Below are 44,316 nucleotides of genomic sequence, written 5' to 3' on the forward strand. Positions count from 1 at the left end.
GCCCGTTCGTGCGTCGCGCTGCGACCGGAGTCAGGCGTGCTGGCCCTCGTGCTCGCCTTCGCCGATCTCCTCGACGAGCTTCGCGTTGAAGGCCGGGAGGTCGTCGGGCGTCCGGCTCGACACGAGTCCCTGGTCGACGACGACCTCCTCGTCCACCCAGGATGCACCCGCGTTGCGCAGATCCGTCTTGAGGCTCGGGTAGCTCGTGAGTTCGCGACCGCGGACGACGTCCGCCTCGATGAGGATCCAGGCGCCGTGGCAGATCACCCCGACCGGCTTGCCCTGCTCGAAGAACGCCTTCGCGAAGGCGACCGAGGACTCGTCCACGCGGAGGTCGTCCGCGTTGACGACGCCGCCCGGCAGCACGAGTGCGTGGTAGTCGTCGGAGGACGCCTCGGCGACCGCGACGTCGACGGGCTGGGCGTGTCCGTTCTTGCCGGTCACGTCCTGGGTGGCGGGCGACACCAGTCGGGCGGTCGCTCCGGCTCCGGTGACCGCCTCCCAGGGGCTCGTCAGTTCACTGTCCTCGTAGCCGTCCGTGAGCAGGAAGGCCACCTGCTTGCCGTTGAGTGCTGCGCTCATCGTCGCTCCAATCCGTCAGCGTCGAGGCACCGTCCGGCGCCTCGCCAGCGACGATACGCTCGGCTCCACCTCGCGGACCCGGGCTTCCGCCGAGCGCGAACGGGGTTGCTCAGGTGTCGCAGGCGATGCCGTCGCCGTCCCGATCGAGGTCGTAGACGTCGCTCCCGACGACGTACACCGGGCCGGGCGTGTACGCCGGCCCGTTGCCGCTTCCGCCGGCGCAGTCGACGTCGCTCGCGACCGGAACGCACTGCCCCTCGTAGTTCGGGTCGCACCCTCCGCCGGCCGGCTCGGCGACGGGAGCGGGAGGCGGCGGAGCGGGTTGTCGCGTCCCGACGGACGTGACCTGCGCGACCGCTTGGACCGACACGAGCTGCGCGACGAGCTCTCGAGCGATCTCGGCCCCGGCTCGCGTGGTGACGCGGTAGGTGTTCGTCTGCTGTCCGGGGACGCCCGTCGTCGTCACGACGACTTGGCCGACGTCGATGTTCGGGTCTTGGACCTCGGTCACGGCGAACGGGATCTCCACGACCTCCGTCACCTCGGTGACGACGTCGGTCGGGGTGGGGGACGGCGTGGCACTCGGCTTGGCGACGGACGTCCCCTCCGGAGCCGACAGCAGTGCCGCGGGCCGGCTCCCGACCGGGTGGATGGCCGCATTGGCGCTCCCGCCCACGACGAACACGCACAGGGCCGCTCCGATCACCGCGGCCGCGATCCCGCGGTTGCGGATCCCGAGGGAGGAGACGCGACCACGGACGAGCGCGACCACGCCGATCACCACGGCCACCAGGGCGACGAGTGCGAGCATCGCCCAGAACGCGCCACCGACGGCGCTGACGAGCAACAGTGCTCCGACGAGGCTGAGCAGGACGATGTGGAGCGGGCCGAGGCGGCGCGTCCGGGTGGCCCCGGCCGCAGCCGGTACAGCGGCAGGGGCGGCGGCCGGGGGAGCGGGAACGGCCGCCGGCATGCGTTGCCCACCCCAGCCGACTCCGGTCCACCATCGTTGCTGGCCGGTCTGCTCGGGATCGGGATACCAGCCCGCGGGAGACGTCATGCCCTGATGCTGGGCCCTGGAGCACGACGGCACAAGGTCCCCGAGTGGGGCTGGAGGGGATTCCTCCCGTGCCGTGTCGCGGCGCGTGTCAGAGGCCGACGAAGCGGATGGTCTGCTGCAGGCGCGTGCGGATGTCGAACAACTGGTTGCCACCCATGCGGTCGACGCCCGGGAGGCCGGTGCGGAGGAGGTCGGCCAGGCGGGCGCGCTCGACGAGGACCGTGACCGGATGCTTGCGACCGATGAACTCCACCGACTCCGGGGTGGCGCCGTCCGGCACGACGATGACGGAAGCCGTGAACTTCACCCGCGCCGCCTTCGCGACGGTCCGCGCCGAGCGCACGATCGACCGGACGGGCTCCTCGCGAGGATCGAGCGTCTCGCCGACGACCTCTCCACGGTGCACCCGGACCGGCCCACCCCAGTCCTCCGACTTGACCGCGAAGAGGCCGGTCGGGCCGAGGACGACGTGGTCGAGCTTCGCCTCGCCCGGCGCCAGGACGTCGTGCCAGACCGTGTATCCGATGCCGAGCGTCGCCACGGTGCGCGCCGTCTGCTCCTCGGCGAGCGCGTTGGCCAACTGGTGCCGGATCTCGCGCGGTGCCGAGCGGACGAGCTTCGGGTCGTAGGGGTCGTCGAGCGGGACACCACGGCCGACCCACTCCCGGATGAGCCCGAGGTAGGCCTCGCGCGAGTCTCCGCCGGGGTGCCCGTAGGCGCGAGCGCGAGGGCGTGAGTCGGCGCGCTGCGTACCCGACCGACCAGTGGTCGACGCCGACCAGGTCGGAGCGTCGTCGTCGCCCGTGTCGGAGGACGGCACGTTGCGCCCGCGGTCGTAGGCGGCCCGGTCCTGCTCGGTTCCGACGCGCTCCCAGGCGAGCTGGACGGCGTTGAACTGTCGCGCGCTTCCGCCGAGGTCGGGGTGGGTCTCGCGCATGAGCCGTCGGTAGGCCCTCCGGAGCTCGTCCTGCGTCGCCGTCGTGCTCACGCCGAGCACCTCGTACGGGCTGGCTGAGAGTGGGCTCTCCGGCATGGAGGGTGGTCGCTTTCGTCGGCGGCGTCGGTCGGTCCGACACGGCAGACTATCGCCATCACCTGGAAGACCGCCCGAACCGGCACCCTGTCGGGGCTGTGGACAACTCCAGCGAGCCGACGTACAGTTTGTTGTACTTGGAGGATGTCGATGCGTACCCTCAGTTATTCGGAATCCCGCGCGAACTACGCGGCCACCCTCGATTCGGTCCTCGACGACCGCGAGGAGGTGATCATCACCAGAGCGGGGCGCGACCCGGTCGTGATCGTCGCGCTCGACGACTACGAGTCCTTGAAGGAATCGGCGTATCTGCTCCGCACGCCGTCGAACGCACGTCGGCTCCTCCAGGCCATCGACGACCTCGAGGCCGGCGCGGGCACCGAGCACGACCTGGTCGAGTAGTCGGCGTGCGGCTCATCTGGTCCGACGCCGCCTGGGAGGACTACTGCCACTGGCAGCAACAGGATCGGCGCATCGTCAAACGGATCAATCTCCTCCTGAAGGACATCATCCGGAACGGCAACGAGGGCATCGGCAAACCTGAGGCGCTCAAGCACGGCTTCCAGGGATTCTGGTCACGACGGATCACCGACGAACATCGACTGGTCTACCGCCTCACGGACGACGGCGTCCTCATCGCCCAGGCACGCTTCCATTACGAGTAAGGCCGACGTGCCGGAACACCTCAGGAGCTCGGCAGGAGGATGCCGTCGTCCAGCAGTGCGCGGACCCGGGGGAGGAGTTCGGCGCGGAGTTCCGCCGCATCGACCTCGACGAGCTGGGCGATCGCGTCGATGATGGCTCCCAGGGTCAACTCGCCGTCGCAGGCGCCGACGAGCCCCGCCAGGCCCGTGTCGATGCCCACCGAGCGGGCCAAGCCGCCACCTTGCCGCAGGGTCATCGCCGTCGGGTCTTCGTCCCCGGGCCAGTAGTGGCGCTCCTCGGTGACGTCGCCCGCGAGGATGACGCGTTCGCCGAGCAGCTGCTCGTCGTCGAGCGCGACCTGCCAGTCGTGTGCGAGGAGACACACGGCGAGGTGCGCACCGAGCCCGGCGGCGTTCGAACCCGCCTGCCCGTGCAGCCGCTCGAAACGGCGCAGCGGAGTGGACGGGTCCGATCGACGGAGCAGGACATACCCGAAGCCGACGCCGGTCACAGCCCGAGCCGCGAAGTCGTCGAGCCAGGCTCCCGCGAGGCGCTCGAACTCCGGCGTTCCGAGGCGGGTGCCACCGTCCCGGATCCAGGTCTCCGCGTATTCGGCCGGATCCTGCACCTCGCGCTCGATGACCCAGGCGTCGACCGGTTCCGGACTGCGATCCACCCACTCGGCGACGCGCTCGAGCCCGTCGGCGCCGTCGCGGTACTCCCAGTTCCCGAGGAACTGCGCCACGCCGCCGGGCGTCAGGTGCCGGGCGGCCTCGAGAAACACTGACTCGACGAGCGCATCGCCGACGAGACCGCCGTCGCGGTACTCGTAGCTCGGCACGCCCTCGGCACGCGGGGTGATGACGAACGGGGGGTTGGAGACGATGCGGTCGAACCGTTCACCGGCGACGGGTTCGAACATGCTGCCGTGGCGGAATTCGATCGAGTCGATGCCGTTCAGGTGCGCGTTGAGTGCGGCGAGCTCGAGGGCCCGTTCGGAGATGTCCGTCGCGACCACGTGATCGGCGATCCGCGACAGGTGGAGCGCCTGGATGCCGCACCCGGTACCGAGGTCCAGTGCCGTTCCGATCCGCTCGGGGAGGATGATGCCGCTCAGGGTCATCGATGCGCCGCCGACCCCGAGGACGTGCTCCTCGCCGAGCTCATGACCCAGAGCGAGCTCGCCCAGGTCGGAGGCGATCCACCAGGCACCGCTCCCGTTGGCGTCGACCCAGGCGTACGGACGCAGGTCGATGGCCGGGGCGACCGATCCGTCGTCGCTCAAACCGACGAGACCGAGCGCCACCGCGCCGTCGAGACCGAGCGACGGCAGAGCACGCGTCGCGTCATCGGCCCCCACGGCGACACCGAGCACGAAGAGTGTCGCCAGTGTCGCGAGCGGTTCCGCTCCCGCCGTCCGGCGGCGTTCGTCGAGCGAGCGGATCGCCACGACCCGGTTGGAGCGGTGCAGGGCGGCCTCGGCCGTCTCACCCCAGAGACCACGCACCCGTTCCACCGTGTACCCGGCCGCATCGAGGTCGGAACGGAGGAGGTCGATCAGTCGCTGGTCCACGCCCACCAGTGTGCCAGCTGCGGGGTGGGCCGAGCCGCCCACCCTGCAGCCGCCGTCAGCGATCCGTGGTGAGGATCGCGTCGAGGTCCTCATCGGTCTGCTCGTCGTGCTCCTCGACCTCGCGCTGCGCGGCCTTCGCCGTGCGCTTCCGCTCGCGCTTCGCCAGACGGCGCTCGGTCCGGCGCTCCAGCAGCAGGTACAGCACGGGCACGAGGATGAGCGTCAGGAGCGTCGACGACACCAGGCCGCCGATCACGACGATCGCGAGCGACTGCGAGATGAACACCCCACCGCCGGTGAGGCCGAGCGACATCGGCACGAGCGCGAAGATCGTCGCGCAGGCGGTCATGATGATCGGCCGCAGACGGAGTCGGGCTCCGTGCAGGACCGCGTCGTCGATGCCGTCGCCCCGAGCCCGGTACGAGTTGACCAGGTCGATGAGGACGATCGCGTTCGTGACGACGATGCCGATGAGCATGAGGAGGCCGATCATCGACGGGATGCCGAGCGGGGTCCCCGTGATGAGCAGGGCCGCGATCGCGCCGGTCGCCGCGAAGGGCACGGAGACCAGCAGGATGAGCGGCTGCAGGAGGCTCCGGAACGTCGCCACCATGACGATGAAGACGAGCACGATCGCGATGAGCATCGCGAGGCCGAGCTGCGCGAACGACTCCTCCTGGTCCTGGGCGACACCACCGACCGAGGCGGTGACCCCGCTCGGCAGGTCCAGGCCGTCGAGGCCCTCCCGGACGGCGAGCGTCGTCGCGCTGAGGTCGTCACCCGTCGGCGTCGCCGACACGGTCACGGTCCGGACGCCGTCGATGCGCGTGATCGCCGCTGCGGCGCGTTCCTCGCCCACCTGCGCGACGGCGCTGACCGGGATCGGGACGGCGCTGACGTTGGCGAGGTCCTTCTGCGCCTGGGTGAGGCGGTCCGCCTCCGCCTGCTGCTCGGCCGCCTCGCTCTCGGCGTCCCGCATCGCGGTCAGCTGCTCGTCGATGGTCGTGATCGAACCCTGGAGCTGGGAGATGGCGTCGCTCAGCCCGACGAGTTGGGCGGCGCGGGCCTCATAGGCCTGCCGTGCCGCCTCCTCCTCCGGTGTCGTGGGCGTGACCGGTGGCACCTCGACGGGAGCCGCTTGCAACGCGCTCAGCTGAGCCCGCAGGGCGTCGAGCTGCGACGCCGCGGTCGAGCGGGCCTCCTGGAGTTCCGAGCGCTGGGTCGCGGCCTGGGATGCCGCCTCGTCCTTCGCACGCTGGGTGGCCTCGTCCTGCTCGGCCGTGAGGGCGTCGGTCGCGGCCTTCTGAGCCGCGGCCTGCTGCAGCGCGCTGACCGGAAGGGGGAGCGCGGCGATCTCGGCCGGTGTCGTGCCGACCCGCTGCGACCGCACGATGATGTCGCGAGACGAGCCCTCGAGGATGACCGAACCCATCGGCGTGCCGCGGAGCGCACTGGCGATGGCCTGGCCGACCTGCTCCTGCGTGAAGCCGTACCGGGCGGCGGCGGCGCGGTCGACGTTCACCTTGAGCAGACCTTGCTCGTCGGCGAGGTCGCTCGTCGCATCGCGGAGGCCGTCCGTACCGCCGAGCATGTCCTGCACCGCGGCCGCAGCTGTGGCGAGCGCCACGGGGTCCTCACCCTGCAGTGTGACCTCCATGCCGCCTCCGCCACCGGTGAAGCCGCCTCCGGCGTCACCGACGGTGACCTCGCCCACGTCGTCGAGCTTCGCCACGGCGTCCCGGATGGTGTCGGCGACGCCCTCACGTGAGCTCTCCTCACCGACGGTCACGCTGATCTGTGCCGTGTTGCTCGAGCCGTTCCCACCGACGGTTGTCAGGTATCCGGAGACGCCGGCGGTCTTCGCGAGGACCGCTTCGACGGCCGCGGCCGCGTCGCTGGTCACGTCGAGGCTCGTCCCCTCGGGGAGCTCCTGCGTGACCGTGACGGTGTTCTCGCCCCCGATGTCGCCGAGGTAGTCGGTCTTCAGGAACCCGGCCGAGACGATCGTCCCGGCGAACACGACCGCGGCCACGAGCAGGGTCACGACCGGACGCTTCAAGGCGGTGCGCAGGACCGGCAGGTAGGCGCGCTGGAGCTTGGAGTACGCCTCGGACTCGTCCTCGACGACGGACGCCTCGTCGGTGACCTTGCCCACAACCGGGGCGGAGGAGCCTCGCATGAACCAGTAGGCGAGCACCGGCACGATCGTGAGCGACACCACGAGCGACGCGATGAGCGCGACCGACACGGTGACGGCGAACGGTCGGAACAGCTCGCCGACCGTCCCGCCGACGAAGGCGACCGGGAGGAACACGGCCACGGTCGTGATCGTCGACGCGGTCACGGCCCCGGCGACCTCGCGGACCGCCTCGACGACACTCGTGGTCGTCATCGCCCGCCCGGTGTGCCGACGTTTGATGTTCTCGATCACCACGATCGAGTCGTCGACCACCCGCCCGACCGCGACGGTCAGCGCTGCGAGCGTGAAGATGTTGAGCGAGTAGTCGCCGATCCACAGACCGATCATCGCGATGAGGAGGGAGAGCGGGATCGACACGGCCGTGATGATCGTGGACCGGATCGACAGCAGGAAGACCAGGATCACGATGATCGCGAACAACAGCCCGAGCCCGCCCTCGACGGAGAGGTCGTGGATGGACTGCTCGACCATCGGCGACTGGTCGAAGACGACGGTGAACGCCGCACCCGAGCCGAGCTCCTGCTCCAGCCCGGGGAGGGCGTCACGGATGGTGTGGGCGAGTTGGACGGCGTTGGCCGACGGGTCCTTGAGGATGGTGAGCGACAGCGACGGGAGACCGTCCGCCCGGGCGATGGAGGTCTCGGCTGCGGGCACGAGCTCCACGTCCGCGACGGCGGAGAGCGCGAAGGGCCCGTCCTCGTGCTGGATTGGCAGGGCCTGCACCTCGGCCAGCGAGCCGACGGGCGAGCCGACCTCGATCGAGAGCTCCTTGCCGGCGTCGACACTCGTCCCGGCAGCCGTGATGACACCACTCGCTTGGACGGCCGCCATGACCTCCTCCGCGGTCACCTTCTTGGCCGCGAGGTCGGCCGGACGCATCGTGATGACGAGCTGCGTGGCGTTCTCACCGGCGAGATCGACCTGACGCACGCCGGCGATCCCACGGAGCGCGGGGAGCACCGTGCTCTCGACCTTGCCCGCGAACTCACCGGACTCGTCCTCGGACGCGACCGCGAGCTGCAGCACGGGGATGTCCTCGCTTCCACCGGCATAGACCTCGGTGGTCGTGTCGTTCGGAAGCGTGCTCTTCAAGCCGGCGAGGGCGCTGCGGATGTCACCGACGATTTTCTCGTCGTCCTGGCCGAAGTCCCAGCTCACCTGCACGGACGTGGAACCGCTGACCGACGTCGAGGTGACGCCGGTGACGCCCTTGACCCCCTGCACCGCCTGCTCGACGGGCTTCGTGACCTCGCGCTCCACCGACGACGGTGAGGCGCCGGGGTAGGTCGCGGCCACGACGGCACCCGGCTGCTGCACGGACGGCAGCAGTTCCTGCTTCAAGGAACCGACCGCGAAGAGTCCGAAGGCCACGATCGCCGCGGTGATGAGGCCGACGATCAGTCGATTGGCGAGGCTGAGCCTCGTGAGGAATGACATGGAAGGACGGGCCTCTCGGTCGCGGAGTGGGCGCGATCCGCCCCACTCCACGCTATGGAGCGCCGCCACCGACCACATCCGCATGAGGATGGACCTGATGCGACCCCGGCATCCGCCGATCGGACGACATCGGTGGTCCTGCGGTACCAGCCTCGGCCGCGAGGGAGCTGCGCCTTGACGGCATGGTCCACCGATACCGGGCGTACCCTTGATACCCGAGTGCGCGCCGCGGGGTGCGCCGGAGCGAGGAGGGTACGTGGATCTGCAGGCCGTCGACCTCCCCAGGTTGCGCCGCGACGCACAGCTCGAGCGCGAGGTGATCATCGAGCACCGCGCCCGCGACGGTGAGGACCCCTGGGACTTCCTGCCCTCGATGCCGACGGTCGACGAGCTCGTCGTCGCCGTCCTCCGGGACGACGCGCTGCACGCCCGGGGTCTGGCCGCCCAGCACGCGATGGCGCGGCTCGCCGGGTACTCGTCGCTCGACGACGCCCAGGACCACCGCGACAACGCGGACCACTTGGAGTACGAGGTACTCCGTGAGATCGCCCGCGTGCACCCCGAGTTGACCCGAGCGGTATGGCGGATGTCCGGCAAGGTAGCCCGGCCGCCGTGGGAGGGCGACGACGCCGAGTAGATCGACGCCGCCGCCCAGGTCACAGCGCCGCGGCGAGCCCCATGGTGACGACGGAGACCGTCATGCTCACCACCTCGACGACCACGACCCGCTCACGCCGTCGAGCCGTCTCGACCGCCAGCCGCGTGGACAGGGCGACGAACCCCGCCATGCCGCCCGCCAGGAGCACGGCGGGGAGGGCACTGGTTCCGAACTGATGGCCTGCCGGGTGTATACCCGATCCGGCATATATACTCCCGGCGGCATGACCCGCCATGGTGCACACGAGCGCCGCCATGATGACGAGACCGCCTGAGGTGTGCACGGTCATCGCCGCACGGTGGCGCGTGACGGCGAGCGACACAGCGTCGTCGACCGGAGACGGCAGCCCGGCGATGGACCGCAGCCGGACCGCCGAGGCGACGGCGAGGACGATCAGGACGACGGCCCAGAGCAACGGATGCAGCATCCCGACACCGGTCGCCAGGTCGAGCATCGCCGCGAGCATGACGATCGCGGCCACGAGGTCGAGGGGTCCGCGTCGGCCGCCGACGGTGCAACAGGCGCCGACGGCGGCCGGGACGAGCGCCCCGAGGTGGAGGACCTCGCTCATCGCCGCGACCTAGTGCCCGTGGCCACAGTGCTCCTCGGCGCCCTGGTCGTGACCTCCGTGTCCCGCGTGCGCGGCGCCGGTGTCGTGCGAACAGTGCCCGACCGCTTCGTTCGGCGGGACGTTCAGGGTCGGGTTCTTGCCGAAGAAACCGTAGGGCTTGAGCGTGAACCGGGCGTAGTCCACCGGCATCACCGGCCAGTCCTCTGGACGGGGGAAGTGCGTCGGTCCGAAGGTGTGCCAGAGCACGATGTCCTCGCCGTCGATCGACTCGTCGCCCTCGATGAACCGCGTGATGCCGTCGCCACCCGGGTTCTGGTGGACGAAGTCGCCCGCCGCGTATCGTTCAGCCGGGTCGTACTTCGTGACGAAGAGGTGCTTCGTCGCGAACTCCGCCCGCTTGGCGATCGACGACGACGCGTCGGCCATGAGCGTCGGCGACTCCTGCGGGTACAGCACGTACCCCGTCGGGCGTCCCATCCGGTTCGTCTTCTCCGTGTTGACGATGTGCCAGGCTCGAGCGGCCGAGCCGTCCGCCACGCGTCCGGATCCCGCTTCCGTGCTGAGCCGCGTGACCCGCTTCGTGAACGCGTTGCCGTGCTCGTTCCCCGGCCCGATCGGCACCCGGACCGCGTCCACCTCCTCGACCGCGTTCGACAGACCGTCGACCATCATGTCCAGACGGGCCGAGAAGAGGTGCTGGTGGTAGGGCCCACCGAGCCCGGGCGCGACCTCCGAGGCGTACGGGTAGTCGGCGCCCTCCGCGTCGAGCCCGGGGTACGCGGAGGTGAAGAGGATGCCCGTCAGCTTCGACTCGCACTCGATGGTGCCGTCGAGGTACAGGTACCAGTAGAACCCGTAGTCGTAGTTGCCGACGGTCGTGAAGAAGGAGAGGACCAGCCGACGCGACCGCCGGACCTCGTTCGAGCCGGTGTACAGGTCGGAGTGCTTCCAGAGGGTGCCGAAGTCCTCCTCGTGCATGCAGATCCCGTTCTCGATCGTGAACGGGTTGCCGAGCTCATCGGCGAGGACTGCGTCGAAGTACTTGATCTCGCCCACGCAGTCGCACCCGAGCGCCAAGGAGTTCGTGAACCGGCCGAACAGGTACTCGCCGGTGTCGAAGTAGTTCTGCCAGAAGCGCACGGGGGAGGGGTCGCCGTAGGGGACCAGCATCTCGTTGATCGACGCCCGGTAGATGATCGGTCGTTCCTCGCCGGCGTCGTCGAACGACAGCTGACGGAGGACGAGGCCCTCGCGGACGTCGAACCCGACCTGGAACCGCCAATTGCCCCACTCGACGAACTCGCCGTCGACCTGGAAGCTCGGACCCTCCGGCTGGGTGATGACGATCGGCTTGAGCGAGGAGAGCGGAGCACCCTGGACCGCCGGGTCGTCGAAGTTCCCCGGCTCCGCCGGAATGGCCAGCGCAGTCGCGTCGATCAGCCGGGTGATCCGCCGCGCCGCGGTGTCGACATAGGCGCTCAGTCCGTCGACGGGGTGGGCCCACGGGTGGTCGGCCGGGTAGTCCTGACGGAAGGCGAGGACCCGGACGATCCGGCGCCCGACCTCCTCGGGATAGTCGTAGAAGCCGGCCGACAGCGGGACGACCTTCACCTCGTCGACCGTGCAGCCACGGGCGGCGAGGGCGGCGACCCACCCCTCGTCCTCCGCCACGATCTCCGCGATGGCGTCGAACTCCTCGATGAGGATCGGCAGTTGGCCGCGGGAGCCGTCCAGCACGACCGTGCTGAGCAGGGACCCGCTGTCGATGGACACCACGTTGTCCGTCGATCGACCCGTGGCCATGTCGAGCAACATCACGCGGGCGAGGCGTTCCGGCAGTGGACCGTCGCCGGCCTGCCAGGCGAGCACCGCCCGCTTGTGGGGCTCCTCGAGGCCGACGTAGGCGAACCGGGTCGTCTCGGTGAAGTCGTCGAAGCCGGTGACGATGTCGCGGATGCGGTCGAACTCGGGTGCGGACAGGCTGGCGAGCGGGTGCTGGACGGGGGCGTCGTCGTCGGCGCTGCGCAGGTTTGTGGGGTCGGTGATGGTCATCGTGAGGCTCCTGGTTCGGTGATGCGGCTGGTCTCGGAAGGTGAGGGGAAGGGTCGGATGGTCAACCGCCGATGGCGTCCATGACGTCGGCGTAGGCGGCCGGGCGACGACGACGCAGGTACGCGGCCTGCACGAGGCCGACGACGGGGCAGACCGCGATGAGGGCGAGGAGGACGGCGCTCACGGTTCCGAACACGGGGTTGCCGCCCGCATCCACGTCTCCCACCAGCATCGGGAAGTAGACGACGATCACGACGGCCGAACCGACGAGTCCGATGAACCCGAGGCCGGGTGCGACGACCGTGTTCCACACCCGCCGATCCTGCTTCGTGCGAGCGAAGTACACGATCACCGCGAGGCTCGTGACCGCCATGAGGATCGCGATCGCGAGGGTAGCGACGCCGGCGAACCACGTGAACACCTGCAGGACGGGGTCGAGACCGAGCACGGCGAAGACGACGATCAGGATCGCCGCGGTGGCGCTCTGGACGAGCGACGAGGTGTGCGGCGAGAGGTGCTTGGGGTGGACGCCGCCGAGCCGGCCCGGCAGGACGCCGGCGTTCGACATCGTGTGCTGGTACCGGGTGATGACGTTGTGGAAGGAGAGGACGCAGGCGAACATGCTCGTGATGAGGAGGACGTTGATGACGAGCTCTCCGACCGGGCCGAGGTAGAGCAGGGTGGTGCGGAGGATCATCGCGCCGGGATCCTCACCGGCCACGGCGAGGACGTCGTCCGGGCCCCAGGCCATGACGAGCGCCCAGGAGGCGAGGGTGTAGAACAGGCCGATCCCGATCACCGCGATGTAGGTCGCCCGTGGGATCGTGCGGGACGGGTCCTTCGCCTCGTCGCGGAAGATCGCGGTCGCCTCGAACCCGATGAACGCCGCGATCGCGAACATCAGTCCGACACCGGGCGACCCGGAGAACACCTGCTCGGGCACGAACGGCTCGGCCGACAGCCCGTCGGCACCGCCGGTCACGATGACCGCCCCGGCGAGGACGAGGACGATCCCGACCTCCGCAACGAGCAGGACGCCGAGGACCTTCGAGCTGAGGTCGATGTGGCGGTAGCCGAGCAGACCGACGACGGCGATCGACGCGAGCGAGTAGAGGTACCAGGGGATCTCCGGAGCGCCGAGACCGGCGAAGGTCACGCTCAACAGGTAGCCGATGTAGCCGTACACCGACACCTGTATGGTCGTGTAGGTCAGGAGGGCGAGGAACGCCGACGCGAGACCGGCCGGTTTGCCGAGTCCGTATCCGACGAAGGTGAAGAAGGCACCCGGCTTGGGCACATGCCGGGTCATGGCCGAGAGTCCGACGGCGAACAGCAGGAGGATCACCGCGGACACGACGTACATGCTCGGGAACCCGACCCCGTTGCCGAGCAGGATGCCGAGCGGTGCGGCTCCACCGACGACCGTCAACGGCGACGCCGCGGCGACGACCATGAAGACGATGGCGGTGACGCCGAGCGATCCCTTCAGGGACCGGGTGGGCTGTCCGGCATCGGTGGCCGGACCTTTCGTGACGGTCATGGACACTCCTCGAGCAATGCGGCGGTATCGGGACGAGGCCAGCATCCCGGTCTCCTGTTGCCGCCTCGTCTCGTCGCCGTAACACCTGCTCGGCACCGAATGAGACCGGTCGACACCGCTGTCTCATTTGACGGTCATGAAGCCGAAACACGCCCGCCACGCCGGTGCAACGGGACGCGCCTAGCCTGAACGACGAGGAGGAGGTGAGGGACGTGACGGCTCTGGAACGCGCGATCAGCAATCCTCCGAGCGTCCGCGGTCTCGAGTCCCGGTCACCGGTCGACGGCCTCCAGCGGCGCAGTGTCGGGTTCATCGACGTGTTCGCCCAGTCCGTCTCGGCGGTGGCGCCGTCCGCTGCTGCGACGACGATCCCGTTGATCGTCACCGTGACCGCGGGCGGGGCGACCATGTGGTCGCTCGCCATCGCGATGCTGCTGTCATTGCTCGTCGCCACCACCGTGAACGTGTTCGCGAAGCGCATCGCCGCAACCGGCTCGCTGTACACCTTCGTGTCGAAGGGGCTCGGAACGGGTGCGGCCTTCGTCACGGGCGTCGCGCTGCTCATCGGGTACGGCTTCATCGCCATGTTCGCCCTGGCCGGTGCCGGGTACTACCTGTCGATCCTGCTGCACCGGTTCTGGCCCGGTATGCCGAGTTCGACGGGTGTCGTTTCCGCACTCCTCGTGTGCATGGCCGTCGTCTGCCTCGTCGTGCTCGTCCGCGGGATCCACCTGTCCACCCGGGTGACCCTGATCGTGGAGAGCGCCTCGGTCGCGACCATCCTCATCCTCGTGGGCGTGCTCCTCTCGCAGCTCGGACCGACGCCCGACTGGGCCGTGCTCGGGCTGGACGCCTCCCCGGAGCACCTCGCGGTCGGATCGGTCCTCGCCGTGACCGCCTTCGTCGGATTCGAGAGCTCCTCGACACTCGGCGTCGAAGCCCGTCGGCCGTTCGCGAGCATCCCCCGGTCCCTGGTCTGGACCGTCGTCGGCGCGGGTCTCCTCTTCCTCGTCACCTCGTACAGTCAGCTGGCGGGCTTCGCGGCGTTGGGGGAGGACATCACCGCGACACGGACGCCCATCAACGACCTGGCGCTGGCCTTCGGCGTCGAATGGATGGGGCTGCTGCTCGACCTGTCCGTCGCGGCGTCGTTCCTCGCCTGTGCGATCGCCTCCATCACGGCGTTCTCGCGGGTCGTGTTCTCGATGGGTCGAGAGGGGGTCCTCCCGTCGCGCCTCGGGACCACGCACGGCCGGTTCCGTACGCCCCATGTGGCGATCATCACGGCTCTGGCGATCGTCACGCCCGTCTCGGTGCTCGCGCTCGTGCTGACCGGAGGAGCCTGGGCGGCGATGCAGGTCCTCATCGTCGTGGCCGCGGCCGGGTACATCACCGCCTACGTCCTCGTCTGCATCGCAGCCCCGGTCTTCCTCTGGCGGATCGGGGAACTGACGCTCTGGCCGCTCCTCCGAGCGGTGGTGGCCGGGGTGCTGCTGTCCGTCGCGCTCGTCGTCTATCTGGTCGTCGAGAGCGCCGGCGAGCGGGCTGTCGGCGTCTGGGTGTTCCTCATCACGATGGCGCTCGGCATCGCGATCTGGGCGATCCGGCATCGACGCCGACCGTGGCTGAGTTCGACCGTGGGGGTCTACGACGAGACGGTGAGCGCCGACGTGCTCGGCGGACCGTCCGCGGAGCCCCGGTGAGCGGCTCGGGCGAGCTCCGCGCCCGACAACCGAAGGCCGTGCACAGCGCGCTCACCGTGCTCGAGGAGGTCGCGCGATGCGGTGCCGGTGTGACGGCGCAGGAGGTCTCGGCCGGACTCGACATGCCGAGGGCGACCACGTACCGACTCCTCAACCTCCTCGTCCAGGACGAATACCTCGTCCGCATGCCCGATCTCCGTGGATTCGCGCTCGGACGGAAGGTCGTCGAGCTCGCCCATCTCGTCGCTCCAGCACCACCCCCGCTCGCTGCGCGCGAGGTGATCGGACGATTGCGGTCGAGCGTGCGAGGCGGCGTCCACCTCGTACGGTACGAGGGCGATCGGATCAGGATCGCGGATGCGGATCCCGACTTCCCGTTGAGTGACGAGCAGCGGATCGTCAGGCGTCTCGACACCTCCGCGATCGGGCGTCTGCTCCTGCACGAGCTCGCTCACGGCGGATACGACTGGTCAGGACTCGTCCAGCGGCCGTTCCGGGACGCCGAGCCCTTGATCCACGACGTCGAACGACTCGGGTACGCACGGCAAGTGGGTGAGGTCACGCCCGGTCATGGTTGCCTCGTGGTCCCGATCCGGGACGACCGCGGCGGTCTCGTCGCGGGGCTGTCGCTCTCGGCACCGAGTGAGCGGATCGAGCGCCCCGCCGCACTCCTCGACCTCCTGATCGACGGCTCGCGTCAGCTGCAGCCGCTCCTCGTCTGACCGCCGGACGTCCGTGTGACATCAGCCTCGAGAAGGCGCATAATCAGAATATGCAGCCAGCTGATCGTTTCCGCGCATGACGGAGTCCACGCCTTCCGCGAAGCCTGAGCGCTCGCCGTCGGACCGTCGCAAATGGTTCGGCCTCGTCGTCATCAGCATCGCCGTCGCCCTCATCATCGTCGACTCGACGATCGTCAACGTGGCGATCCCGTCGATCGTCGACGACCTCGGGATCTCCTCGACCCAGGTGCAGTGGGTCCAGGAGTCCTACACGCTCGTCTTCGCCGCACTGCTGATCGTGTTCGGCACGCTCGCCGACCGGTTCGGCCGTCGTCGCATGCTGCTCGTCGGTGTCGTGGTCTTCGGCGGAGCCTCCGTCTTCGCCGCCATCGCGCCGACGGGCGACCTCCTGATCCTGTCCCGGGTCATCCAGGGCGTCGGCGGCGCGATGATCCTGCCGACGACCCTCTCGATCATCAACGCGACCTTCCGAGGCCGCGACCGTGCGATCGCCTTCGCTGTGTGGGGCTCCACGATCGGGGGCATGGTGGCGGTCGGTCCGCTCCTCGGCGGCTGGCTCACCACCGACTTCTCCTGGCGCTGGGCGTTCGGGATCAACGTGCCGCTCGGCGTCCTCATCATCGTCGGACTCCTCCTGTTCGTGGGGGAGTCCCGAGAACCCGCGACCGACCGCATCGACGCCGTCGGAGCCGTCCTGTCGATCCTGACGAGCGCGTCCCTCGTCTACGGACTCATCGAGGGCCGGAGTCTCGGGTGGTGGCTCACGGACAACCCGCTCGTCATCGGGGACTGGACCTGGCCGTTCAGCCTCTCACCGGTACCTGTGGCCCTCATGGTCACGGTCGTCGCAGGTGTCGCGTTCGTCCTCTGGGGACGCCACCGGATGCGCCAGGGGCGCAGCACGATCATCGCGTTCTCCCTGTTCTCGCTGCCGTCGTTCCGGAACGGCAACATCGCCGCCCTCATCGTCTCGCTGGGGGAGTTCGGCATCATCCTCTCGCTGCCGATCTGGCTCCAGTTCGTCCTCGGCTACAGCGCGCTGCAGACCGGTCTGATCCTCCTGGCCCTCGCGATCGGTTCCTTCGTCGCGAGCGGGTTCGCCGGCGCGTTCGGCAACCGGGTCGCGCCCGTCCTGATCGTCCGCGTCGGCATCGTCGCGGAGATCATCGGTGTCGCGGGCATCGGGCTGGTCGTCGGGCCGGCGACCGAATGGTTCGCGATCGTGCCGTTCCTGTTCGTCTACGGCTTCGGCGTCGGTCTCGCCACCGCACAGCTGACGGGCGTCGTCCTGAAGGACGTGCCCGTCGAGCAGAGCGGCCAGGGTTCCGGGACGCAGAGCACGGCGAGGCAGATCGGCTCGGCACTCGGTATCGCCGTCCTCGGGACCATCCTCTTCGTGAGCACGGCGTCGGTCCTCGACGGACGACTCGAGGACGCCGGTGTGCCGACCGCGCAGCGCGACGCTCTCGTGACGAGTGTCGTCGACAGCTCGGGCGCCGCCATCGCCGGTCTCGACGCGAACCCGGCGACCGCGACGGTCGCCGAGGACGCCAGGATCGCCCTGTCGGACGGCACACGCTTCGCGGCGTTCGCGGCCGCAGGATTCCTGGCGGTCGGCTTCCTCGCCACCCTGTCGCTCGGCGCGGGGCGCCGGGAGGACCGACCGGGCGACGCCGGAGCACGAGTGGACCGGACGGACTCCTCCGAGACGTCCGACCCGACCTCGCGGACGTAGGGCTCGAGGCCGCCTCACACCCCGGCGACCTCCGCATCGGCGTCTCCCAGGACACAAGCACCCAGGTTCGACTGGGAGGCCCCCGTACAATCGTCACCGGACGGCTCCGCCCGAGCGGACCGTCCCCACCGCCCATGACACGCCACCGCCACCGCCCACGCCTCCTCAGCGCCCTCGCCGCAGCCGCGCTGTCGTTCGCCGTGGTGTCCGCCGGCGCATGGTCCACGGGTTCCGGCGCAGTCGCCTCGCCCGAGCTGAGCGCGAACACGGCATCGACTCCCGACGGCCTCGTGTCCGTCGAGGTGAGCCCGAGCGACGGAGGAGCGGTCGAACCCTCGTCCCTCACCTCGTTCGGCATCACGCTCACGAACGGCACCGACGCCGACCTCCCCGCCGGCTCCGTGTCCGTGGCGGTCACCACGGCGCGGATCACGGGCACCGCGGCGCTCGACGCCTGGCTCGACACGACCGGGGCGGACGCCGCTGCGACGCCCGCCGGCACCACCGTGGTACGGACGATCGACATCCCCGAGCTCATCGCCGGACAGCAGTACGTCGTCAGCGGGCTCGACTTCACGCCTCCGGCGCTAGGGTTCGACGACACCGACGCGTGGGGTTCCTACGGTGTCTCAGCCGGCTACGTCGCGGGTGACACCGCAGCCGGAGGTCGGACGGCGCTGGTCTGGCGGGCGCAAGGACAACCCACGTCAGCCACCGTCGCGCTCGTGGCGCCGCTCACCGTGCCCCTCAGCTACGGCGGACTCCTCGATGCGGACGAACTCGCCGAGCTCACGGCCGACGACGGTGCGCTCACGACTCAGCTCGACGCACTCTTCGGCGAGCAGATCGCGCTCGGGATCGACCCACGCATCATCGCGTCCGTCCGCGCGCTCGGCACGCGCGCACCGGAGAGCGCCGTCGCCTGGCTCGCCCGCCTCGAGGCCGCACCGAACGAGACGTTCGCGCTCCAGTACGGCGACGCCGAACCCGCTGTACAGGCCGAAGCCGGCCTCGACCGACTGCTGACCCCGAGTTCGTTCTCCTTCGCCCTGAACGTCGCCGACTTCCCCGTCGTGCAGCCGACCGAGACGCCCACCCCGACCGGGTCGCCGACCATCGGGCCCGACGACGTCCAGCCGACGCCGCAGGCGGGGTCCTCGCCGGCCACGGCGTCCGACCCGTCGGCGGCAGTCACTCCGTCGGACGAGCCGACACCCACACCGAGCCCCTCCGAGACGCCCGGCCAGGCGGTGCCGACCGTTCCGACGATGGACGAGCTCCTCAGGTGGAGTTACTCGCTCCCCAGCATCGTGTGGGCGGGAGGCGCGGTGACCGATGCGGATCTCGCCGTCTTCGCCGCATCGGGCGGAACGGTCACGATGCTCGACTCCGCGAACACGACCGACACCGGACAGTCCGTGCGCGCCTCGGCGACGGTCGGCACGGCGCAGACGCTGCTGGCCGACCACGGCCTCGCCGAGTCGCTGGGCGACGCCGCCGCCGCCACGACGGACGCGGCGTTCGAGAGCGCCATTGCCGACGTGAACGCGCGGGCGGCCGCCATCGGCACCGAGGGTTCGTCCGGCGGAACGGTCGTCGCCGTGCTGCCTCGGGGAGTGGACGCGACCCTGCCCGCCCTCGCCGACACCGTGAACGCGCTCCGCTCCCTGCCGGCCACGGCGCAGACCTCCCTGGCGGCGACGCTCGCCGAGCCCCCGGCCGCGGCGACGCTCGGGGCGATGGCACCCGACAGCGAACGCGTGTCCGACGTGCAGGTCCTCCTCGACGAGGAACAGGACGTCACGGCCTTCTCCTCGGTGCTCGACGAACCCGAGCTGCTGACCGGACGGGAGCGCGCCACCCTGCTCTCCAGCCTCGCGGCCGGATGGCTGCGTGCGGAGGGTGACTGGGGATCGGCGGTCACCGCGCAGCAGGAACGGACGGACACGGTCCTCGCGTCGGTGCGCGTCACCGACAGCAGTCGCATCAACATGGTCGGCGGCGAGGTGTCCCTGCCGTTCGCCGTGCGCAACGACCTGCCCTATCCCGTCACCGTGGTCATGGAGGCCTCACCGAGCAACGGTCGGTTGAGCATCTCCGGTTCCGTGACGCAGGAGATCGCCGCGGACTCGCGCGCCACCGTGCTCGTCCCCGTGCAGTCGCAGATCGGCAACGGCGACGTCACCCTCCGTCTGCAACTCTTCAGCACCAGCGGGCAGGCGATCGGTGAACAGTCCTTCGTGGGCGTGAACGTCCGCGCCGACTGGGAGGGCATCGGTGCCGTCGTCCTCGCCCTGCTCGTCGCCCTGCTGTTCGTCAGCGGCGTGGTCCGTATGGTGTTGAGCCGTCGGGCCAAGCGACGCGGCTCGGGTACCACGTCCGCCGCCCCCGCAGATGCTCCGGACAGCGGTCAGCCCCCCGGCGGTGAGCCCCCGGTAGAGTCGTCACCCGGACGACAGGAGACGAATGGCTGACGGCATCGGCAGGGCGAGCGCGCTCCTCGCCTCGGGGACTCTCGTCTCTCGACTGCTCGGCTTCGTCAAAGCGATCCTCGTGGCTCAGGCCATCGGCGTCCTGGTCATCGGTGACACCTTCGCGATCGCCAACCAGCTCCCGAACACGATCTACGTCATCATCGGTGGCGGCGTGCTCAGCGCCGTGCTCGTGCCGCAGATCGTCCGTGCGGGGATCCATGCCGACGGTGGCAACGCGTACATCAACAAGCTCGTCACCATCACCCTCGTCTTCATCGGCGGGGCCACCGCGCTCATCACCCTGCTCGCACCCGTGTTCGTGTTCATCGTCGCCGCGACGCTGTCGCCTGATCAATTCGCGCTCGCGACGGCGTTCGCCTACTGGTGTCTCCCGCAGATCCTGTTCTACGCGCTCTACACCGTCCTCGGGGAGGTCCTGAACGCACGCAAGATGTTCGGACCGTTCACCTGGGCACCGGTGCTCAACAACGTCATCGCGATCGCCGGGCTGATCGCCTTCATCACGCTGTACGGCAGCGGCGACCTCGCGGTCAGCGAGTGGACCGACGGTCGAACGGTGCTCCTCGCAGGCTCCGCCACCCTCGGCGTCGTCGTCCAGGCCGCCTTCCTCATGCTGTTCTGGCGTCGGGCCGGACTGCGTTTCCGACCGGACTTCCAGTGGCGAGGCGTCGGCCTCCGCGCCACCGGGCGGATCGCCAGCTGGACCTTCGGCATGCTGCTCCTGACGACCGGTGCGGGGATCGTCGAGACCCAGATCGTCGCTTCCGTGAGCAAGCAGGGACCCTCGGTCGCGATCCTCAACTACGCCTGGCTGATCTTCATGCTTCCGCACTCGATCATCACCGTCTCGATCGCGACGGCCTATTTCACGCGGATGAGCGAGCACGCGCAGGGCACACGCGATCGCGGACGGGACATCCAGCGGCTGCAGGCCGACATCTCCGGGGCCATCCGTGTCGTGAGCGTCCTCATCGTGCTCGCAGCGGCCGTCATCATGGTGGTCGCCGTGCCGTTCGGCAGTGTCTTCGCCGAGACGTTCGAACAGGCGCAGGCGATGGGCGGCATCATCATCGCGTTCGTGATCGGACTCGTGCCCTTCTGCATCCTCTTCGTCCTCCAGCGCGCCTTCTACGCCCTCGGAGACACGAAGACGCCCTTCTTCTTCACCCTGTTCCAGACCCTCCTGTTCGTCCTCCTGGCGCTGATCGTGCTCCTGGTCCTCCCACCGCATCTGGTGGGTGCCGGCGTCGCGCTCGCCATCACGATCGCGTGCATCGCACAGACCGTGGTCGCCGCGCTGCTGCTCCGGCGCCGGCTGGGGGGTCTCGACGGCCGACGCATCGTCCTGAGCCTGGTCCGGTTCATCGCCGCCGCCGTGCCTGCGGCCGTGGTAGGAGTCGTCGTGCTGCTGCTGCTCGGCGGTGTCAGCGAAGAGGGGTTCCCGACGGCCACGATCCCCGGCGCCATCGTCACCATGGCCGTCGTCGGGGCGGCGATGGCCGCCGTGTACCTCGCGGTGCTCGCCCTCCTGCGCACGCCGGAGCTCAAGGCGGCCTTGGCGCCCGTCCTCGCCCGGTTCGGGCGCTGACACCGACGCGTCGACACCACCTCACGCACACCGGCTGAGAGCTGCCCGGGGCCCCGGGGGGAGCGGAATAGCGGCCGGTTAGGATGTGTTACACCACTCGGAACCCCGGAACCCACCTGGTCCGGGAGCCCACGAACCACTGAGGAGCATCGTGCGTCAGGTCATCATCATCGGATCAGGACCCGCCGGCTACACGGCGGCGATCTACGCTGCCCGCGCCTCGCTGCAGCCGCTGCTCGTCGCGTCATCGGTCGAGGCCGGCGGCGAGCTCATGAACACCACCGAGATCGAGAACTTCCCCGGCTTCCCCGAGGGCATCCAGGGCCCCGAGCTCATGATGAAGCTCCAGGAGCAGGCCGAGCGCTTCGGCACCGAGGTCCTCTACGACGACGTCACCGAGCTGAAGCTCGACGGCGACGTCAAGACGGTCACCCTCGGCAACGGACAGGTGCACGAGGCGCACACCGTGATCTTCGCCACCGGCTCCGCCTACCGCAAGCTCGGTCTGCACGACGAAGAGCGGCTCTCCGGCCACGGTGTGTCCTGGTGCGCCACCTGCGACGGCTTCTTCTTCAAGGAGAAGACGATCGCGGTCATCGGCGGCGGCGACAGCGCCATGGAGGAGGCTACCTTCCTCACGCGGTTCGCATCGAAGGTCTACGTCATCCACCGCAAGGACACCCTCCGCGCGTCGAAGATCATGCAGGACCGCGCGTTCGCGAACGAGAAGATCGAGTTCATCTGGAACAGCGAAGTCGCCGGCATCACCGGTGCCGACGCGGTCGACGGCGTGACCCTGCGCTCGACCATTGACGGCACGGAGACCCACCTGCCGCTCGGTGGCCTGTTCATCGCGATCGGCAACGACCCGCGTACGCACCTCATCCACGGCCAGCTGGAGCTCGCCCCCGAGGGCACGATCGCCGTCAAGGGCCGCTCGTCGAAGACCAACCTTCCCGGCGTCTTCGCCGCGGGCGACGTCATCGACCCCACGTACCGACAGGCCATCACCGCGGCCGGCAGCGGCACCATCGCCGCCCTCGACGCGGAGCACTACCTCGCAGACCTCGAGCAGGCTGCTGGGGAAGCGTCGGCCATCGGCGAAGCACAGACGGCCGGTCGTCCGCAGCCGGCCGACCCCGTGCTCACCACCACCGTTTGATCGACGGCCAGGCTGTCGGCCTGGCCACCACGAAGGAGAACACTCATGTCAGATGCAGTCACCGAGGCCACGTTCGACGAACTGGTCATCAACAGCGACAAGCCCGTCCTCGTCGACTTCTGGGCCGCCTGGTGCGGTCCGTGTCGCGCGGTCGGCCCGATCCTCGACACGATCGGCTCCGAGAACAGCGACAAGATCACCGTTCTCAAGCTGAACGTCGACGAGAACCCGAACCTGGCCATGAAGTACCAGATCACCTCCATCCCCGCGATGAAGGTCTTCAAGGGCGGCGAGGTCGTGCAGACCGTCATCGGCGCCAAGCCGAAGGCAGCACTCGAGAAGGATCTCGCAGCTTTCCTCGCCTGATCAGGTTTTTCTGAACGAAGGAACCGCCCGGCTCATCTGAGTCGGGCGGTTCTTCGTTGTCGAGGAGTTTCACGTGAAACATCCCGAATTATCGCTTTGATCAGGGTTTATCAATCACAGAGCACGCGCGCGGCACTTCGACAGGCTCAGTAGCCGAGATGGGGTGACCGTCCGCCAATCCACGGATCCCACCGCCTTGGTCCCTGAGCTTGTCGAAGGGCGTACGGGACCCCGCGGCCGAACGGCCTATGTTTCACGTGAAACAGCGTCAGGAAGACTGACCGAATCCGGACTCGCCAAGCTCGCTCAGGATGCGGTTGAGGTCGGCGATGGTCGCGAACTCAACGACCATCTGTCCCTTCTTCGCACCGAGCGTCACCTTCACGCGGGTGTTCAGGCGGTCCCCGAGGCGCTCTGCGATCTCATCGAGTTGCCCGCGTCGAGATCCGGCGATCGGACGCGGCTTCTTCGCCTGAACGCCCTGAGCCGCAGCAGCCTCGGCCGCGCGAACCGACAGGTCCTCGTTCACGATCTTGTCGGCCAATCGCTGCTGGGCCTCAGGATCGGTCAGCGACAGGATGGCGCGAGCATGTCCGGCGCTCAGCACGCCGGCAGCAACGCGCTGCTGCACGGCCGCCGGGAGCTTGAGCAGGCGGATCGTGTTGCTGATCTGGGGGCGGGACCGACCGATGCGGTTGGCAAGCTCGTCCTGAGTGATTCCGAAGTCGGCCAAGAGCTGCTGGTATGCAGAAGCCTCCTCGAGCGGATTCAGCTCGGATCGGTGCAGGTTCTCGAGCAGCGCATCGCGCAGCATGTCCTCGTCGGCGGTGTCCTTGATGATCGCAGGGATGCGTTCGAAACCCACCTCCTTCGAGGCGCGAAGACGCCGCTCACCCATGATGAGTTCGTATCGCTCGTCGTCGCCAGGGATCGGACGGACCACGATCGGCTGCAGGACGCCGACCTCACGGATGCTCGTGACGAGTTCAGCGAGGTGGTCCTCATCGAAGACCGTGCGCGGCTGGTTGGCGTTCGGCACGATCAGTTCGGGGGAGAGGTACGCCAGCCGAGCACCGGGGACGGCCACGAGCTGCGGCCCATCTACCGTGGTAGCAGCGGCGTCCGGTGCAGTGGGGGCGTCGGCTGCGGCCGCCTCTGCTGCTGCTGCGTCCGCAGCGGCGGTCGCCGCGTCCTTCGCTGCCTTGCGGGCAGTGCCCTGGTTGTCGGGGAAGAAGACGTCGACGGGACGGTTCGCCTGCGAGTCTGAACTCGTCGTCGGAATGAGTGCACCGATCCCGCGACCGAGTCCAGTTCGTTTCGTTGCCATCAGTGACTGACTCCCTCAGGGTGGTTCGTATCGGGTGTATCGGAGGAGCCTGCGGCCCATCGGTTGGCGATCTCCGCCGCTGCTTCGAGATAAGACACTGCGCCGAGCGACGTGGGGTCGTAGCTGATGACGCTCTGCCCGAAGCTGGGGGCTTCGGAGATGCGCACCGCTCGTGGGATGACCGACTCGAGGACCTGCCCGGTGAAGTGGTCTCGGACGTCTTGAGCCACCTGCTGCGCAAGGTTGGTGCGACCGTCGTACATCGTCAGGAGGATGGTGCTGACGGCGAGCCCTGGGTTCAGGTGCCGCTGGATTAGCTGGATGCTACCGAGGAGCTGGCTCAAGCCCTCAAGCGCGTAGTACTCGCACTGGATGGGGATGAGGACTTCCTTGGCCGCGACGAAGGCATTGATCGTCAGGAGTCCGAGGGACGGCGGGCAATCGATCAAGACGTAATGGAACGGCTCTTCGGCGTCCTGGATGAACTGTTCGAGCGCCGTGCGGAGTCGGTGCTCACGCGCAACCTGTGACACGAGTTCGATTTCCGCACCGGCGAGATGAATCGTCGAGGGAGCGCAGAACAGCGTGGGAAACTCGGGACTCTGCTGGACGACATCGGCCAGGGGGAAGTCGTCGATCAGGACGTCGTAGACACTCGGGACATCCGAGTGATGCTCAACGCCGAGTGCGGTGGACGCGTTCCCCTGGGGATCCAGATCGATCACGAGGACACGAGCGCCCGAACGGGCGAGGGCGGCGCCGATGTTGACGGTGGTCGTCGTCTTACCGACTCCACCCTTCTGGTTGGAGACCGTGAAGACCCGAGTGTGGTCGGGCGTCGGCAGGGTTGCGTGAGCCAAGGCTTTACGCCTCTCAGTCAGATGATGGAGCTCGCGAGCCAACGGCGTGGACGCGTCGAAGGCGCTACCAACGGAGTCGCGCTCGGGAGCCGCGGAATGCGTTGGTTCGGGTTGTTTCACGTGAAACCTTCTTGCTCGAAACGTGTACTTCAACCGTACCAGCGTGGGCTGACGCCAGGGGAGCGATCTCCGACAGTGATCGGGGGAGTGCGCAATCACGGAGGCCCTCGAGCACTGTTTCGCGACACCCGCAGATCGTCGAACGCCCCGAATGGTGCCCAGAAGGAACACCTCCCCCTCCTTCTTCCACAGGGTTATCCACAGGGCACCGGTTTGCCCGATCCCACGCAACCGCGCGCGCCTCGGGCGTGCAGATCGACGTTGATCAGATCAACCCGAGACGAGCCCGGCGGACGCATATTGACAACCATGGGGGAGGTTCCTCTGTGATCAGGTGGAGATCCGCGTCTTTCCGCGGAAGTTCGCACCCGAACGACCCACTCCGGGTCTGGCACGTCCGGGCTCTTGCCCCGGTGTGAGTTGACCACGGTGCGGTGGCACGCGGGGTGGGGCCCGCTTCTTCGCGGAGGATCACCAGTTCCTGCGCTCACGCGCGAGAACTGTCCACAGAGTTATCCACAGGCGCCATCTCCACCCACTCGTGTGGTGGAGAGCTGTACGTCTGGCACGAGTCCGCGCCAGCGTTTCACGTGAAACCTAGACACCGTGCACGCTGAGCCGCCGAGCGGTTCACATCGATAGGTGCCTTTGCAGCCTTTGGCCACAGCGCTCTATCCACCTCACTGGTCTGATCCGACACTGGGGGAGCGGTAGCGACGAAGTGCCGCGCAACCGGTCTCATCCCACACATGGTCCGTCGTACCCGGCTGCTGTTTCACGTGAAACACTCCCGCCAGGACCAACGCACCGGATGGGTGTGATCTCGAGCGCAGCCCAAGCCCGCGACCGCGCGCTGCGCTCATTGAACCGCAATTGGTCTCCGCTACCGCGTTGCAGCCGCGCAGGAGCAGACCGCCAGCCGTGTTCCACGTGAAACATCGAGCACCATTGCGGTCCGGCCATGAGGGTGTGCCTCGGGCATGCATCCACTGAGTGGACTGCGTCACACGATTCCAGCTCGACGGGAGCCGCTTGTGAGAACGAAGAGCTCAAGCGAGTGACACCGCTCTTACGTTCCACGTGAAACGTCGCGCGACCTCACCCGTCCGGCGGGAAGCGCCCTCCGCCGAGGCTATCTCGGCACAGAGCCACTCATCGTGGTTCGGAAGTACTCCTCCTCCCGAACTCACGGGAGTCATGAGCACGAGCTCCATAGTGCCGCCGCATCTCGACACATCGTCACGCCGAATGGCCGCCAAGCACCGCAGGTCGCCGCCAGGTCGGGAGGAGCGCTCCGAGCAGCAGAAGCGTGCTCCGATATGACAGCGCCGTCCGGCGCCCCAGAAGCTTCAAGAACTGGACGCCTCCGACGCACGCGATAGCGACAGGCCGACCATCCTCTACTTCCCGGCCAGCAGCTCACCCAGCACCTCAGCCAGCACCGACCCGCCGGTGGACATGAGCCTGCCCACGGTCGGGCGCCAGTCGGCGCGCAGGCACCTGAGGAACTGGCGGAGTGCGCATCTCGCAGTAGGTCTCCAACGAAACGTCTGCCACGTGATGCACCACCGCGAGTCCGTTGAACCTGTGGGACGGGGACGGGGCGACGCATCTTCCCTACAACCAAGGAACGCCTCGGACCCACCCAGGATTCGAACGAAGACCACAGATCCCTGACAAGTCCGACCGGATCACCAAGCTGGGAGCTCCACGGTTGCCACCCGCACTCGTCCGTCATCTCCGAAGGGGCAGCTAGCTGGCCGGCCACGGCGCACAGCATCGACGTCTGGGTGCCCGACCACCGGAGCGCGGAGCATCGCTGCCGGTCGATGGCGGTGCAGGCGCCGCGTCATGAGACTGGGGCTACAGACCACGTGAGGTAAATATATGAGATACCAGGAGCAACACTGCTCGCAAATGTCGGAAAACACTCGAATGCGGACCGCCCAGCGCCCCAGATTCGTGTCCGAATGGACCGGAGAATCCTTCCTGACGAACTCAGGACCCCTGAACCGGCCGCACTTTGCGGGTTGGTTCGTCAGGAGCCATTCTCCCGGGAGCTCACAAACCGGCGAATATCCTCTGCGGTGACCCTCACGGCGGCCCGAGCGCCTCCGACTGGCCTCAGCCGCGGACGGTTCCCACGATCACTCGGGTCGGCTCCGCGAGAACGCCCTCGCCAAGCGTCCGAACCTCGACGCCGGAGACCCGGTACTTGCGAAGCTCCTTCGCCGAGGCGTCGACTTCCGCCTGCGCGCCGGCACCCTTCATGAGGACCAGCTCTCCGCCGTCGCGAAGCAGGGGAGCGGTGAGGGGGAGTAGCTTTCGCAATGCGCTGACCGCCCGCGCGGTCACCTGGTCGAGGGGCTCATCGAGGCGAACCTCCTCAGCGCGCGCTCGCACGACGGTGACGTTCTCGAGCCCGAGGACGCCGACCTGGTCGTTGAGCCAGGCGACCCGACGTTCCATCGGTTCGATGAGGACAAACTCGACATCTGGTCGCGCAATCGCGAGGACCAGTCCAGGCAGCCCCGCGCCTGTGCCGACGTCGCCGACTCGCCCGGGACGAAGGAGCGGGGCCACGATCACGCTGTTGAGGATGTGGCGCGTCCAGAGACGCGGAAGCTCCAGGGGACCGATGAGCCCGAGTGGCTCTCCGAACTCCGCCAGGTTCGCGGCGAAGGCACGACCGACATCGATCCGGTCGCCGAACAACTCGGCAGCTTCCGCCGGTTCCGGTTCGAGTCCTGCAGGCACGTCAGTCATCGCAGTTTCACGTGAAACGATCAGGCCGCGTCAGCCGCGGGTGATGACGGTGTGACGGTCGCGGCCTTCGCCGTGCGACTCGGACACGAAGCCGCGAGCCGACACGATGTCGTGGACGAGCTTGCGCTCGTAGCTCGACATCGGGGGGAGTGCCGCCTCGGTGGAACCGGCCTCGATGCGCTCGACCGCTCGCTCCACGAGCGCTCCGAGCTCCTGCTGGCGCGCCTCGCGGGATCCGCCGATGTCGAGGATGAGCCGGGAGAAGCCACCGGTACGGTTCTGAACAGCCAGGCGGGTCAGCTCCTGCAGCGCGTTGACCGTGTCGGGACGCGACAGGAGACGTAGGTTACTCTCCGTGGGGGAGTCGATCGACACGTACGCACGACCATTGCGGGCATCGATGTCGATGTCGCCATCGATGTCGCAGATGTCGAGGAACTCCTCGATGTAGTCCGCCGCGACGTCGCCCTCTTCTTCGAGCTGCGTGATGGTGGGTGCTTCGTCCTGGGCCGGGGCCAGTTCCTGGTCAGTCACCGATACTCCTACTTGTCTCGTCCGTCGGTCTGCTGCTTCTTCGCACGCGCCTTGCCCATGGGCTGCTGGCGCTGCGTCGGGGTCTTCTTCTCGGGTACCGGCGCCTCGGAGATCGAGATGACGTCGCCGTTCGGCGTCATGAGCTTGCCCTTCCGCGCGAGACGCTCCTCACGAGCCTTCGCAGCGTCGGAACCAGGCGTCGGCATGTTCCGGATGACGAGGAACTGCTGCACCATCGTCCACGCGTTAGACGTCAGCCAGTAGAACATGACGCCGAGCGGGAAGGCGAAGCCGGAGAAGAGGAACACGAACGGCAGGATGTAGAGGAGGATCCGCTGCTGCTTGAACTGCGGGCTGGCCTTCGTCTCGGCCGACATGTTCTTCGACACGATCTGCAGCTGCGTGATGAACTGCGACGCGCACATGAGGATGACCATGACGGCGGCGATGATGACGACCGCCCAGTTGACCGGGTTGCCGGCGAGTGCCGCCTGCATGCTCGTGTGCAGCGGAGCGATCCCGAACAGGTTCGCGTCGCCGAACTGCACGGCGAGGGTCTCGTTCAGGGGACCGACGCCGGCCTTGCTCTTCTGGGCGTCGTTGAGCACGGAGAACAGGGCGAAGAAGATCGGCATCTGGACGAGCAGCGGCAGACAACCGCTGACGGGGGAGGTGCCGTGCTTCTTGTACAGCTCCATCGTCTCGCGGGACATCGCCTCACGGCTGGCCTGGTCGCGCTTGCCCTTGTACTTCTCCTGCACCTTCTTCATCTGCGGCGCGATCTCAAGCATCTTGCGCTGGCTCTTGATCTGCTTGATGAACAGCGGGATGAGTGCCGCACGGACGACCAGGACGAGCCCGACGATCGAGAGCACCCAGGTGAGACCGGCCGCGGGGTCGAGTCCGATGGCCGTCCACAGCAGGTGCCAGCCCACGAGGAGCAGCTCGACCGCCCACTTGAGCGGCCAGAGAATTGTGCCGATGATGTCCATAGGTGCGGGTCAGCCCTTTCCGTGGCTCGGTTGCACGACAAATCCGTGAGAAGTGACGCTGTACCGGAAGTTCTTCTTGGGCGGTACCTCGTCGAAACGAGGTGCTGCCCAGGGGTGGCATCTCGCGATGCGCGCCGCTGCCATCGCCGAACCGACGACGACACCGTGTTGCTGCACCGCTCCCAGAGCGTACGCGGAACAGCTGGGGTAATACCGGCAGACGTCGCCGTACAGCGGGGAGATCGCGGCGCGATACCCGCGAAGCGCCAGCACCGCAGCATTGCGGGGCGCGAGGCAGGTGGCAGCGATGACGCCGTTCATCGGTGCGCGTCCGCAGCCTCGGCGACGACGCCGCGTTTGGCGAAGGCTCGATCGACCTCGGCATGGAGCGAGGCGAACGGAGCCGTCGCTGCAGACGGCAGCGCACGGATGACCACGTCAGCGCCGCGGGCAGCGTGAACGACGCTGTCGTGGCAGATGGCCTTCAAGCGACGTCTGACGAGATTGCGGGTCACTGCGTTTCCGACCGTTTTCGCAACGATGAACCCGAAGCGCGGCTGTCCGCCCTTCGGGTTCATGCGTACGTACGTGACCGTGTGCTCGCCGACGAACCGGGACCCGCGACGAACTACCCCTCGGTAGTCGTCGCCGGACGTGATCCGGCTCGCACGCTCGAGCACGACGGCTCTACGCGGAGAGTTCGGTGCGGCCCTTGGCGCGACGAGCCGACAGGATGCCGCGGCCGGCACGCGTGCGCATGCGCAGACGGAAGCCGTGCTTCTTGGCGCGACGACGGTTGTTCGGCTGGAAGGTTCTCTTGCTCATAATTACGATCTCCGGATCATGACCCACCACTGCACAGGTGGCAGCAGGGTACGGAAGGGTGCCCGTGGGCAGAAGTCAACTGATTAAACCTACGGTCTACTCGCGCGAAGGTCAAACCAGCGGCGCCCAAACGAATGATTATCCACAGGATTCTCAGAAATTGTAGCAGTGACACGCAGGGCGGCCGTACAGTGATTTGGGACTGGGGCGACGTGTTGTTAGCGTAAGCCCTCGGGTTATGCACAGCGTGTGGATAGCACCGCGCTCAGCCCCGAATACTCAGGGGAGAGCCTGTGGATGAACCTGTGAGTATGTGTGGGGAGAACTATGTCGGACGCCGACGATGCGATCGCTGAGACCTGGCAATCGGTGCTCGAGATCCTCTCCGTCGACGACCGCATCACCCCGCCACTCCGCGGGTTCCTCAACCTCATCGTCCCCAAGGGCATCATGGGCGGCACCTTCTACCTGGAGGTGCCCAACGAGTTCACGATGGGCATGCTCAACCAGCGCATGCGGGCACCGATCCTCGCCGCACTCGCGTCCATCGTCGACGGCGGTCCCGTCGGCAACTACGCGATCGTCGTCAACCCCGACATCGTCGAGGAACGGTACGAGCAGACCGGCTTCCAGCACATCGACCCGGCGCCGCTCGAGTCACCGCAGCCGCAGCTGACCCCGACGCCCACGCTGCCGGCGCGCGAGAACGACACCCGACTCAACCCGAAGTACAGCTTCGACAACTTCGTCATCGGCCAGTCCAACCGGTTCGCGCACGCGGCCGCGGTGGCCGTGGCTGAAGCGCCGGCCAAGGCCTACAACCCGCTGTTCGTGTACGGCGACTCCGGGCTCGGCAAGACCCACCTCCTCCACGCCATCGGCCACTACGCGATGAACCTCTACGCGGGGATCCGCGTCCGGTACGTGTCCAGCGAGGAGTTCACGAACGACTTCATCAACTCGATCGCCAACAACCGCGGCTCGTTCTTCCAGTCGCGGTACCGCGACATCGACATCCTGCTGATCGACGACATCCAGTTCCTCCAGGGCAAGGCGGAGACGCAGGAGGCGTTCTTCCACACCTTCAACACCCTCCACGATCACAACAAGCAGGTGGTCATCACCAGCGACCTGCCGCCGAAGGCACTCACCGGCTTCGAAGAGCGGATGCGTTCACGCTTCGAGTGGGGACTCATCACCGACGTCCAGGCTCCCGACCTCGAGACCCGCATCGCGATCCTGCGCAAGAAGGCGCAGAACGAGAAGCTGCACATCCCGGACGAGGTCCTCGAGTTCATCGCCACCAAGGTGTCGAGCAACATCCGTGAGCTGGAGGGCACGCTCATCCGGGTCGTCGCGTTCGCGAGCCTGAACCGGACCGCTGTCGACATGACGCTGGCCCAGACGGTGCTGAAGGACGTCATCAGCCTCGACGACGACAACGTCATCTCGCCGATCGACATCATCAACACCACGGCCGACTACTTCAAGCTCTCGGTCGACGACCTGTACGGCTCGAGTCGGTCGCAGGCCGTGGCGACGGCGCGGCAGATCGCGATGTACCTCTGTCGCGAGCTCACGAACCTCTCGCTCCCGAAGATCGGTCAGCTGTTCGGCAACCGGGACCACACGACGGTCATGTACGCCAACCGGAAGATCACCGACCTCATGCAGGAGAAGCGCTCGATCTACAACCAGGTGACCGAGCTCACGAGCCGCATCAAGCAGAACCTCCGCTACGGCGCCTGACCCCTGTTCGCTCACTGAGCCTCACTCGGTCACTGAGCTTGTCGAAGGGCCCTCGACAGGCTCGGGGACCGGGGAACCGCTACGGCGCCTGAGGCGTCCTGATGAACGTTTCCGGCCCCTCGACGCACTCGGTGCGCTCAAGGGGCCGATTTCGTTCATCAGGCGACGACGAGCGCTCATTCGACGACATGATCCGCGTCCGATCTGTCCACATTCCGGCCTCGCAGCCCTGTGGATAACCTGTGGAGGGATGTGGAAGCTCCGGGCACGCTTGTGAGTGAACACCGTTCACCCGCCTCCGCGTCCCACACCCTCGCGTCGTTCTCTCCACAGGCTGCCACCAAGTTACACACATGTAGTTCCCTGTGTTCGAGCGGGTTCGGCGGACTTATCCACAGTTTCCACACCGGTTAAGACTGTTAACCGTTAATTCAATGATCTCTCCGCCAAATAACCTTTCCCCAGGCTTGCTTCTCCACAGCTCCTCGTCCCACTCGACCCCGGAAGCAGACCCACTAGCATTGGTGACGTCATCGAGAGCCAGAGACAGGGGACTTGTCGTGCGATTCAGCGTCAACCGGGATGTATTCAGCGAAGCCGTCTCGTTCGCAGTGAAGCTGCTCCCGCAGCGCCCGACGCTGCCGATCCTCAACGGCATCCTCATCGAAGCCGGTGACGACGGTCTCATCCTGTCCTCCTTCGACTACGAGGTCTCCAGCCAGACCGGCATCGCGGCCGAGGTCGAGGAGGCCGGCACGGCACTCGTCAACGGTCGGCTGCTCTCGGAGATCGCCAGCCGCCTTCCGAACGCGCCCGTCCGGTTCAGCAAGGTCGAGAACCGCATCGAGGTCACCTGTGGTTCTGCCCGGTTCACGCTCGGATCGATGCCCGTCGAGGAGTACCCGACGATCCCTCAGGTCGACGCCGACTTCGGCCTCGTGCCTGCCGATGAGTTCGCCACCGCAGTGAGCCAGGTCGCCGTAGCCGCAAGCCGCGACGACGTGACCCCGGTCATCACCGGCGTGCAGCTCGAGGTCTCCAAGACGAGCCTCAGCCTCGTCGCGACCGACCGCTACCGCGTCGCGGTCCGCGAGATCGACTGGGACTCGGGCCAGGGCGACGGTTCCAGCGAGACGATCACCGCCCTCGTGCCGGCCCGCACGCTCCAGGAGGTCGGCAAGACCTTCGGCCACAGCGGCAACATCAACGTCGCGATCACGAATCGTGACGACCGCGAGCTCATCGCGTTCCGGGCCGACCGCAAGACGGTCACCTCGCTGCTGATCAAGGGCAACTTCCCGCCGGTCAAGCGGCTCTTCCCCGAGACGACCGACAACTACGCGATCATCAACACCGCGGAACTCATCGAGGCGACCAGGCGTATGTCGCTCGTCCTCGAGCGCGAAGCGGCCCTCCGCTTCACCTTCACCATCGACGGCCTCACGCTCGAAGCCGTCGGATCCGAGCAGGCGCAGGCATCCGAGGGCATCGACGCCCTACTCACCGGCGACGACATCGTGCTCTCCCTCAAGCCGCAGTTCCTGATCGACGGTCTGACCGCGGTCCGGAGCGAGTACGTGCGGTTCTCGTTCACGAAGACGGAGAACACGAACAAGCCGGGACCCATGCTCATCACGAGCCAATCCTCCAAGGATCAGCCGGGTGCCGACAGCTACAAGTACCTGCTGCAGCCGAACCTGCTGCTGCGCTGACACGCAAAGGATCCACCATGCACATCGGTCTCGTCGGTCTCGGCAAGATGGGCAACAACATGCGCACGCGTCTGCGTGCGAACGGCATCGAGGTCACCGGTTTCGACCGGAACCCCGATGTCACCGACGTCGCGACGATCAGCGACCTCGTCGCTGCGCTCCCGGCACCTCGCACGGTCTGGGTCATGGTCCCCGCCGGGGCCATCACCGACTCCGTCGTCGAGGAGCTGAACGGCCTGCTCGAGGCCGGCGACCTGATCATCGACGGCGGTAACAGCCGCTTCACGGACGACTTCAAGCACGCTGAACTGCTGTCGGCGAAGGGCATCGACTACATCGACGCCGGCGTCTCCGGCGGCGTCTGGGGTGTCGACAACGGCTACGGCCTCATGGTCGGCGGTTCCAAGGAGCAGGTTGAGCGGGTCATGCCCGTCTTCGACGCCCTGCGTCCTGAAGGCCCGCGCGATGAGGGCTTCGTCCACGTCGGAGAAGTCGGCGCCGGTCACTACGCGAAGATGGTGCACAACGGCATCGAGTACGCGCTCATGCAGGCGTACGCCGAGGGCTTCGAGCTCCTCGACAAGCGCGAGGACATCATCAAGGACGTCCCCGGCACCTTCAAGGCCTGGCAGCGCGGCACCGTCGTGCGGTCTTGGCTGCTCGAGCTGCTCGTCCGTGCCCTCGAGGAGGACCCGGACTTCGAGCAGATCGAGGGCTACGTCGAGGACTCGGGCGAGGGCCGCTGGACGATCGAGGAGGCCATCGCGAACGCGGTGCCCGTCCCGACCATCTCGGCATCGATCTTCGCCCGCTTCGTGTCGCGCCAGGAGGACTCGCCGGCCATGAAGGCGGTCGCCGCACTCCGCAACCAGTTCGGCGGACACGCGGTCAAGAAGGCCGACGACTGACGACACGACGTCTCCTGACGAACGAAATCGACCCTCCCGGAGCCTTCCGCTCCGCTGGAGGGTCGATTTCGTTCACCCTGCGTCGTCGTGCCGGCCGCGTTCGGACGTCCGAAGGCGCCCCGACCCGTTCGGCGTCAGGGCGAGGCGGTAGGGTGACGTGGTGATCGTGCGGCACTTGAATCTCACCGACTACCGCAACTACGCGGTGGTCGACGTGGCGCTCGAACCCGGACCCAATCTGTTCGTCGGCCGAAACGGCCAGGGCAAGACCAACCTCGTCGAGGCGATCGGATACCTCAGCAGCCTCGGTTCCCATCGGGTCTCCTCCGAACAGGCGCTCATCCGACACGGTGCCGACGCAGCGATCATCAGGGCCCGCATCGTGCACGACGGTCGTGAGCTGCTCGCCGAGGTGCAGCTCAACCGGGGTTCGGCCAACCGCGCGCAGGTGAACCGGTCCCAGATCAAGCCGCGCGAACTGCCGAGGTACGTGTCCACCGTGCTGTTCGCCCCGGAAGACCTCTTGATCGTCCGCGGCGACCCGTCGGCGCGCCGGCGGTTCATCGACCAGCTCCTCGTGCAGCGGATCCCCCGCCTGGCCGGGGTGATGGCCGACTACGACCGCTCCCTGAAACAGCGGAACTCCCTCCTCAAATCGGCGAGGGCGCGTGGGCTGAAGTCCGGGCCCCTGGCCACGCTCGACCTCTGGGACGATCGACTCGTGCAGTACGGCACGGAGATCATCGCCGAACGTCTGCAACTCCTGGCCATGCTCGGTGGGCCACTGCGTGCCGCGTACGAAGCCGTGGCCGGAGACGATCACCGACCGGTCCTCCTGCCCGTGCTCAGCATCGCCGGGACCGATGCCGAGGATGAGTCGGCAGCCGCCGATCCGACGGAGGGCGTGGAGCCAGGCGCGCCCGTCGATCTGGCGCGCATCGCGGAACGGTTCCGTGCGGCGCTCGCGCAGCGTCGGTCGGCCGAACTCGAGCGGGGCCTGACGCTCGTCGGACCGCACCGCGACGACGTGTTCTTCGGTCTCAACGGGTTGCCGGTCAAGGGCTACGCGAGCCACGGTGAATCGTGGTCGTTCGCACTCGCCGCCAAACTCGCCTCAGCCGAGCTCCTCCGCGCCGACTCGTCCCTCGGTGATCCGGTGCTCATCCTCGACGACGTCTTCGCCGAGCTCGATTCGCGTCGCCGGGAACGCCTCGCGGCCGCGGTCGCGGAGTACGACCAGGTCATCATCACCGCGGCGGTGTTCGACGACGTCCCCGAACGGTTCACCGCGCACGTCGTGCGCATCGAGGCCGGACGGATCGTGGACGGTCCGGACGAGGCGGGCGGTCCCGCGCAGCACGAGCCACTCCCCGCGGAGTCGACGCATGACTGAGCCGCGGCGACTCGGACGGGATGCCGACCCGGCGGGGGAACTCTCCGCCACGGTGTACCTCCGGTTCAAGGAGATCTTCGGCGGCGAGCGGATCTCCCGTGATCGCAAGCGTCGGGAACGCTCGGCCGAGGGGCCGCAGGACTCGGTGCCGTACGGTGTCGGTCGCGACCCGAAGGGCCTCGGGACGGTCATCGATTCACTGACCGCCGGACTCGGGTGGAACTCGCCGCTCGCCCAGCACGAGGTCCTCGGGAACTGGGCGGAGTTGTGCGGCGAGGACACCGCCAGATACTCCGAACCGGTGTCGATCGCGGACGGCGTCCTGATCGTCCAATGCCAGTCCACGGCCTGGGCGACGCAACTCCGGCACATGCGCCATGAGATCCTCGTCCGCATCGCCGAACGCTATCCCGACGCCGGTGTCGACACGATCCGTTTCCAGGGCCCCGGAGCACCCTCCTGGAAAAGAGGCCCCAGGTCGATCCCAGGGCGTGGTCCACGCGATACTTACGGCTAGGGAGGCAAATACGGCCTCCGGGCATGGAAAAGTGCCTCAAACGGGCGTTTTCTCGCGGCTTCACGGGGTCTGTTTGGTAGGATGGAACGGTCGAATCTCGACGGTTTGGAGCCCTCTTTTCCTATGACATCAGAACCCAACACGCACGCCCAAGACTCTGATTACGGCGCAAGTGCCATCCAGGTTCTCGAAGGTCTCGAAGCCGTCCGGAAGCGGCCCGGTATGTACATCGGGTCCACCGGTCCACGTGGTCTGCACCACCTGGTCTACGAGATCGTCGACAACTCCGTGGACGAGGCCCTCGCCGGCTACTGCGACACGATCCTCGTGACCATCCTGGAGGACGGCGGCGTCCGCGTCATCGACAACGGTCGAGGCATCCCGGTCGACATCCACCCGGTGGAGAAGAAGTCGACCGTCGAGGTCGTCCTGACCATCCTGCACGCCGGCGGCAAGTTCGGCGGCGGCGGGTACGCGGTCTCCGGTGGGCTCCACGGCGTCGGTTCGTCCGTCGTCAACGCACTGTCCACGCGCCTCTCCGTCGAGGTCCGTCGTCAGGGTTCGGTCTGGCGCCAGAGCTTCCAGCACGGTGTCCCCGACGCCCCGCTCCACGAGGACGAGCCGTCCTCCGAGACGGGCACCACGATCACCTTCTGGCCGTCCGCCGAGACGTTCGAGACGACGGAGTTCGACTACGAGACGCTCCGGACCCGCTTCCAGCAGATGGCCTTCCTCAACAAGGGCCTCCGCATCGAGCTCGCCGACGAGCGTCCGTTGCGCGACGCCATCGAGGCCGACGACGTCGACGACAACTCGGCGGCACACTCGCAGCGCAAGGACGTCTTCTTCTACGAGCGCGGTCTCGAGGACTACGTCGAGTACCTGAACAAGGCCAAGCGTGCCGAGCTCGTCCACGACGAGATCATCTCCTTCGAGTCGGAGAACACCGAGCGCAAGATCGCGCTCGAGGTCGCGATGCAGTGGACGACGGCGTACAACGAGAGCGTCCACACCTACGCGAACACGATCAACACGCACGAGGGTGGCACCCACGAAGAAGGGTTCCGCGCGGCGCTCACCACGCTCGTGAACCGCTACGCACGTGAGAAGGGCATCCTCAAGGAGAAGGACGACAACCTCTCCGGCGACGACGTCCGCGAGGGCCTCACCGCCGTCATCTCCGTGAAGCTCTCCGAGCCGCAGTTCGAGGGCCAGACGAAGACCAAGCTCGGCAACACCGAGGCGAAGGCGTTCGTGCAGAAGGTCGTCAGCGAGCAGCTCAACGACTGGTTCGACCGCAACCCGAACCAGGCCAAGGAGATCATCCGGAAGGCGCTGCAGGCCGCGACCGCTCGTCTCGCCGCCCGCAAGGCCCGCGAGACGGCCCGTCGCAAGGGCCTCCTCGAGGGTGGCGGCATGCCCGGCAAGCTCAAGGACTGCCAGTCGAAGGACCCGTCGCTGTCCGAGATCTTCATCGTCGAGGGTGACTCCGCAGGCGGCTCCGCCGTGCAGGGGCGCAACCCGGAGACCCAGGCGATCCTCCCGCTCCGTGGCAAGATCCTCAACGTCGAGAAGGCACGCCTCGACCGCGCGCTCGCGAACAACGAGGTCCAGGCCATGATCACGGCCTTCGGTGCCGGCATCGGTGAGGACTTCAACCCCGACAAGGTGCGGTACCACAAGATCGTGCTCATGGCCGATGCCGATGTCGACGGCCAGCACATCACGACGCTGCTGCTGACCCTCCTGTTCCGCTACATGCGCCCGCTCGTCGACCTCGGATACGTGTACCTCGCGCAGCCGCCGCTCTACCGCCTGAAGTGGTCGAACGCCGACCACCAGTACGTGTACAGCGACCGCGAACGCGACGCCCTCCTCACCGACGGTGTCGCCTCGGGCAAGCGCATCCCGAAGGAGAACGGGATCCAGCGCTACAAGGGTCTCGGCGAGATGAACTACAAGGAGTTGTGGGAGACCACGATGGACCCGCAGACGCGGACGCTCCTCCAGGTCACCCTCGACGACGCCGCGGCTGCCGATGAGATCTTCTCCACGCTCATGGGCGAGGACGTGGAGTCCCGCCGGACCTTCATCCAGAAGAACGCGAAAGACGTCCGCTTCCTCGACATCTAGCCGGCCCGGTCACTGAGCTTGTCGAAGTGCGACAGCCTCGAGGACCGTCCGGCCCCGACATAGCCCCTCGACAAGCTCGGGGAGCGAAGATCGTTCAGCTCCGCAATCGAAAGAGTCAGTAGACACATGGCAGACGAAACCAACGACGAGATCACGGTCCCGGACGAGGACCACGGCGTGCACGGACGGATCGACCAGGTCGACCTGCAGCTCGAGATGCAGCGCAGCTACCTCGACTACGCGATGAGCGTCATCGTCGGCCGCGCCCTGCCCGACGTCCGCGACGGTCTGAAGCCCGTCCACCGCCGCGTGATCTACGCGATGTACGACGGCGGCTACCGCCCCGACCGCTCGTTCTCCAAGTGCGCGCGCGTCGTCGGCGACGTCATGGGTCAGTTCCACCCGCACGGCGACACGGCCATCTACGACGCGCTCGTCCGCCTCGTCCAGCCGTGGAGCCTTCGGTACCCGTTGGCGCTCGGCCAGGGCAACTTCGGCTCACCGGGCAACGACGGCGCGGCCGCCCCTCGGTACACCGAGACGAAGATGGCCCCACTCGCCATGGAGATGGTGCGCGACATCGACGAGGAGACCGTCGACTTCCAGCCCAACTACGACGGCGAGTCCCAGGAGCCGGTCGTCCTGCCGGCGCGCTTCCCGAACCTCCTCGTCAACGGTTCCGTCGGCATCGCGGTCGGCATGGCCACGAACATCCCGCCGCACAACCTCCGCGAGGTCGCCGACGGTGCCCTGTGGCACCTGGCGAACCCCGAGGCCAGCCGGGAAGAGCTCCTCGAGGCGCTCATGCAGCGCATCAAGGGGCCGGACTTCCCGACCGGCGCGCAGATCCTCGGTATCAAGGGCATCCAGGACGCCTACCGCACGGGTCGCGGTTCCATCACCATGCGGGCCGTCGTGAACGTCGAGGAGATCCAGGGCCGGACCTGCCTCGTCGTCACCGAGCTCCCGTACCAGGTGAACCCCGACAACCTCGCGCTGAAGATCGCCGACCTCGTCAAGGAGGGCCGTCTCGGCGGCGTCGCCGACATCCGCGACGAGACCTCCGGTCGCACCGGCCAGCGGCTCGTCATCGTGCTGAAGCGCGATGCGGTCGCGAAGGTCGTCCTCAACAACCTCTACAAGCACACGCAGCTGCAGGACAACTTCGGCGCGAACATGCTCGCGATCGTCGACGGCATCCCGCGCACGCTGCCGCTCGACGGGTTCATCACCAACTGGGTGACGCACCAGGTCGAGGTCATCGTCCGCCGCACCGTGTTCCGACTCCGCAAGAAGGAGGAGCGCGCACACATCCTCCGCGGCTACCTGAAGGCGCTCGACGCCCTGGACGAGGTCATCGCGCTCATCCGCCGTTCGCCGTCCGCCGACGAGGCGCGCACGGGCCTCATGGACCTCCTCGAGATCGACGAGCTCCAGGCCAGCGCGATCCTCGACATGCAGCTGCGTCGTCTCGCCGCCCTCGAGCGTCAGAAGATCATCGACGAGGCCGCCGAGATCGAAGCGCAGATCGCCGACCTCAAGGACATCCTCGCGAAGCCGGTCCGCCAGCGTGAGATCGTCAGCGAGGAACTGACCGCGATCGTCGACAAGTACGGCGACGACCGCCGCACCGAGATCATGTTCGGCTTCGACGGCGACATGAACATGGAAGACCTGATCCCCGAAGAGGAGATGGTCATCACCGTCACCCGCGGCGGGTACATCAAGCGCACGCGGAGCGACAACTACCGTCAGCAGCACCGCGGTGGCAAGGGTGTCAAGGGTGCCCAGCTGCGCGCGGACGACGTGGTCGACCACTTCTTCGTGACGACGACGCACCACTGGCTCCTCTTCTTCACCACGAAGGGCCGCGTGTACCGCGCGAAGGCCTACGAGTTGCAGGAGGCCGGCCGCGACGCCAAGGGCCAGCACGTCGCCAACCTGCTCGCCATGCAGCCGGATGAGGAGATCGCCGAGATCCTCGACATCCGCGACTACGAGGCCGCGACGTACCTGGTCCTCGCGACACACGACGGCCTCGTCAAGAAGACGGCGCTCTCGGAGTACGACACGAACCGCTCGGGCGGCATCATCGCGATCAACCTGCGCGAGGGCGACGAGCTCACCTCCGCACTGCTCGTGGAGAACGACAGCGACGTCCTGCTGGTGTCCCGCAAGGGTATGTCGATCCGCTTCACGGCGAGCGACGAGACCCTGCGGCCGATGGGACGAGCGACGAGCGGCGTGATCGGCATGCACTTCCGCGACGACGACAAGCTGCTCTCGGCGTCGGTGCTGCCGTCAGTCGAGGGTGAGGAACGCGAGGCGTTCGTCTTCGTCGTGACCGAGGGCGGCTACGCGAAGCGCACCAACATCGACCAGTACCGCGGCCAGAACCGCGGCGGTCTGGGCATCAAGGTGGCCAAGCTGAACGACGATCGAGGCACGCTCGCGGGCGCGTTGATCGTCGACGAGAGCGACGAGGTCCTTGTGGTTCTTGCCAGTGGCAAGGTGGTAAGGTCTGCCGTGGCCGAAGTTCCAGCGAAGGGGCGCGACACGATGGGCGTCGTCTTCGCACGTTTCGCGGAGAGCGACCGAATCATCGCGCTGGCCAAGAACAGTGACCGAAACCTTGAGACCCAGGATGTTCCGGAGACGGTTGCAGACGCAGCCGCCACGGAGGGTGCAGAACCCGAGGCATCCGTGCCGGACGAGACTCCGGCGATGAAGGAAGAAGTAGATGAGCAGTAGCGTCGCAGAGAAGTTGGCCAAGAAGTCGACCAAACGCACCAGCACCAAGCAGGTGCGCCTGAAGCTGGTGTACATCGACTTCTGGTCGGCGGTGAAGCTGTCGTTCCTGGCGGCGATCGCGGTCGCCGTGGTCATCGTGGTGTTCTTCTTCCTCGTCTACACGGTGCTCAACACCACCGGTGTCTTCACGAAGGTCGGTGGCCTGTTCACCGACATCGCCGGCCCGGGGAACAACATCCTCCAGTACGTCAACCTGCCGCAGGTCATGGCCTTCGCCGGCATCGTGGCGCTGCTCAACCTCATCGTCATCACGCTGATGGGAGCCCTTCTCGCGGGGCTCTACAACCTCAGCGTGAAGATCACGGGTGGCCTCCTCGTCGGGTTCACCAACAACTGACGCTCCTTCGGGTCGGCGCCGCCCCGTGCGGCGCCGCTCGATTATGAGTTGCGGCGGGAATCGGGTAGTCTCAACAAGGTTCAAAACGGGGCTATAGCTCAGGCGGTTAGAGCGCTTCGCTGATAACGAAGAGGTCCCAGGTTCAAGTCCTGGTAGCCCCACCCTGCACGACCAGTAACACACCGATTGGATCGGATCCCCGGATCTGCTCCATCCGGGGCCTTAGCTCAGTTGGTAGAGCGCCTGCTTTGCAAGCAGGATGTCGGGAGTTCGATTCTCCCAGGCTCCACAGTCCAGAAACGCCCTCGGCAGACGCCGGGGGCGTTCTCCGTTGTCGCGGGGACCGGCGGTTAGGCTGGCGGCATGGATATCCGCGTCGCTGCATATGCCGTCATCGTCGACGAACGGGGCATGCTCCTCTCCCACTGGAACGAGAGCGGACACAGCGGATGGACGCTCCCGGGCGGCGGGATCGACCCCGGTGAGGACCCGGCCGATGCTGCGGTCCGCGAGGTGTTCGAGGAGACCGGCTACCACGCCGAGCTCGACGACCTGATCGGCGTCGACTCGCAGGTCGTGCCGGCGGAGCGTCGCCTCAGCACGACGGCCACCGGGCCGCTCCACACGCTGCGCATCGTCTACCGGGCGCACCTCACCGGCGGCACGCTGACCTACGAGGCCGACGGCAGCACCGACTACGCCGCGTGGTACCCGCTCGAGGAGGTCGGCTCACTCGACCGCGTCAGCCTCGTCGACGTCGGACGACGCTTCGCCGGCCTCATCTGAGCACAGCCGTCACAACACGAAGCCCCTCCCCGGTCGGAACCGGCGAGGGGCTGCGTCGTGCGAAGCGAGATCAGGAAGCGGCAGGCTCCTCGTCGGAGACCCACAGCTCGTCGTCTGCGCGGAACGTCTGCCAGACGGCGTAGGCGACACCGGCAGCGGCGAGGACGCCGAGGCCGATCGCGATGACGGTACCGGCGCTCGCGCCCTTCTTGGCGGGCAGCACCTGCTCGGGGACGTGGAGGCGACGGAGGGCCGCCTGCACGCGGGTGTCCTTGGCGATGTCGCCGATGCTCAGCACCGTACCGACGACGCCACCGACAGCGGGGACGACGCCATCCGAGATGCCCTTGCGCACGCCGTCGACGGCGTTGCGGGAGACCTTGATCCCCCGGTCGACCGTCGGGACGACGCGGTGCTCGTAGGTGTCGCGCACGACGGGGACCACCTGCTCCTTCGAGAAGTTCCCGAGCTGACGGCTCACCTCACGAGCGACTTCGTTGGCGTGGTTCAGGACATCCTGCTGGGAGTCCCAGAGGTCGGCAGCGGAACCCTTGAGCTTCTTGAGCTCTTTCCGGCGCTTGCGTGACAGGCTCATGTGGTCATCTCCAATGATCGCGGCAACAACGTAACCTCCATCTTGCCACTTAGACCCCTGGATACCATCCGAGAGTCCCGAACCCTTGTGCAAGAATTGGGAGTATGTCAAAGCACACCGCAGTCGCCACGTTGCACACCAACCACGGTGAGATCAAGGTCAACCTCTTCGGGGACCACGCTCCTAAGACGGTCAAGAACTTCACCGACCTGGCGACCGGCGGGCGCGAGTGGACGGACTCGAAGACGGGCCAGACCCGGAACGACGCGCTGTACAGCGACCTCATCTTCCACCGCATCATCCCGGCGTTCATGATCCAGGGCGGCGACCCGCTCGGAACCGGCACCGGTGGCCCGGGCTACAACTTCGACGACGAGATCCACCCGGAGCTCAACTTCGACGAGCCCTACATCCTCGCCATGGCGAACGCCGGCAAGCGCCGCAACGCCATCACGGGCGCCGTCGAGGGCACGAACGGTTCGCAGTTCTTCATCACCACCGTTCCCACGCAGTGGCTCCAGGGCAAGCACACCATCTTCGGTGAGGTCGCCGACGCCGAGTCCCGCGCGGTCGTCGACGCCATCCAGGCCGTCCCGACCGGTGCCGGCGACAAGCCGATCGAGCCCGTCGTCCTCGAGAGCGTCACCATCTCCGAGGCCTAGGCCCCGCTCGGAGGACAGACCGTGACCCTGCCCCGGGATCCGTCGGCCAACTTCTGCTATCGCCACCCCGACCGACAGAGCTTCGTGCTCTGCCAGCGTTGCGGTCGGACGATCTGTGGAGAGTGCCAGACGCCCGGGGCAGTCGG

At 67.5% G+C, this 44,316-nt stretch carries 37 protein-coding genes, 2 tRNA genes and 1 pseudogene; 23 read left to right on the forward strand and 17 right to left on the reverse strand.

The window, feature by feature from the left end:
* Positions 1-30 precede the first annotated feature (30 nt).
* The 3 genes from IFU11_RS17445 to IFU11_RS17455 form a co-directional block, all read right to left on the reverse strand.
* Positions 31-582: a type 1 glutamine amidotransferase domain-containing protein gene (locus tag IFU11_RS17445; RefSeq protein ID WP_192019779.1), complete on the reverse strand. Its 552-nt coding sequence runs from the start codon at positions 580-582 to the stop codon at positions 31-33.
* Positions 583-691: 109 nt separating this feature from the next.
* On the reverse strand, positions 692-1,642 hold the full coding sequence (locus tag IFU11_RS17450) for a G5 domain-containing protein (RefSeq protein WP_192019780.1): 951 nt from the start codon (positions 1,640-1,642) through the stop codon (positions 692-694).
* 88 nt (positions 1,643-1,730) lie between these two features.
* A complete protein-coding gene (locus IFU11_RS17455; RefSeq protein WP_192019781.1) occupies positions 1,731-2,675 on the reverse strand; it encodes a J domain-containing protein in 945 nt (314 codons plus the stop codon).
* A 150-nt stretch (positions 2,676-2,825) separates the two neighbouring features.
* On the opposite strand from IFU11_RS17455, the gene IFU11_RS17460 reads away from it, so the two are divergent.
* Positions 2,826-3,077 (forward strand): type II toxin-antitoxin system Phd/YefM family antitoxin, encoded by a 252-nt coding sequence (locus tag IFU11_RS17460; RefSeq protein WP_064294058.1) that lies wholly within the window; start codon positions 2,826-2,828, stop codon positions 3,075-3,077.
* A gap of 5 nt (positions 3,078-3,082) precedes the next feature.
* Complete coding sequence (locus IFU11_RS17465; RefSeq protein ID WP_064294057.1) at positions 3,083-3,340, forward strand: Txe/YoeB family addiction module toxin; 258 nt, start codon at positions 3,083-3,085, stop codon at positions 3,338-3,340.
* A 20-nt stretch (positions 3,341-3,360) separates the two neighbouring features.
* Here the strand turns inward: IFU11_RS17465 and IFU11_RS17470 are convergent, their stop codons facing one another.
* Together IFU11_RS17470 and IFU11_RS20410 are read right to left on the reverse strand one after the other, a co-directional pair.
* Positions 3,361-4,986 (reverse strand): DUF7059 domain-containing protein, encoded by a 1,626-nt coding sequence (locus tag IFU11_RS17470; protein ID WP_192019782.1) that lies wholly within the window; start codon positions 4,984-4,986, stop codon positions 3,361-3,363.
* Positions 4,949-8,530 carry an efflux RND transporter permease subunit gene (locus IFU11_RS20410; protein ID WP_244631905.1) on the reverse strand — a complete coding sequence of 1,194 codons (3,582 nt, stop codon included), beginning with the start codon at positions 8,528-8,530 and terminating at the stop codon, positions 4,949-4,951. The genes IFU11_RS17470 and IFU11_RS20410 overlap by 38 nt, the downstream gene beginning before the upstream one ends.
* 256 nt (positions 8,531-8,786) lie before the next feature.
* Here IFU11_RS20410 and IFU11_RS17480 point away from each other — a divergent pair, with 256 nt between their 5' ends.
* Positions 8,787-9,167: a hypothetical protein gene (locus IFU11_RS17480; RefSeq protein WP_064294055.1), complete on the forward strand. Its 381-nt coding sequence runs from the start codon at positions 8,787-8,789 to the stop codon at positions 9,165-9,167.
* Positions 9,168-9,186: 19 nt separating this feature from the next.
* On the opposite strand, the gene IFU11_RS17485 is transcribed toward IFU11_RS17480, so the two are convergent.
* From IFU11_RS17485 to IFU11_RS17495, 3 genes are all read right to left on the reverse strand, one after another.
* Complete coding sequence (locus IFU11_RS17485; protein ID WP_191939945.1) at positions 9,187-9,759, reverse strand: hypothetical protein; 573 nt, start codon at positions 9,757-9,759, stop codon at positions 9,187-9,189.
* Between the two features lie 9 nt (positions 9,760-9,768).
* Positions 9,769-11,811 carry a primary-amine oxidase gene (locus tag IFU11_RS17490; protein ID WP_192019783.1) on the reverse strand — a complete coding sequence of 681 codons (2,043 nt, stop codon included), beginning with the start codon at positions 11,809-11,811 and terminating at the stop codon, positions 9,769-9,771.
* Between the two features lie 61 nt (positions 11,812-11,872).
* Positions 11,873-13,351 carry an APC family permease gene (locus IFU11_RS17495; RefSeq protein ID WP_086472465.1) on the reverse strand — a complete coding sequence of 493 codons (1,479 nt, stop codon included), beginning with the start codon at positions 13,349-13,351 and terminating at the stop codon, positions 11,873-11,875.
* Positions 13,352-13,563: 212 nt separating this feature from the next.
* Here IFU11_RS17495 and IFU11_RS17500 point away from each other — a divergent pair, with 212 nt between their 5' ends.
* The 7 genes from IFU11_RS17500 to trxA all read left to right on the forward strand — a co-directional run bounded on the left by IFU11_RS17500 (position 13,564) and on the right by trxA (position 23,143).
* Positions 13,564-15,054 carry an APC family permease gene (locus tag IFU11_RS17500; protein WP_192019784.1) on the forward strand — a complete coding sequence of 497 codons (1,491 nt, stop codon included), beginning with the start codon at positions 13,564-13,566 and terminating at the stop codon, positions 15,052-15,054.
* The gene (locus tag IFU11_RS17505; protein ID WP_137242941.1) at positions 15,051-15,776 is read left to right on the forward strand and encodes an IclR family transcriptional regulator; all 726 of its coding nucleotides are present in this window, start codon (positions 15,051-15,053) and stop codon (positions 15,774-15,776) included. The genes IFU11_RS17500 and IFU11_RS17505 overlap by 4 nt, the downstream gene beginning before the upstream one ends.
* A 76-nt stretch (positions 15,777-15,852) precedes the next feature.
* Positions 15,853-17,532 (forward strand): DHA2 family efflux MFS transporter permease subunit, encoded by a 1,680-nt coding sequence (locus IFU11_RS17510; protein ID WP_192019785.1) that lies wholly within the window; start codon positions 15,853-15,855, stop codon positions 17,530-17,532.
* 134 nt (positions 17,533-17,666) lie between these two features.
* The gene (locus tag IFU11_RS17515) at positions 17,667-20,006 is read left to right on the forward strand and encodes a DUF6049 family protein (RefSeq protein WP_192019786.1); all 2,340 of its coding nucleotides are present in this window, start codon (positions 17,667-17,669) and stop codon (positions 20,004-20,006) included.
* Positions 19,999-21,615: a murein biosynthesis integral membrane protein MurJ gene (gene murJ / locus IFU11_RS17520; protein WP_192019787.1), complete on the forward strand. Its 1,617-nt coding sequence runs from the start codon at positions 19,999-20,001 to the stop codon at positions 21,613-21,615. Before IFU11_RS17515 ends, murJ begins: the two co-directional genes overlap by 8 nt.
* Before the next feature lie 151 nt (positions 21,616-21,766).
* Entirely contained in the window at positions 21,767-22,777 is a 1,011-nt protein-coding gene (gene trxB, locus IFU11_RS17525; protein WP_138945715.1) for a thioredoxin-disulfide reductase, read from the forward strand.
* Between the two features lie 45 nt (positions 22,778-22,822).
* Positions 22,823-23,143 (forward strand): thioredoxin, encoded by a 321-nt coding sequence (gene trxA / locus IFU11_RS17530; protein WP_064294045.1) that lies wholly within the window; start codon positions 22,823-22,825, stop codon positions 23,141-23,143.
* 268 nt (positions 23,144-23,411) lie between these two features.
* Here the strand turns inward: trxA and IFU11_RS17535 are convergent, their stop codons facing one another.
* From IFU11_RS17535 to rpmH, 8 genes are all read right to left on the reverse strand, one after another.
* A complete protein-coding gene (locus IFU11_RS17535; RefSeq protein WP_192019788.1) occupies positions 23,412-24,470 on the reverse strand; it encodes a ParB/RepB/Spo0J family partition protein in 1,059 nt (352 codons plus the stop codon).
* The gene (locus IFU11_RS17540; protein WP_305798169.1) at positions 24,470-25,372 is read right to left on the reverse strand and encodes a ParA family protein; all 903 of its coding nucleotides are present in this window, start codon (positions 25,370-25,372) and stop codon (positions 24,470-24,472) included. Before IFU11_RS17540 ends, IFU11_RS17535 begins: the two co-directional genes overlap by 1 nt.
* Positions 25,373-27,574: 2,202 nt before the next feature.
* Complete coding sequence (gene rsmG / locus IFU11_RS17545; RefSeq protein ID WP_192019790.1) at positions 27,575-28,216, reverse strand: 16S rRNA (guanine(527)-N(7))-methyltransferase RsmG; 642 nt, start codon at positions 28,214-28,216, stop codon at positions 27,575-27,577.
* Positions 28,217-28,246: 30 nt separating this feature from the next.
* Positions 28,247-28,750 carry a Jag family protein gene (locus tag IFU11_RS17550; protein WP_064294041.1) on the reverse strand — a complete coding sequence of 168 codons (504 nt, stop codon included), beginning with the start codon at positions 28,748-28,750 and terminating at the stop codon, positions 28,247-28,249.
* Positions 28,751-28,758: 8 nt separating this feature from the next.
* A complete protein-coding gene (gene yidC / locus IFU11_RS17555; protein WP_064294040.1) occupies positions 28,759-29,742 on the reverse strand; it encodes a membrane protein insertase YidC in 984 nt (327 codons plus the stop codon).
* Between the two features lie 9 nt (positions 29,743-29,751).
* Entirely contained in the window at positions 29,752-30,063 is a 312-nt protein-coding gene (gene yidD, locus IFU11_RS17560) for a membrane protein insertion efficiency factor YidD (RefSeq protein WP_192003999.1), read from the reverse strand.
* Positions 30,060-30,491 carry a ribonuclease P protein component gene (rnpA, locus tag IFU11_RS17565; RefSeq protein ID WP_371742827.1) on the reverse strand — a complete coding sequence of 144 codons (432 nt, stop codon included), beginning with the start codon at positions 30,489-30,491 and terminating at the stop codon, positions 30,060-30,062. Before rnpA ends, yidD begins: the two co-directional genes overlap by 4 nt.
* The gene (gene rpmH / locus IFU11_RS17570) at positions 30,430-30,567 is read right to left on the reverse strand and encodes a 50S ribosomal protein L34 (RefSeq protein WP_056010217.1); all 138 of its coding nucleotides are present in this window, start codon (positions 30,565-30,567) and stop codon (positions 30,430-30,432) included. Before rpmH ends, rnpA begins: the two co-directional genes overlap by 62 nt.
* Before the next feature lie 327 nt (positions 30,568-30,894).
* Between rpmH and dnaA the strand changes: the two genes are divergently transcribed.
* From dnaA to IFU11_RS17625, 11 genes are all read left to right on the forward strand, one after another.
* Positions 30,895-32,316: a chromosomal replication initiator protein DnaA gene (dnaA, locus tag IFU11_RS17575; protein WP_064294038.1), complete on the forward strand. Its 1,422-nt coding sequence runs from the start codon at positions 30,895-30,897 to the stop codon at positions 32,314-32,316.
* A gap of 560 nt (positions 32,317-32,876) precedes the next feature.
* A complete protein-coding gene (gene dnaN, locus IFU11_RS17580; protein ID WP_064294037.1) occupies positions 32,877-34,028 on the forward strand; it encodes a DNA polymerase III subunit beta in 1,152 nt (383 codons plus the stop codon).
* A gap of 17 nt (positions 34,029-34,045) precedes the next feature.
* Entirely contained in the window at positions 34,046-34,936 is an 891-nt protein-coding gene (gene gnd, locus IFU11_RS17585) for a phosphogluconate dehydrogenase (NAD(+)-dependent, decarboxylating) (protein WP_064294036.1), read from the forward strand.
* Positions 34,937-35,096: 160 nt separating this feature from the next.
* Positions 35,097-36,329, forward strand: coding sequence for a DNA replication/repair protein RecF (gene recF / locus IFU11_RS17590; RefSeq protein ID WP_086473109.1), 1,233 nt, complete (start codon positions 35,097-35,099; stop codon positions 36,327-36,329).
* A complete protein-coding gene (locus IFU11_RS17595; RefSeq protein WP_192019791.1) occupies positions 36,322-36,846 on the forward strand; it encodes a DUF721 domain-containing protein in 525 nt (174 codons plus the stop codon). Before recF ends, IFU11_RS17595 begins: the two co-directional genes overlap by 8 nt.
* Positions 36,847-36,969: 123 nt before the next feature.
* The gene (gene gyrB / locus IFU11_RS17600; protein ID WP_064294034.1) at positions 36,970-38,979 is read left to right on the forward strand and encodes a DNA topoisomerase (ATP-hydrolyzing) subunit B; all 2,010 of its coding nucleotides are present in this window, start codon (positions 36,970-36,972) and stop codon (positions 38,977-38,979) included.
* Between the two features lie 126 nt (positions 38,980-39,105).
* Positions 39,106-41,730 carry a DNA gyrase subunit A gene (gene gyrA, locus IFU11_RS17605; RefSeq protein WP_079704324.1) on the forward strand — a complete coding sequence of 875 codons (2,625 nt, stop codon included), beginning with the start codon at positions 39,106-39,108 and terminating at the stop codon, positions 41,728-41,730.
* On the forward strand, positions 41,720-42,127 hold the full coding sequence (locus IFU11_RS17610; RefSeq protein WP_056010202.1) for a DUF3566 domain-containing protein: 408 nt from the start codon (positions 41,720-41,722) through the stop codon (positions 42,125-42,127). The genes gyrA and IFU11_RS17610 overlap by 11 nt, the downstream gene beginning before the upstream one ends.
* A gap of 87 nt (positions 42,128-42,214) precedes the next feature.
* Positions 42,215-42,288, forward strand: a tRNA-Ile gene (locus tag IFU11_RS17615).
* A gap of 55 nt (positions 42,289-42,343) precedes the next feature.
* Positions 42,344-42,416, forward strand: a tRNA-Ala gene (locus IFU11_RS17620).
* A 74-nt stretch (positions 42,417-42,490) separates the two neighbouring features.
* Entirely contained in the window at positions 42,491-42,913 is a 423-nt protein-coding gene (locus IFU11_RS17625) for an NUDIX hydrolase (protein WP_079704326.1), read from the forward strand.
* A gap of 70 nt (positions 42,914-42,983) precedes the next feature.
* On the opposite strand, the gene IFU11_RS17630 is transcribed toward IFU11_RS17625, so the two are convergent.
* Positions 42,984-43,508 (reverse strand): hypothetical protein, encoded by a 525-nt coding sequence (locus IFU11_RS17630; protein ID WP_079704327.1) that lies wholly within the window; start codon positions 43,506-43,508, stop codon positions 42,984-42,986.
* A gap of 104 nt (positions 43,509-43,612) precedes the next feature.
* Between IFU11_RS17630 and IFU11_RS17635 the strand changes: the two genes are divergently transcribed.
* Together IFU11_RS17635 and IFU11_RS20415 are read left to right on the forward strand one after the other, a co-directional pair.
* On the forward strand, positions 43,613-44,170 hold the full coding sequence (locus tag IFU11_RS17635) for a peptidylprolyl isomerase (protein WP_064294028.1): 558 nt from the start codon (positions 43,613-43,615) through the stop codon (positions 44,168-44,170).
* Between the two features lie 21 nt (positions 44,171-44,191).
* A pseudogene (locus tag IFU11_RS20415) lies at positions 44,192-44,316 on the forward strand (rhomboid family intramembrane serine protease); the annotation flags it as partial.

Origin of the sequence: Plantibacter sp. CFBP 8804 (assembly GCF_014841225.1) — a bacterium.
GTDB lineage: Bacteria > Actinomycetota > Actinomycetes > Actinomycetales > Microbacteriaceae > Plantibacter > Plantibacter auratus.

What these genes read in the sequence shown, in the direction of transcription:
- IFU11_RS17450 (WP_192019780.1), bottom strand. Translation starts at nt 1,642, where the DNA reads ATGACGTCTCCCGCGGGCTGGTATCCCGATCCCGAGCAGACCGGCCAG.
- IFU11_RS17610 (WP_056010202.1), top strand. Translation starts at nt 41,720, where the DNA reads ATGAGCAGTAGCGTCGCAGAGAAGTTGGCCAAGAAGTCGACCAAACGC.
- IFU11_RS17495 (WP_086472465.1), bottom strand. Translation starts at nt 13,351, where the DNA reads ATGACCGTCACGAAAGGTCCGGCCACCGATGCCGGACAGCCCACCCGG.
- IFU11_RS17455 (WP_192019781.1), bottom strand. Translation starts at nt 2,675, where the DNA reads ATGCCGGAGAGCCCACTCTCAGCCAGCCCGTACGAGGTGCTCGGCGTG.
- gnd (WP_064294036.1), top strand. Translation starts at nt 34,046, where the DNA reads ATGCACATCGGTCTCGTCGGTCTCGGCAAGATGGGCAACAACATGCGC.
- IFU11_RS17630 (WP_079704327.1), bottom strand. Translation starts at nt 43,508, where the DNA reads ATGAGCCTGTCACGCAAGCGCCGGAAAGAGCTCAAGAAGCTCAAGGGT.
- IFU11_RS20410 (WP_244631905.1), bottom strand. Translation starts at nt 8,530, where the DNA reads ATGTCATTCCTCACGAGGCTCAGCCTCGCCAATCGACTGATCGTCGGC.
- IFU11_RS17490 (WP_192019783.1), bottom strand. Translation starts at nt 11,811, where the DNA reads ATGACCATCACCGACCCCACAAACCTGCGCAGCGCCGACGACGACGCC.
- trxA (WP_064294045.1), top strand. Translation starts at nt 22,823, where the DNA reads ATGTCAGATGCAGTCACCGAGGCCACGTTCGACGAACTGGTCATCAAC.
- yidC (WP_064294040.1), bottom strand. Translation starts at nt 29,742, where the DNA reads ATGGACATCATCGGCACAATTCTCTGGCCGCTCAAGTGGGCGGTCGAG.
- IFU11_RS17625 (WP_079704326.1), top strand. Translation starts at nt 42,491, where the DNA reads ATGGATATCCGCGTCGCTGCATATGCCGTCATCGTCGACGAACGGGGC.
- gyrB (WP_064294034.1), top strand. Translation starts at nt 36,970, where the DNA reads ATGACATCAGAACCCAACACGCACGCCCAAGACTCTGATTACGGCGCA.
- IFU11_RS17535 (WP_192019788.1), bottom strand. Translation starts at nt 24,470, where the DNA reads ATGGCAACGAAACGAACTGGACTCGGTCGCGGGATCGGTGCACTCATT.
- IFU11_RS17485 (WP_191939945.1), bottom strand. Translation starts at nt 9,759, where the DNA reads ATGAGCGAGGTCCTCCACCTCGGGGCGCTCGTCCCGGCCGCCGTCGGC.
- gyrA (WP_079704324.1), top strand. Translation starts at nt 39,106, where the DNA reads ATGGCAGACGAAACCAACGACGAGATCACGGTCCCGGACGAGGACCAC.
- IFU11_RS17445 (WP_192019779.1), bottom strand. Translation starts at nt 582, where the DNA reads ATGAGCGCAGCACTCAACGGCAAGCAGGTGGCCTTCCTGCTCACGGAC.
- IFU11_RS17635 (WP_064294028.1), top strand. Translation starts at nt 43,613, where the DNA reads ATGTCAAAGCACACCGCAGTCGCCACGTTGCACACCAACCACGGTGAG.
- IFU11_RS17515 (WP_192019786.1), top strand. Translation starts at nt 17,667, where the DNA reads ATGACACGCCACCGCCACCGCCCACGCCTCCTCAGCGCCCTCGCCGCA.
- dnaA (WP_064294038.1), top strand. Translation starts at nt 30,895, where the DNA reads ATGTCGGACGCCGACGATGCGATCGCTGAGACCTGGCAATCGGTGCTC.
- rpmH (WP_056010217.1), bottom strand. Translation starts at nt 30,567, where the DNA reads ATGAGCAAGAGAACCTTCCAGCCGAACAACCGTCGTCGCGCCAAGAAG.
- yidD (WP_192003999.1), bottom strand. Translation starts at nt 30,063, where the DNA reads ATGAACGGCGTCATCGCTGCCACCTGCCTCGCGCCCCGCAATGCTGCG.
- IFU11_RS17460 (WP_064294058.1), top strand. Translation starts at nt 2,826, where the DNA reads ATGCGTACCCTCAGTTATTCGGAATCCCGCGCGAACTACGCGGCCACC.
- IFU11_RS17510 (WP_192019785.1), top strand. Translation starts at nt 15,853, where the DNA reads ATGACGGAGTCCACGCCTTCCGCGAAGCCTGAGCGCTCGCCGTCGGAC.
- IFU11_RS17595 (WP_192019791.1), top strand. Translation starts at nt 36,322, where the DNA reads ATGACTGAGCCGCGGCGACTCGGACGGGATGCCGACCCGGCGGGGGAA.
- IFU11_RS17470 (WP_192019782.1), bottom strand. Translation starts at nt 4,986, where the DNA reads ATGAGGACCTCGACGCGATCCTCACCACGGATCGCTGACGGCGGCTGC.
- murJ (WP_192019787.1), top strand. Translation starts at nt 19,999, where the DNA reads ATGGCTGACGGCATCGGCAGGGCGAGCGCGCTCCTCGCCTCGGGGACT.
- rsmG (WP_192019790.1), bottom strand. Translation starts at nt 28,216, where the DNA reads ATGACTGACGTGCCTGCAGGACTCGAACCGGAACCGGCGGAAGCTGCC.